62 protein-coding genes and 1 riboswitch (2 of these 63 only partly in view) are annotated in these 54922 nt (G+C 58.6%); of the genes, 38 read left to right on the top strand and 24 right to left on the bottom strand.

Annotated features, from left to right (window positions below; all coding sequences use genetic code 11):
* A protein-coding gene (locus tag K6T64_RS01750) for a UbiD family decarboxylase (RefSeq protein WP_288008317.1) crosses the window boundary here: on the top strand, positions 1-401 show its 3' portion. 1360 nt of this gene lie to the left of the window's left edge; the window shows 401 of its 1761 coding nt (coding positions 1361-1761); its start codon lies beyond the left edge, outside the window; its stop codon occupies positions 399-401.
* A gap of 59 nt (positions 402-460) precedes the next feature.
* The gene (locus tag K6T64_RS01755) at positions 461-1411 is read left to right on the top strand and encodes an ROK family protein (RefSeq protein WP_288008318.1); all 951 of its coding nucleotides are present in this window, start codon (positions 461-463) and stop codon (positions 1409-1411) included.
* Between the two features lie 4 nt (positions 1412-1415).
* On the opposite strand, the gene K6T64_RS01760 is transcribed toward K6T64_RS01755, so the two are convergent.
* From K6T64_RS01760 to K6T64_RS01780, 5 genes are all read right to left on the bottom strand, one after another.
* Positions 1416-2822 (bottom strand): methyl-accepting chemotaxis protein, encoded by a 1407-nt coding sequence (locus K6T64_RS01760; RefSeq protein ID WP_288008319.1) that lies wholly within the window; start codon positions 2820-2822, stop codon positions 1416-1418.
* A gap of 260 nt (positions 2823-3082) precedes the next feature.
* Entirely contained in the window at positions 3083-4075 is a 993-nt protein-coding gene (locus tag K6T64_RS01765; RefSeq protein ID WP_288008320.1) for a hypothetical protein, read from the bottom strand.
* On the bottom strand, positions 4062-4646 hold the full coding sequence (locus K6T64_RS01770) for an RNA polymerase sigma factor (protein ID WP_100668335.1): 585 nt from the start codon (positions 4644-4646) through the stop codon (positions 4062-4064). Before K6T64_RS01770 ends, K6T64_RS01765 begins: the two co-directional genes overlap by 14 nt.
* A 139-nt stretch (positions 4647-4785) precedes the next feature.
* Complete coding sequence (locus K6T64_RS01775; protein WP_288008321.1) at positions 4786-6303, bottom strand: MDR family MFS transporter; 1518 nt, start codon at positions 6301-6303, stop codon at positions 4786-4788.
* Positions 6304-6370: 67 nt separating this feature from the next.
* Positions 6371-7921 carry a spermidine synthase gene (locus K6T64_RS01780; RefSeq protein WP_288008322.1) on the bottom strand — a complete coding sequence of 517 codons (1551 nt, stop codon included), beginning with the start codon at positions 7919-7921 and terminating at the stop codon, positions 6371-6373.
* Positions 7922-8129: 208 nt separating this feature from the next.
* On the opposite strand from K6T64_RS01780, the gene K6T64_RS01785 reads away from it, so the two are divergent.
* On the top strand, positions 8130-8744 hold the full coding sequence (locus K6T64_RS01785) for a superoxide dismutase (RefSeq protein WP_100668332.1): 615 nt from the start codon (positions 8130-8132) through the stop codon (positions 8742-8744).
* Positions 8745-9100: 356 nt separating this feature from the next.
* On the opposite strand, the gene K6T64_RS01790 is transcribed toward K6T64_RS01785, so the two are convergent.
* Together K6T64_RS01790 and K6T64_RS01795 are read right to left on the bottom strand one after the other, a co-directional pair.
* The gene (locus K6T64_RS01790; RefSeq protein WP_288008323.1) at positions 9101-9919 is read right to left on the bottom strand and encodes a hypothetical protein; all 819 of its coding nucleotides are present in this window, start codon (positions 9917-9919) and stop codon (positions 9101-9103) included.
* A 54-nt stretch (positions 9920-9973) separates the two neighbouring features.
* Positions 9974-10396 (bottom strand): Fur family transcriptional regulator, encoded by a 423-nt coding sequence (locus K6T64_RS01795; protein WP_100668330.1) that lies wholly within the window; start codon positions 10394-10396, stop codon positions 9974-9976.
* 210 nt (positions 10397-10606) lie between these two features.
* Here K6T64_RS01795 and K6T64_RS01800 point away from each other — a divergent pair, with 210 nt between their 5' ends.
* The 6 genes from K6T64_RS01800 (at position 10607) to K6T64_RS01825 (ending at position 16136) form a co-directional block, all read left to right on the top strand.
* Positions 10607-11548 (top strand): metal ABC transporter substrate-binding protein, encoded by a 942-nt coding sequence (locus tag K6T64_RS01800; RefSeq protein WP_288008324.1) that lies wholly within the window; start codon positions 10607-10609, stop codon positions 11546-11548.
* 14 nt (positions 11549-11562) lie between these two features.
* Positions 11563-12348 carry a metal ABC transporter ATP-binding protein gene (locus K6T64_RS01805; protein WP_288008325.1) on the top strand — a complete coding sequence of 262 codons (786 nt, stop codon included), beginning with the start codon at positions 11563-11565 and terminating at the stop codon, positions 12346-12348.
* On the top strand, positions 12320-13165 hold the full coding sequence (locus K6T64_RS01810; RefSeq protein ID WP_288008326.1) for a metal ABC transporter permease: 846 nt from the start codon (positions 12320-12322) through the stop codon (positions 13163-13165). Before K6T64_RS01805 ends, K6T64_RS01810 begins: the two co-directional genes overlap by 29 nt.
* A gap of 112 nt (positions 13166-13277) precedes the next feature.
* Complete coding sequence (locus tag K6T64_RS01815; RefSeq protein WP_288008327.1) at positions 13278-14003, top strand: (Fe-S)-binding protein; 726 nt, start codon at positions 13278-13280, stop codon at positions 14001-14003.
* The gene (locus K6T64_RS01820; RefSeq protein WP_288008328.1) at positions 14000-15442 is read left to right on the top strand and encodes a LutB/LldF family L-lactate oxidation iron-sulfur protein; all 1443 of its coding nucleotides are present in this window, start codon (positions 14000-14002) and stop codon (positions 15440-15442) included. Before K6T64_RS01815 ends, K6T64_RS01820 begins: the two co-directional genes overlap by 4 nt.
* The gene (locus tag K6T64_RS01825; protein WP_288008329.1) at positions 15435-16136 is read left to right on the top strand and encodes a LutC/YkgG family protein; all 702 of its coding nucleotides are present in this window, start codon (positions 15435-15437) and stop codon (positions 16134-16136) included. The genes K6T64_RS01820 and K6T64_RS01825 overlap by 8 nt, the downstream gene beginning before the upstream one ends.
* A gap of 58 nt (positions 16137-16194) precedes the next feature.
* Here K6T64_RS01825 and K6T64_RS01830 read toward each other — a convergent pair whose 3' ends face one another.
* From K6T64_RS01830 to K6T64_RS01845, 4 genes are all read right to left on the bottom strand, one after another.
* Positions 16195-16956, bottom strand: a complete 762-nt coding sequence (locus K6T64_RS01830) for a DUF4247 domain-containing protein (protein WP_170086104.1) — start codon at positions 16954-16956, stop codon at positions 16195-16197.
* On the bottom strand, positions 16953-17465 hold the full coding sequence (locus K6T64_RS01835) for a DUF4178 domain-containing protein (protein ID WP_288008330.1): 513 nt from the start codon (positions 17463-17465) through the stop codon (positions 16953-16955). The genes K6T64_RS01830 and K6T64_RS01835 overlap by 4 nt, the downstream gene beginning before the upstream one ends.
* Before the next feature lie 13 nt (positions 17466-17478).
* Positions 17479-17889 (bottom strand): DUF350 domain-containing protein, encoded by a 411-nt coding sequence (locus tag K6T64_RS01840; protein ID WP_288008331.1) that lies wholly within the window; start codon positions 17887-17889, stop codon positions 17479-17481.
* A 90-nt stretch (positions 17890-17979) separates the two neighbouring features.
* Complete coding sequence (locus K6T64_RS01845; protein WP_288008332.1) at positions 17980-18651, bottom strand: PspA/IM30 family protein; 672 nt, start codon at positions 18649-18651, stop codon at positions 17980-17982.
* 281 nt (positions 18652-18932) lie between these two features.
* Here K6T64_RS01845 and K6T64_RS01850 point away from each other — a divergent pair, with 281 nt between their 5' ends.
* Complete coding sequence (locus K6T64_RS01850) at positions 18933-20036, top strand: citrate synthase/methylcitrate synthase (protein WP_100668319.1); 1104 nt, start codon at positions 18933-18935, stop codon at positions 20034-20036.
* 78 nt (positions 20037-20114) lie between these two features.
* On the opposite strand, the gene K6T64_RS01855 is transcribed toward K6T64_RS01850, so the two are convergent.
* The gene (locus tag K6T64_RS01855) at positions 20115-20867 is read right to left on the bottom strand and encodes a pseudouridine synthase (protein ID WP_288008333.1); all 753 of its coding nucleotides are present in this window, start codon (positions 20865-20867) and stop codon (positions 20115-20117) included.
* A gap of 142 nt (positions 20868-21009) precedes the next feature.
* On the opposite strand from K6T64_RS01855, the gene K6T64_RS01860 reads away from it, so the two are divergent.
* The 3 genes from K6T64_RS01860 to K6T64_RS01870 all read left to right on the top strand — a co-directional run bounded on the left by K6T64_RS01860 (position 21010) and on the right by K6T64_RS01870 (position 23528).
* Complete coding sequence (locus K6T64_RS01860) at positions 21010-21438, top strand: hypothetical protein (protein ID WP_170086099.1); 429 nt, start codon at positions 21010-21012, stop codon at positions 21436-21438.
* Between the two features lie 104 nt (positions 21439-21542).
* Positions 21543-23108 (top strand): long-chain-fatty-acid--CoA ligase, encoded by a 1566-nt coding sequence (locus K6T64_RS01865; protein ID WP_170086098.1) that lies wholly within the window; start codon positions 21543-21545, stop codon positions 23106-23108.
* A 141-nt stretch (positions 23109-23249) separates the two neighbouring features.
* Positions 23250-23528 (top strand): HU family DNA-binding protein, encoded by a 279-nt coding sequence (locus tag K6T64_RS01870; RefSeq protein WP_013076343.1) that lies wholly within the window; start codon positions 23250-23252, stop codon positions 23526-23528.
* Between the two features lie 102 nt (positions 23529-23630).
* Here the strand turns inward: K6T64_RS01870 and K6T64_RS01875 are convergent, their stop codons facing one another.
* Positions 23631-24953 (bottom strand): ATP-binding protein, encoded by a 1323-nt coding sequence (locus tag K6T64_RS01875; protein WP_170086097.1) that lies wholly within the window; start codon positions 24951-24953, stop codon positions 23631-23633.
* Between the two features lie 223 nt (positions 24954-25176).
* On the opposite strand from K6T64_RS01875, the gene bcp reads away from it, so the two are divergent.
* On the top strand, positions 25177-25647 hold the full coding sequence (gene bcp, locus K6T64_RS01880; protein WP_288008334.1) for a thioredoxin-dependent thiol peroxidase: 471 nt from the start codon (positions 25177-25179) through the stop codon (positions 25645-25647).
* A 33-nt stretch (positions 25648-25680) separates the two neighbouring features.
* On the opposite strand, the gene K6T64_RS01885 is transcribed toward bcp, so the two are convergent.
* Positions 25681-25860: a hypothetical protein gene (locus K6T64_RS01885; protein ID WP_013076340.1), complete on the bottom strand. Its 180-nt coding sequence runs from the start codon at positions 25858-25860 to the stop codon at positions 25681-25683.
* A 76-nt stretch (positions 25861-25936) separates the two neighbouring features.
* A riboswitch (cyclic di-AMP (ydaO/yuaA leader) is annotated at positions 25937-26103 on the top strand.
* Positions 26104-26306: 203 nt separating this feature from the next.
* On the opposite strand from K6T64_RS01885, the gene K6T64_RS01890 reads away from it, so the two are divergent.
* The 10 genes from K6T64_RS01890 (at position 26307) to K6T64_RS01935 (ending at position 36317) form a co-directional block, all read left to right on the top strand.
* Positions 26307-26600, top strand: coding sequence for a DUF3055 domain-containing protein (locus tag K6T64_RS01890; RefSeq protein ID WP_013076338.1), 294 nt, complete (start codon positions 26307-26309; stop codon positions 26598-26600).
* A gap of 262 nt (positions 26601-26862) precedes the next feature.
* Positions 26863-28476 carry a sigma-54-dependent Fis family transcriptional regulator gene (locus K6T64_RS01895; RefSeq protein WP_288008370.1) on the top strand — a complete coding sequence of 538 codons (1614 nt, stop codon included), beginning with the start codon at positions 26863-26865 and terminating at the stop codon, positions 28474-28476.
* Between the two features lie 166 nt (positions 28477-28642).
* Positions 28643-29644 (top strand): thiamine pyrophosphate-dependent dehydrogenase E1 component subunit alpha, encoded by a 1002-nt coding sequence (locus tag K6T64_RS01900; protein WP_288008335.1) that lies wholly within the window; start codon positions 28643-28645, stop codon positions 29642-29644.
* An 83-nt stretch (positions 29645-29727) separates the two neighbouring features.
* On the top strand, positions 29728-30750 hold the full coding sequence (locus K6T64_RS01905; RefSeq protein ID WP_100668313.1) for an alpha-ketoacid dehydrogenase subunit beta: 1023 nt from the start codon (positions 29728-29730) through the stop codon (positions 30748-30750).
* A 31-nt stretch (positions 30751-30781) separates the two neighbouring features.
* Entirely contained in the window at positions 30782-32020 is a 1239-nt protein-coding gene (locus K6T64_RS01910) for a dihydrolipoamide acetyltransferase family protein (protein ID WP_288008336.1), read from the top strand.
* 241 nt (positions 32021-32261) lie between these two features.
* Positions 32262-32855, top strand: a complete 594-nt coding sequence (locus tag K6T64_RS01915) for a flagellar brake protein (protein ID WP_288008337.1) — start codon at positions 32262-32264, stop codon at positions 32853-32855.
* Between the two features lie 65 nt (positions 32856-32920).
* Complete coding sequence (locus tag K6T64_RS01920) at positions 32921-33670, top strand: site-2 protease family protein (protein ID WP_100668310.1); 750 nt, start codon at positions 32921-32923, stop codon at positions 33668-33670.
* Positions 33671-33694: 24 nt separating this feature from the next.
* Entirely contained in the window at positions 33695-34441 is a 747-nt protein-coding gene (locus K6T64_RS01925; RefSeq protein WP_288008338.1) for a PucR family transcriptional regulator, read from the top strand.
* A 99-nt stretch (positions 34442-34540) separates the two neighbouring features.
* Positions 34541-35632: an ABC transporter ATP-binding protein gene (locus K6T64_RS01930; RefSeq protein WP_288008371.1), complete on the top strand. Its 1092-nt coding sequence runs from the start codon at positions 34541-34543 to the stop codon at positions 35630-35632.
* A gap of 109 nt (positions 35633-35741) precedes the next feature.
* Complete coding sequence (locus tag K6T64_RS01935) at positions 35742-36317, top strand: spore coat protein (protein ID WP_100668308.1); 576 nt, start codon at positions 35742-35744, stop codon at positions 36315-36317.
* 74 nt (positions 36318-36391) lie between these two features.
* Here K6T64_RS01935 and leuD read toward each other — a convergent pair whose 3' ends face one another.
* Positions 36392-37006, bottom strand: coding sequence for a 3-isopropylmalate dehydratase small subunit (gene leuD, locus K6T64_RS01940; RefSeq protein ID WP_288008339.1), 615 nt, complete (start codon positions 37004-37006; stop codon positions 36392-36394).
* 35 nt (positions 37007-37041) lie between these two features.
* Positions 37042-38442, bottom strand: a complete 1401-nt coding sequence (leuC, locus tag K6T64_RS01945; protein ID WP_170086088.1) for a 3-isopropylmalate dehydratase large subunit — start codon at positions 38440-38442, stop codon at positions 37042-37044.
* A gap of 182 nt (positions 38443-38624) precedes the next feature.
* Between leuC and K6T64_RS01950 the strand changes: the two genes are divergently transcribed.
* Positions 38625-40232: a PASTA domain-containing protein gene (locus K6T64_RS01950; protein WP_288008340.1), complete on the top strand. Its 1608-nt coding sequence runs from the start codon at positions 38625-38627 to the stop codon at positions 40230-40232.
* Between the two features lie 154 nt (positions 40233-40386).
* Here the strand turns inward: K6T64_RS01950 and codY are convergent, their stop codons facing one another.
* On the bottom strand, positions 40387-41160 hold the full coding sequence (gene codY, locus K6T64_RS01955) for a GTP-sensing pleiotropic transcriptional regulator CodY (protein WP_041305860.1): 774 nt from the start codon (positions 41158-41160) through the stop codon (positions 40387-40389).
* A 540-nt stretch (positions 41161-41700) separates the two neighbouring features.
* On the opposite strand from codY, the gene K6T64_RS01960 reads away from it, so the two are divergent.
* From K6T64_RS01960 to queF, 4 genes are all read left to right on the top strand, one after another.
* Complete coding sequence (locus tag K6T64_RS01960; RefSeq protein ID WP_170086086.1) at positions 41701-41907, top strand: AbrB/MazE/SpoVT family DNA-binding domain-containing protein; 207 nt, start codon at positions 41701-41703, stop codon at positions 41905-41907.
* A gap of 145 nt (positions 41908-42052) precedes the next feature.
* Complete coding sequence (locus K6T64_RS01965; protein ID WP_100669466.1) at positions 42053-43303, top strand: Glu/Leu/Phe/Val family dehydrogenase; 1251 nt, start codon at positions 42053-42055, stop codon at positions 43301-43303.
* A 2-nt stretch (positions 43304-43305) separates the two neighbouring features.
* Positions 43306-43965 carry an orotate phosphoribosyltransferase gene (gene pyrE, locus K6T64_RS01970; protein WP_170086085.1) on the top strand — a complete coding sequence of 220 codons (660 nt, stop codon included), beginning with the start codon at positions 43306-43308 and terminating at the stop codon, positions 43963-43965.
* Positions 43966-43989: 24 nt separating this feature from the next.
* A complete protein-coding gene (gene queF / locus K6T64_RS01975) occupies positions 43990-44415 on the top strand; it encodes a preQ(1) synthase (protein ID WP_100668301.1) in 426 nt (141 codons plus the stop codon).
* Positions 44416-44455: 40 nt separating this feature from the next.
* Here the strand turns inward: queF and K6T64_RS01980 are convergent, their stop codons facing one another.
* The gene (locus tag K6T64_RS01980; RefSeq protein ID WP_100669464.1) at positions 44456-44668 is read right to left on the bottom strand and encodes a twin-arginine translocase TatA/TatE family subunit; all 213 of its coding nucleotides are present in this window, start codon (positions 44666-44668) and stop codon (positions 44456-44458) included.
* Between the two features lie 148 nt (positions 44669-44816).
* Between K6T64_RS01980 and moaD the strand changes: the two genes are divergently transcribed.
* The 3 genes from moaD to K6T64_RS01995 all read left to right on the top strand — a co-directional run bounded on the left by moaD (position 44817) and on the right by K6T64_RS01995 (position 46744).
* Entirely contained in the window at positions 44817-45095 is a 279-nt protein-coding gene (gene moaD / locus K6T64_RS01985) for a molybdopterin converting factor subunit 1 (protein WP_170086084.1), read from the top strand.
* Positions 45096-45100: 5 nt separating this feature from the next.
* Positions 45101-45547, top strand: a complete 447-nt coding sequence (locus K6T64_RS01990) for a molybdenum cofactor biosynthesis protein MoaE (protein WP_288008341.1) — start codon at positions 45101-45103, stop codon at positions 45545-45547.
* 69 nt (positions 45548-45616) lie between these two features.
* The gene (locus K6T64_RS01995) at positions 45617-46744 is read left to right on the top strand and encodes a citrate synthase (RefSeq protein ID WP_288008342.1); all 1128 of its coding nucleotides are present in this window, start codon (positions 45617-45619) and stop codon (positions 46742-46744) included.
* A 90-nt stretch (positions 46745-46834) separates the two neighbouring features.
* Here the strand turns inward: K6T64_RS01995 and K6T64_RS02000 are convergent, their stop codons facing one another.
* Positions 46835-47050, bottom strand: a complete 216-nt coding sequence (locus K6T64_RS02000; protein WP_100668298.1) for an alpha/beta-type small acid-soluble spore protein — start codon at positions 47048-47050, stop codon at positions 46835-46837.
* 204 nt (positions 47051-47254) lie between these two features.
* On the opposite strand from K6T64_RS02000, the gene K6T64_RS02005 reads away from it, so the two are divergent.
* A complete protein-coding gene (locus K6T64_RS02005) occupies positions 47255-47812 on the top strand; it encodes a phage holin, LLH family (protein WP_288008343.1) in 558 nt (185 codons plus the stop codon).
* A gap of 32 nt (positions 47813-47844) precedes the next feature.
* On the opposite strand, the gene K6T64_RS02010 is transcribed toward K6T64_RS02005, so the two are convergent.
* Positions 47845-48264 carry a CBS domain-containing protein gene (locus K6T64_RS02010; protein WP_100668296.1) on the bottom strand — a complete coding sequence of 140 codons (420 nt, stop codon included), beginning with the start codon at positions 48262-48264 and terminating at the stop codon, positions 47845-47847.
* Positions 48265-48268: 4 nt separating this feature from the next.
* Positions 48269-48595 carry a hypothetical protein gene (locus tag K6T64_RS02015; protein ID WP_100668295.1) on the bottom strand — a complete coding sequence of 109 codons (327 nt, stop codon included), beginning with the start codon at positions 48593-48595 and terminating at the stop codon, positions 48269-48271.
* 182 nt (positions 48596-48777) lie between these two features.
* On the opposite strand from K6T64_RS02015, the gene K6T64_RS02020 reads away from it, so the two are divergent.
* Together K6T64_RS02020 and K6T64_RS02025 are read left to right on the top strand one after the other, a co-directional pair.
* Positions 48778-50433 carry a putative polysaccharide biosynthesis protein gene (locus K6T64_RS02020; protein WP_288008344.1) on the top strand — a complete coding sequence of 552 codons (1656 nt, stop codon included), beginning with the start codon at positions 48778-48780 and terminating at the stop codon, positions 50431-50433.
* A gap of 45 nt (positions 50434-50478) precedes the next feature.
* Positions 50479-50727 (top strand): DUF3905 domain-containing protein, encoded by a 249-nt coding sequence (locus K6T64_RS02025; RefSeq protein WP_100668293.1) that lies wholly within the window; start codon positions 50479-50481, stop codon positions 50725-50727.
* 53 nt (positions 50728-50780) lie between these two features.
* Here K6T64_RS02025 and K6T64_RS02030 read toward each other — a convergent pair whose 3' ends face one another.
* Together K6T64_RS02030 and K6T64_RS02035 are read right to left on the bottom strand one after the other, a co-directional pair.
* Complete coding sequence (locus K6T64_RS02030) at positions 50781-51761, bottom strand: M23 family metallopeptidase (protein WP_415270909.1); 981 nt, start codon at positions 51759-51761, stop codon at positions 50781-50783.
* 42 nt (positions 51762-51803) lie between these two features.
* Positions 51804-51956: a hypothetical protein gene (locus K6T64_RS02035; RefSeq protein WP_157935502.1), complete on the bottom strand. Its 153-nt coding sequence runs from the start codon at positions 51954-51956 to the stop codon at positions 51804-51806.
* Positions 51957-52154: 198 nt separating this feature from the next.
* Between K6T64_RS02035 and K6T64_RS02040 the strand changes: the two genes are divergently transcribed.
* The 3 genes from K6T64_RS02040 to K6T64_RS02050 all read left to right on the top strand — a co-directional run bounded on the left by K6T64_RS02040 (position 52155) and on the right by K6T64_RS02050 (position 54166).
* Complete coding sequence (locus tag K6T64_RS02040; protein ID WP_288008345.1) at positions 52155-52778, top strand: DUF47 domain-containing protein; 624 nt, start codon at positions 52155-52157, stop codon at positions 52776-52778.
* On the top strand, positions 52771-53784 hold the full coding sequence (locus K6T64_RS02045) for an inorganic phosphate transporter (protein WP_288008346.1): 1014 nt from the start codon (positions 52771-52773) through the stop codon (positions 53782-53784). The genes K6T64_RS02040 and K6T64_RS02045 overlap by 8 nt, the downstream gene beginning before the upstream one ends.
* Before the next feature lie 61 nt (positions 53785-53845).
* Positions 53846-54166: a hypothetical protein gene (locus tag K6T64_RS02050; protein ID WP_170086077.1), complete on the top strand. Its 321-nt coding sequence runs from the start codon at positions 53846-53848 to the stop codon at positions 54164-54166.
* A gap of 33 nt (positions 54167-54199) precedes the next feature.
* Here K6T64_RS02050 and K6T64_RS02055 read toward each other — a convergent pair whose 3' ends face one another.
* Positions 54200-54922: the 3' portion of a zinc metalloprotease HtpX gene (locus K6T64_RS02055; RefSeq protein ID WP_100668288.1), read on the bottom strand. 123 nt of this gene lie beyond the right edge of the window; the window shows 723 of its 846 coding nt (coding positions 124-846); its start codon lies beyond the right edge, outside the window — the gene reads right to left on this strand; it ends in the stop codon at positions 54200-54202.

Consider the following 54922-nt stretch of genomic DNA (forward strand, 5'->3'; position numbering starts at 1 on the left):
TCCGTGGTACTCTGCCTTCATATCTCGGAGATGTAAAGGTCTTTCTTCCTGGTGTAATATTCATTGAAGTGGAATCCTTCGAACAAAATCCGACTCTCGGGAGCAAGGTGGCACTGGAGAAAGAGCTGGCCGATTGGCCGGTGGTGGTTCTGGTGGACGACGTCAAAGAAATACGGGATGGGACGACGGGGTTATGGACGTGGTTCACCCGGTTTGACCCGGCCCGGGACTTGTATGCCCGAACGCGACCGGGAAGACACCGGCCGGCGTACCAGTTTCCCCTGGTCATCGATGCCCGAATGAAGCCGGGTTACCCGGGCCAGGTGGAACCGGATCCCGGGGTGGCCCAAAAGGTCGACCGAGAATGGGGACGGGTAGTGGCGGCGGCGGTTCGGCGGTAGGGCAGTCAGTTGAGATCAAGCCGGGGGCATTGTGAACGAAAGAGGGGAGGGAGCCGGCGGTGGAAGGGCTCGTTGCGGGGATCGATGTGGGCGGGACCCGAGTCAAGGCGGGGCTCGTGTTCTGGGATGGGACGGTTGTGGCTCGTGGGCAGTGGCCAACGGAGGCCAGGCGGGGGCCTGAGTGGGTGATGCGGAGGTTGGGAAGAGAAGTGAGGGCCCTGGCGGTGCAGGCGGGGGTGGAATGGAGGGATGTGGTCGGCGTTGGCGCAGCTTGGCCGGCTTTTCTCGATTTAGAGAGCGGATGGATGGAAGAAGCGGTGAATTTGCACTGGAAGAACGTTCCGATTCGGGATTTGATGGAACGGGAACTGGGCAAACCGGTCGTCCTGGACAATGATGGCAACGCCGCGGCCTTGGGAGAGACGTGGATCGGGGCTGGGAAAGGGGCTGCCTCGGTCCTGTGCGTGACGGTTGGCACAGGGATCGGGGGCGGTATCGTGTGGGAGGGGAGGGTTTACCGAGGGGCCCTGGCCATGGCCGGTGAAATTGGCCATCTGCCTATGAAACCGGACGGCGAGTCGTGTACCTGTGGAAGTCGCGGATGTTTGGAGACCCTGTCTTCGGCTACGGCACTGGTTCGCGAAAGCCGGCGTCGGGGTTTGATCGGCCCGTCGGGCTCCCTGACGGTGGAGGATATCTTCGCCCTGGTTCGACAAGGGGATGAGCGGGCCTCGGAGGTGGTTCGAGAAGCCACCTTCTGGTTGGGGAGAGGGCTGGCTGCTGCCGCCGATTTGTTGAGTCCCGATGTGATTGTGGTGGGGGGAGGGGTGGCCAAGGCTGGAGATCTGTGGTTTGTACCTCTTGATGAAGCCTTTCGGAGTTGGGTGCTGCCTCGGGTGGCGAGACATTGCCGATTATCTCCAGCTTTTTTGGGGGAGGATGCCGGCATCCTGGGAGCGGCGAAGCTCGCTTGGCAATCTTTCACAGAGGCCCGAGAGGCGACGAGCTGAAGGGTTATTGTCGAGTGGCCGGTTTTTCCTTCAGATCCAGGTCGGCCCCCAAGCATCCGACGATGTTCCCCAATTCCCCGTAGATGGGGACGGCGATGGTAATGGTAGGCCGATGGCTAATGGCGGATACATATGGTTCTGATATATAGACGTTGCCGCCCATGGCCTGGATCCACCACTGCCTCTCCTTGGCGTTGACGAGGCCGGCCGGAGGTTCGGAGAACACAAACGATCCATCCGGGCTGTTCGACCAAATCGCCTCAAAATCAGGTTGTTGCCGGAGAAAGGTTTGTAAGCGGCGCCGGTGAGACTCCGGTCTCATTCCTTTGATTTCCGGTTCCTGGCTCAGGTTGATCAACAATTCTCGGCAGGCATTGAGCCGGTGCGTATCAATGGTTAAGGGATCGTTTTGCATCCACCCGGCAATGGCGTCAAAAGCCCGGATCAAGTTTTCAGAGGTCTCCTGCAGGTGATTGCCCAGGGTGCGCAGTGCCTCAATGTGTCGCCCCTGTTGGTTCATATCCTTAAGAACGGAGCCCACGTCTGCAATGACCGCTTCGATGGCCGAGGCCGCCTGGGCGGTTTTATGGTCAGTTTGGGTTGTTAATGCGGACTGGCGGCGGCTCGCTTCGGAGGTGGCGACGGCCCAGTGGTTCACCTGGGAGAAAGGATCCGCCAGGGCGCCGATGCGTTTGATGACTGCGGTGACTTGATCGACCCCGTTGTTGACCGCGGTTTCCCCGGAGTTCGCAGCCTGGAGCATGGCCTGCATGTCCTTTCTCAATTGATCGAGAATGTCTGACGAGCGGGCGACGGCTGTCCGGCCTTGCTCAGCGAGTTTCCTGATTTCAGCGGCCACCACAGCAAATCCTTTTCCCTGGTCAGCCGCCCGGGCAGCCTCGATGCCGGCGTTCAATGCCAAAAGCGTCGTTTGGGAGACAGTTTTCTGAATGATATGGTGGATTTCTTGTATCTGTTCGGACTGGCGGACAAAATCTTGGACATGGGCGCGAATCTCTCGCACTTTTGCTTTGACATCTTCCATCGCTCGTTCGGTCAGGGACAAAGAAGAGACCACTTCCTGTAGGAGCTGGTGGGCGGTGTCACTCTGCTGGCGAATATGGTCGACAGAGGTGGTGATGGAATCTGCAGCTGCGGATACCTCCCGGGTCGATGCCGCCGTTTCCTGAAGTTCCGCCAACGCGTGTTGGCCTTGAGAATACATAGCAGCCTGTAGGCGCAAAGTGTTTTCGGCGATTCGATGCAAATCGTCCGTGCAGGCGTCTACTTGTCTAACTACGGCGGCCAGGCGGTCAGCTGCCACCCGGGACGCGTACACGAAGCTCTGAAGCTTCTCCGAACGGTCCGGGTCGAGGTTTTCTTTTTGTGCCCGACGGCTTTTTTTCCACATAGTCACTCCCCCTCACCCTGCGTCTACGCTGTATCATATTTCACATTCTATGCGGGACAGCCATCTGGGACAAGGGGTTATGTTATAGAAACTAACACAAAAAAGTAAAAAACCGCACGTTATTCCGCACGGTTCTTGATCGTCACATTCGTCATGGCTTTCTGTGGTGCGTTTATTGGCGCCAATCCTGTTGTCACTTGAAGCAAGTCCAGTGTCAAATGGGGTCCCGTTTTGCACCTAGTTGAGATGCGGTGGAGCGTCTATGGCGCTAATCCTGTCGCAACTTGAAGCAATGTTTGCTTGTCGGTGTTGGTCGCAATGTCAAACCGGATCCCGTTCTCCACCCAGATGAGATGTAGCAGGTTATCGCTCCCCCGCTGGAAGACCGCTGCTTGTCCATGTACCGTCGTCTGCTCCTGGGGATACGGCGAGACCGGCAACGGCGAAGCGGCGTTCGGCTCTAGAGGCTGTTGCGCGATGATTAGAATGGCATCGTCCGGCCCCTGATAAGTCCACCGCACGCCCACCGGAGGTTTCCCTCCATTCGGAGCGGCCGTAGCTGATGCGAATTCCACGACCGGTACATACCCCGCCGGGATGAACGACGGTTGATAGGGCGTCCATCGGATGGCCCGGGCGCTCGGAAGCACAATCTGGCTTTTGTCTTGCTGATTGAGTCCGACCACCGAACCCGAACTAGGCTCTGAGGGCTTTCCTTGTGTAGAAGGGGCCGGTGCCTCATTCGTGGCAGATGGCTGGCCTTCCTTTGACGGAGACCCCGAAGCGCCTGGATTGTCAGTTGATAAAGTCCCCCGGGCACCTCCCATGGCTAAAGCTCCCTTGCTAACCGAACCACTGTCCCCCACACGGTGTCCCGGGGACCCGCCGGGGGCATCTCCCGCTCCTTGTTGAGAAACCCCAGCCTTTTCCGGGGATTGCGTTCCAAGACCCGGAGTTGCCTGTGTACTCCCCGGTTTTGTTGGGTTCGGTGTGACCGGCGCGCGTGTAGTCCCCGGAGGTGCATTGTAGGCCACCGAAGGGTTCCGAAACGTCCCGTCCAAGTGGGGTACTGACACCATCGCGATGAGGCCGGCCGCCGCGGCAGCGGAGATGCCGGTGACGATGTACCGTTTTGTCCTTCGTTGTTGTTGCTTGCGCTCGATTCGCCCAACGATGGATTCGGCGGGGGGAACCTCAATCTCGTTGAACATGCGATCGAAGGCGCGGCGGATCTCCTTTTCAAAGTCGTTCATCAGTCACACTCACCTCCCGCACCGACAACGACGACCGGTCATGTTCCAAAATCTGCTTTAAGGCGTTCTTGGCCCGATGCAACCGGGATTTCACAACGCCGACGGGAACTTGGAGCATATCCGCCATTTCATCGTACTTGTAATCGTAATAAAAGCGCAGCACCAGTACGACGCGATGATCGTCCGAGAGCTGGTTCAGCGCCCGAATTAACTCATCAGCGTCCGCTCTCTGGAAGAAAACTTCCTCAGGTCCATCTGTTCTCGTACTCTCTTCCGTTCCCTCTACTTCATAGACGTTTTCCGATGAGATTTCGTTCCATCGTTGTCGGCGGCGCACCAGGTCGATTGCCGTGTGATGAACAATTTTTGTGGCCCACGCGCCTAAACGGTCCGGTTCCCGAAGGGTTTTGATCTGACGCCAGATCTTAATCCACGCTTCTTGAACCACGTCTTGGGCGAGATGAGTGTCCCGAACGACCATGTATGCGTGGCGGTACATCTTGTCCCACAGTTCCTCGAAAACTTGCCGCTCGTCATCGTGGGATCCAAACAACCGGTTCCATACGTGCACGGGCCATCGACCCCACTTTACCGCAACGAATGTCCTGCGAGTCTCAATACCTTCCTCATGATAGCATAATAAATTGCGTTTCGCACGTAGAGAATGGGAATGTTAGGAAACGGGCCTGATGGCCGCCGCTTCATCCTGATTATCGGCCGGTCTCCGGCTGTTCCCTGGATTTCTCGGACTGAGGCACCCCGCCCGGCATGCCGAAGGCGACGAGAGTCCCCAGAATCCCCGCGACGAGGAGCACCCAAAAGGTCGAGTGGATGCTGTGGGCCAGGGCGTCGCTCAGAACCCGCAAATCACCGGGGGGTAACCCTGCCCGGCGCACGGGGTCGAGCAAAAGATTGGTTACCGAAATCGGGTCCGCCGTTTCGTATTTCCGGGCGATGGGCGTGGCCGACAACGCTCGGCTCAGACCGGCGTTCACCACGGTTCCCATCACCGCGACCCCCAAGGTGCTGCCGAGAATTCGCGCGAACATGTTGGCCCCCGTGGCAATCCCCCGTTGCTGCCAGGGCACACTGGTCTGAATGGCCACAATTTGGGTCGTGGAAGCGAGGCCTAACCCGACCCCGAGAACGAGGCTAAAGGCGGCCATGTGCCACGGGGGAGTCGATGGCGAGATGGTCAGATACAAAATTGCCCCTAAGGTGCAGAACAACAGGCCCGCCACTTCCAAGGCCCGGTATCCCCAGCGCCAGATCAGTTTTCCGGACAGCGTCGAGGCCACCGGCCAGCCAATGGACACTGTCACGATTGTTCCCCCGGCGACGATGGCCGAGGTGCCAAGTACCCCTTGGGCGAAGGTCGGCAAAAAAGACGAAGCGCCCAGGGTGATGCCGCCGGTGATCACCGCGGCGATGTTGCCTGCGGCGATGACCGGGCGGCGCAACAAAGACAGCGGCAGCATCGGTTCTTGGGCCTCGGTCTCAATCCATATGAACAAAGCCATACACAGGGCGGAGACGGCGAACAATCCCAGGACCTTGCCAGAAGTCCAAGGCCAGGCTACACCCCCTTGGAGCAGCGCCGTCAGCAGGGCGCTGATGCCGATCAGCAGGGTCATTGCCCCAAGATAATCGATCTGATGGCCCCGGCGCTCGACCTTCTCGTGCAGAAACAGAGCGATCCCGATGATCGTCAGAATCCCGAGGGGGACGTTGAGTTCAAAAATCCACGGCCATCCGATAGTCTGGACCAACAGACCTCCCAGCGCCGGGCCCACAATAGCTGCGATGGCCCACATGCTGCTCAAAAGCCCCTGAACCTTCGCCCGTTCCGGCCCAGGGTACAGATCTCCGATAATCGTCGTGGCTATGGGCTGTACGGCACCTGCCCCCAATCCCTGCAGAGCTCGAAAGGCGATAAGTGTCGGCATGGAGTCCGCCAAACCGCACAGCGCCGAGCCAATGACGAATAACCCCGTCCCGACGGCAAATACCGGTTTTCTCCCGTAAAGGTCGGCGAGCTTTCCGTAAATCGGAATCGATGCGGCCTGGGTGAGTAAGAAAATCGAGAAAACCCAAGTGAATTGAGAAAACCCGCCCAGCTTTCCAACGATGGTGGGCATAGCCGTGGCCACGATGGTGGCCTCCATCGCGGACAGAAACATCGCGGCCATCAGGCATACGGTGACCCATTTCCGATTGGTCTGCTTCATTTCCGATCATCTCCCCGAACAAGCTGCTTTCCACCTATCGATCCACCATTACATCATCAAGGGTTTATTACGGACTGATCCCCCGGCCAGCCACATCCCAAATCATCGAGTCGGTCAAATATTCCACTGGTGCCCGGTCGTCTGTCAGTACCACTGCCCGCTTCAGTTGTTCCGGGGTGGGTCTCCACAGGTGCGCCAAGGCTTCCCGGGCGATGGACGACACCGGAGACCGCCCCATCCCGAGGGCCCGAAGGGCTTCGGTGGGGAGGGGGCTGCGCCCCGCTATCACAAGGTAATTGTAACTATCCGGCACCCGAATCACCACAAAATGGGGAAAGACCTCTTGAACGGTCTTCAGCAGGGACAGAAGAAGGGGAGAATCTGGGCTGACTGCGTTTACATTAAAGGCCATCACGCCCCGGGTGGTTAGGTGATCGGCCAGGATGGAAAAAAACTCCTTGGTCGCCAGATGAAACGGAATGTAGATCTGCTGGCTGTATGCGTCCACCACGGCAAAATCCCAAGTGTGCTGAGAAGCCGTGACAAAAGCCCGGCCATCCGCCACCCGGATGGGCGTTCGCGCGGGGTTCAGGCCAAAATACCGCGGCCCGAGCTTCGCCACCACCGGGTCGATCTCCACCCCTTCCAGACGGAGCCCTGGGAACGACCCCTGGTCGTAGTGGTCGATGAGATGCAGAATGGTCCCGCCCGCTGCACCGATGACCACCCCCTCCATGCGGTCGGAAGAAGGATTTCCGGACAAGTACGGAAGGAGGGTCATATAACTGTAGTAATCCCGGGGCACAAGGGCATCTCCCGGACGCCGCAAGGACTGGACCCCTCCGCCCTCGTTATAAATGAGCGCCGTCGATCCGTCTGGGAGAGCCGCTACTTGGACGTACTGATACTCCGTCTCTGTTTCGAATAAAAGTCCCTGAACCGGTTTGACCGCCCGGGGACCTCCCAAAGCGGTCACCAAGGGAACGAGTAACAATAACCACGACCACCACCAGCGGCGGGGGGACACGGCGGTGAGCCCCATCGCGGCGGAGACGATCAGGGCGCCAGAGGTGAGCACAATGGTCATGTGAGTACCGAGGCGGGGGATCAACACGAAAGCGGTGACAAAAGTTCCGGCGATACTCCCCACCGTGGACCATGCGTAAAGAGCCCCGGCCACCTTGCCCAGGTCGCTCACATCTCTGCCCGAAAGTCGCAGCACAAAGGGACTGACCGTAGCCAGGAGAAACACCGGGGGTGCAAACATGATCAAGATGCCGAAAAACGAAAAAACAATAATGTGAATGGGCGTTCCTGTAATTCCAGCCTGGAGTTGATGGAATACCCACGGGCCCGTCCAAGGGATGGCACAGGCCAGGAGTCCCGCCATTCCTACGGCGGCAAATAACAAGGACCACCGAGGATAGCGGTCTGCCAGTCGGCCACCCAACCAATACCCCAGGGACAGTGCGATCATAATCAAACCGATAATGTTCGCCCATACAATTTGGGATGTGCCAAAAAATGGCGCGGCAAAACGGGAAGCGGCCATCTCCAAAGTCATGACCGCGGCTCCGGTGACGAACACGAAGGCATACAACCAGGGATGTGGCTTCATCGATTTTCGTGGATCCTCCACTTCGAATATGTCTTATTTAATATCGATTGTATCATTGAACAGGGCGTCCGGGAATCGGACCGGGCGCTGTGGGGAGCCGATCGGCTCTCTGGGCTTTTTGTCGGCAGCAGAGAGGTTTGGCATTGTTTCGGCAAATCGTGTAGGATAAAGATGTACCACTCATTCTGCTTACATAGGAGGGATTCCAATGGCACATCAATTACCGCCTCTGCCATATGCTTTCAACGCCTTGGAGCCGTACATCGATGCCCTCACCATGGAGATTCACCACGATCGCCACCATGGTACCTACGTGAATAACCTCAACGCAGCGCTGGAAGGTCACGCAGACCTGGAAGCCAAGAGCATCGAGGACCTGCTTCGCGGGATCAACAGTGTTCCCGAAAACATTCGTACCGCTGTCCGGAACAACGGAGGCGGACATGCGAATCATAGCATGTTTTGGGAGATCATGAAACCAGGCGGTGGCGGCCAGCCGACCGGAGCCCTGGCGGACGCGATCAACAGCACCTTTGGAAGTTTCGATTCCTTCAAGGATCAGTTTTCTAAAGCGGCGGCAGGCCGTTTTGGCAGCGGTTGGGCTTGGCTCGTCATGAAACCGGGCGGGAAGCTGGAGATCACCAGCACCCCGAACCAGGACAGCCCGTACATGGACGGAGATTATCCGATCTTGGGACTGGACGTATGGGAGCACGCCTACTATCTCAAGTATCAGAACAAACGGCCCGAATACATCGCCGCTTGGTGGAATGTGGTGAATTGGGACGCTGTGGCAAAGCGGTTCGCGGAGGCCAAAGCCTGACCCCGATCACCGGATCTCATTGCCGGGCAACGGTTCTGCAAGGGGCCGAGCCCGGCTTTTTCTTGCCAGTCAAGCACAACCACGGTATAATACGCATAAGAATAATTCAAGCTCGTTCGTTTCGTAGGCCACACGAACGAACAGAGCAGGAGGTGATCCCGTGCAGTACATTTGCTTGGAATGCGGCCAATTTTATGAAGGAGACGAAGTAGAAAGGGAGTTTAACATCTGCCCTGACTGTCATCGCCGATTGGATGACGATGAGGGGCGCAGTCAGGATCGAAGTTAACCTCCTCGCCGGGCCGGGCGGGGAGGTTGTTTATTGGACGGAGCGTTCATGGGCAAACCCGTTTTTCTCACCCTTTCCTTAACCCCGTCAAGTCCGCCGTATAGGCATCTAAAGGATCGCCTTCCGGCGTCACGAACTCGAACAACACGGTCGATGTTCCCGAGTCCCCCCCTGAAGTTCCCGTCTTTCCCAGGACGTCCACGGTATTCAGCCGCACTTCCTGAAAGCCTGCCTCGGTGGGTTTTACCTTGACCACCACCTGCTTGTCCAACCGCGTCACGCTTTGAACCTGTCCGTAGAGAATCAGAAGGCTGATGTGGTCTCCCCGGGTATCTTGAAGGGGAAGGTTTTTCCCCCGGGTTGCGTCGCTTTCAGGAGTCGTGACGATTCCCAGCCCGTAGAGCAACTGTTGGGAGGCCGCCAACCCACCGGTGTACACAAAAGCGCGATGGGCCGCCAGTTCCACCAGCTTCTCCACTCCGCTGTATTTTCCACCGAAATAGGTGCTGTGCCAAACTCCGGAATACCCCGGTCGCCGCCACTGAGTGTTTGTCACCACCGCGTCAAAAGGCAACCGTGCTCCTCGGCGCATGACTTGATCGACGGGGGTGATGGGGTGGGTGGCGGTGAAAATCTCGACTTCACGATCGATGTCTGAAAGAGGCCGTGTAACGGGCGTATCGGGTTCAAGGGCCGAAAGCCTTTTTTGCAGTTCGGCCACTTGTTGTTTCAGGCGGGCGTTTTCCGCCTGGATGGGATCGGCGGCCGGTACGGGGGGATCGACCGTCGACGATGTGGGGCCGCATCCCGCTAGTCCTGCCATAAAAGCTACGGCCATCGCAACCAGGATGCCTCGTTGCCGTTGGCTGCGCCACAATAGCCGCATGCGCTTCCCGCCTCTTCACAGAAGATTTTTCTAAACAATAGACGGAGCAACCCTTTATTTCGTTACATCTCGGCATTGGCCACACACACCAAAAACTTCGAATCGGTGACTTTGCACGAGAAAGCCTTCCGGAGCGGGCACAGTCAACTCCATGGGACAGGCTTCGATGGGAATCGTGGCTCCGCATCGAGTGCAGATAAAATGGTGATGATGGGGATCGGCGCACCGGATTCGAAACCTGGCACTTCCGTCTTCAAACATCGATTCTTCAATAATGTGCTCGTCCCGGAGCATTCTCAGGTTGCGATAAATGGTGTCGTAGCTGATATGGGGATACTGTTCCTGCACTTGGTCGATCAGTTCTTTCGCTGACATGTACCGGTTTTCGGTCAAAAGGATGTGCAGGATCATCTTGCGTTGACCGGTCAACTTCAATCCCTGTTTTCGCAGTTGGTCCAAATAACTTTGGCTTTGCACGGCCGATCCCGTCCTTTCCCTCTGTTGTCCACGCTGCCGGCCGTTGAGAAACGTCCGATGCCGTAAGCGGTCAAAAAATGATTGTATGCAGCCTCAAGATCGGAATGATTACGAAAAACGGCTCTCCGGGTTTTTGACCGTCTTTCCCCACCCATATTATACTCGGTGTACGGCAATAATCGAAATGATTACGGAATAGGAGGGCGCGTTATGGGCGGACGCATTCACCGAATTTCGGTTTTCGCTATCGTTCTTTTGTCTCTTTTCCTCGCGGCATGCGGACAAGGGCCATCCCCATCCGGACAGACCGGGGGTGCGGGCGAGCCTGCTTCGTCTGGGGCGTTGGGGGTGGTCACGAGCATTACGCCCATCGCGGACATGATCCGGCAGGTAGGCGGCGACCGGGTTCACGCGACGGCATTGGTGCCGCCGGGAGCCGATCCCCACGATTACTCCCCGACCCCTGCTGACGTGCGGACGGTATCCCAGGCGAAGTTGTTTGTGGCAAACGGCCTTGGAGAGGAGACTTACATTCAGAAGCTGATTCAAAGCAGTGGGCGGTCGGATTTGAAAATCATCACATTGTCCGACGGATTGCCGGTTTTGGGCCAGGGAGAAGGAGGGACCGGGAATCCGCATATGTGGCTCGATCCGAACTATGCCGTCAAATATACCGAGAAGATCCGGGACGCGCTGATCGAGGTGGATCCGGCGGGGGCTGCGGAATACCGGAGCCGGGCCCAAACTTACATCGGTCAACTTCAGGATCTCGACAAGTGGATCCGCTCCGAGATCGCGCAGATCCCGGCAGACAGGCGAACGATGGTCGTGTTCCACGATGCGTGGCCGTATTTCTGTAAAGAATACGGGTTGGAACAGGTGTACCTGGCTGGTTCATCCGGGGCGGAACCTTCTCCACGGGATTATGCGAAGATTGTTCAAACGGTCAGGGACCGCCACGTGCCGGCGGTGTTCGGGGAAGCTGGCTTTAATCCCAAGCTGATCTCCCGGCTTGCGGAGGATACGGGCGTACGGTTTGTGGATAATTTGTTGGATGATACGGTGGGCGGCCCGGGATCGGCCACGTATATCGATATGATGAAATTTGATGTCCAGACGATCGTCAGCGCTTTGAAAGGGTCTTCGTCGTGAAAGGGGGCGGCGGGATGAGTGCCATCGTCCGGCTGGAGAATGTACATGCCGCGTACGGCCAGGAACCCATCTTGACGGACGTTGCGGCGGAGGCGGCGGCCGGGGAACGCGTTGCTGTAGTGGGGCCGAATGGCGCCGGAAAGAGTACGCTGTTGAAGGTTTTGTTGGGCTTAGTTCCTCATGTGATCGGCCATGTGGAAGTCGCCGGCCAGTCGGTGACACCCGGACATCCACCCAGCGGTGCCGCCTATGTCCCGCAGTCCCAGGTCATGGGGTTGGATATGCCCGTCACCGTCTGGGATGTGGCGGCAATGGGGCTCCTGCGCCGGGGATTTTGGCCCAAAAAACCGGGCCCGAAAGAGAGAGCGGAGGTGGAACGGGCCCTTGTGGCTGTAGACATGCTGGAATGGCGAGAAGAGTTGTTCGGGAATCTGTCCGGTGGGCAACGCCAGAGGGTGCTCATCGCCCGGGCCCTCATTCGGAATGCGCCGGTGTGGCTGCTGGATGAGCCCGTGACCGGTTTGGATGCTCCGACCCAAGAGGTCATCGAGCACCTGATCGACGGCCTTCGCACGGACGGGGTTGCCATCATTCAAGTGACTCATGATCTGGAACCCGCCCGACTCAGGCAGTTTGACCAGGTGTGGTGCATCAACCGGCGGTTGGTCGGCAGAGGCAGTTTTGATGAGGTGCAAAAGCGGGGGATCTTGGCGGATACCTTCGGCGTTCCCGTCGGGAAACGGCCCGAGGGCAAGGAAGGGGGCGGCGCCGATGTTCCTTCTGGCGCCCTTTCAGTTTGATTTTATGTGGCGCGCCTTAATCGGGTCTGTGGCCGTGGGTGTGTTGGCCGCCTTGCTCGGGGTGTTCGTGGTGCTCCGGGGAATGTCCTTTATCGGGGAAGGTCTTGCTCATGGATCCCTGGGCGGCCTCGCCCTGGCCTACGCCTTGGGGTGGAATCTGTATGCGTTTGGCAGTGTGTACACCGTTGGCTTGGCCTTGTTGATCGCTTGGATCGGCCGGCGTCGGCGCACGCGGATGGATACGGCGGTAGGCATCGTTTTTTCCGGGTCGCTCGCCTTGGGGGTACTGTTGATCAGCACGATCAAATGGTATACGACAGATCTTTCCGCCTATCTGTTCGGCGATGTCCTCGCCCTCCGCACCCAAGATTTAGTGGCCGTCGTGGTGGTTTTGTTCCTGGTGACGGGGTTTATGTTGCTGTTTTACCGGCGGATGGTGTTTTTATCCTTCGACCCCGAGGGGGCCCAGGCGACAGGACTGCCGACCACCTGGCTGAACAACGCATTCTTAGCTCTGATCGGCATTGGAGTGGTGGCTGCCATGCAGACGGTGGGGGTGATCCTAGTCACGGCCCTTCTGGTCATCCCGGCGGCCACGGCTTGGCAGGTGGCCCGCAGTATGGTGCAGATGACCGCCATTGCCGTGGCGGTGGCGTTGGTCAGCGCCCTGGTCGGGCTCTATGCCTCCTACTATCTGAATGTCGCTTCCGGGGCGTCCATCGTTCTCGCGGCGGCTTTCATCTACGGTCTGGTGTCTCTGGTGTCCGGACGAAGGGTGGGGTGGCGGCGGTCTCTGGGGATGGGGGCCCGGGGATAGGAAATCCTTCTTATGGCTGCGGTGATGGAGGGTTTCCCGGGTTGGCCGACTCCCACCGTCTGACTGGGCCACTGTGGTACAATACCCTTGTCAATGACAGGGGGTGGGGGATGTGCGGGTGTCATTATTTGTCACCTGCTTAGTAGACAGTTTGTTTCCGGAGGTCGGTGTGAGCACCGTCCGGCTGTTGCGCCGGCTCGGGGCGGAGGTGGATTTTCCGGAGAATCAAATCTGTTGCGGGCAGCCCGCTTTTAACGCCGGTTACCATCCCGAGGCCCGGGCCGTGGCCGAAGGCTGGTTAGACGCGTTTTCATCCAGCGATTATATTGTGAGTCCCTCCGGCTCCTGCGGGGGCATGGTGGTTCACGGATACGAAGAGTTATTTGCCGATGATCCAACCCGGCTCGCCCAGGCCCGGGAGGTCCGCGGAAAAGTCTATGAACTGAGCCAGTTCATCGTCGAGGTCCTGGGGCTGGAGGATGTGGGTGCCCGGTATCCGGCCAGGGTCACGTACCATCCCTCTTGTCACGCCACCCGACTCATGGGGGTTGGCGACGCCCCGGTGCGCCTGTTGCGCCGCGTTAAAGACCTCGAATTTGTGGAGCTCCCTTTTGCCGAAGAGTGCTGCGGCTTTGGGGGGACTTTTTCGGTCAAGATGGGGGATGTTTCCACGGCCATCGTTTCGGACAAGATCCGGCATATTCAAGAAACCGGAGCTGATCTCGTAGTGGGTACAGATATGGGCTGTCTCATGAACATCGAGGGCCGCCTCCGCCGAATCGGGTCCCCGGTGCGGGTCATGCATTTGGCACAACTGTTAGAGGAGGGAGTGCGATGACGGTGCATCCGGCGACCATGAAGGAGCGGGCGGCGGAAGCTCTGCATAATGATTTTCTCCGTGAAGCGGTCAAAATCACCACGGATAAGTTTTTTGCCGGGAAAGCTTTGGCTCAGCGATCACTCGGAGATTGGGAGGCCTGGAGGGAGCGGGGCCGGGCCATCCGCGCTCATGCGCTGGCTCATCTCGACTATTATCTCGGCCAATTGATCGACCAGGTGAAAAGCCGGGGAGGCAAAGTTCACCTGTGCGAAACGGCCGAGGATGCGGTTCAGGTCATTGTCGATATCGCCCGGGCCCGGAATGCCCGGTCGGTGATTAAGTCGAAGTCGATGGTGACCGAAGAAATCCAGCTCAACAAGGCTTTGGAAGCGATCGGGGTACGGGCGGTGGAGACAGATCTGGGGGAGTACATCATTCAACTGGCCCACGAAACGCCATCTCACATTATTGCACCGGCCATACATAAGACCAGGAAGGATGTCGCGGAACTGTTCAGCCAGGTGGCCGGGAAGCCGATCAAGGATGATACCGATACGCTGACCAATTTTGCCCGTCAAAAGTTGCGGGAGGAGTTTTTGACCGGGGATATCGGCATAACGGGATGTAATTTTGCCGTGGCGGAGACCGGCTCTGTCGCCTTGTTTACGAACGAGGGCAACGGACGGATGGTGACCACCCTGCCGCCGGTTCACGTGGTGGTGATGGGGATGGAACGGGTGGTGCCGACTTTTGAAGACCTCGAAGTGATGATGAATTTGCTGCCTCGCAGCGGCACCGGGCAAAAGTTGACCAGTTACGTGACGGTGATCACTGGTCCCCGGCGGGAGGGGGAGGTGGACGGCCCAGAGGAGTTCCACCTGGTCATCGTCGACAACGGGCGCAGCCGCATCCTCCGGGATCCGGAGTTTCGCGAAGCACTTCAATGTATTCGATGCGGCGCCTGTTTGAACGTCTGCCCGGTGTACCGGCAAATCGGCGGGCACGCCTACGGGTGGGTGTATCCGGGGCCCATCGGGGCCGTGATCACGCCGCTTTTGACCGATGATCTGGATCGGTGGGGGGACTTGCCTTATGCATCCTCTCTGTGTGCAGCCTGTGCCGAGGCTTGTCCGGTCAAGATTCCGCTTCACGATATGTTGGTGCGCCACCGGGTTCGTTATGTGGCCGCTGGGAAGACCCCGCCGGCGGAACGAATGGCCTTCCGCCTGTATAAACGGGCCTTCACAAGTCCCCGGCGCTATCGTCTGGCATTAAAAATGGCGGTTACTTTCCAGCGGCCACTTGTGAAAGACCGGCATCTTTCCGCCCGGCTTCCGGGGCTGGCGGGATGGACGGCGGGTCGGGATTTTCCCGCCGCGGCCCCGAAGCGGTTTCGGGATCTGTGGCCGGGACTGGCGGCTGAGGCCCGGCAGATGGGAGGGGCCGACCATGAGTGAGGAGAGATCCTTCGGCCGGACCGAAGAAGAACTGCGGTTTTTAGCCCGGGTTGCGAATGCCCTGGGGCGGGAGGTGGAGACCTCTCCGCCGGAACAACCTGTGCGAGGGGTGAGGGGGCTTCCCACACCCGAGGCAGCCGGGAATTCTCTGGAGCAGTTTCTCGCCAATTGGCGGGCCGTCGGTGGCGAGGCCGATGTGGTGAGGGCCCGGGAGGCGGCGGGACGGGTGGCGGAGATCGCACGGGAGTGGGGGGTGGGCCGGGTTGTGCGGTGGAACGACCCCCTGATTGATGAATTGGGACTGGATCCCGCGTTGCAGGCGGCGGGAATTTCCGTTTATGTGTGGAGGGCGGGGGCGAACCGGGATGAAGCGATCCGGGAGGTGGACCGGGCGGATCTCGGAGTGACCACGGTTCATTGGGTGGCGGCGGAACCGGGGAGCTTGGCGCTGCTCTCAGGTGGGGATACGCCCAGGGCCGTGAGCCTTCTGCCCCCCGCCCATCTCGCCGTGGTCCCGGCATCCCGAGTGGTTCCGGGTTTGACAGCCATTATGCGGGAGGCGGCTTTGCGCGGATTGTCGGCGTCTTTGAATTTTATCACGGGTCCCAGTCGAACGGCGGACATCGAGATGGAGTTGACCGTGGGTGTTCATGGCCCGGGCCGGGTTTACGCTTTACTAGTCGAGGACCGCTGATCTCGGCCCATGAACAAAGGGCCGGCGCCAAAAGGATTCACCCCGGCGCCGGCCAAATCTATCTTCTTCGTGTAAAGGATCCACCCCCCAACCGAACTTTGGGCGGAGAAGAAAACCCGTTCGATGGCTTGGATCCAGATGAGATCACGCCCGAGCCGGATCCGCTCCAAGATTTACCCGAGGATCCCGACGACGGTCGGGTCCTTGGATTGACTGAAGGACTGGGAGTCGGCGGCTGATCTGACCGCCGGGTGAATACTCCCACCCCGCCTACCGTTTTCGGAATTTCCAAAGAGGACTTTTTTGCGGCCGGGGGCCCCGTCGGCGGGTTTGGCGTATAATTCGGGGTGCGCTGATACCCCCGGTAATGGCCGAAATGCCCGCCTCCGAACTGCCAGCCGCCGCCGAAAATCCGATCCAAGGTCGACGCAAGCAAAAATCCTTGTAAAAACGAGGGATCATAGTTGTCTTTGACAAATTGCTTGTCATCGATTTCGATGATCGTGTCTTGAGGCTTGGCCGGGTCCTGCTGGAGATGAACCAGGTGATCCGGATAGACCAAAAACATCTCTTTCGTGGATTCCGGGGAGACGTCCTGGGGCTTTTCTTGTGCCTCCAGTTCTTTGGCTACCTCGGGAACCGATTTGTTCGCTGCGCGATAGACTTTTTGTAATGCCTGTCCTTGGTCCGCCGCCGACTGAAACTGATAGTTTTTCGAAACGTACGAGTCGAGGCCGCAACCGGCCAGAAGAACGGAAAAAGCCAGGGCCAAAAGGGCGAGCAGACGAAAAGATCGACGCTTTACCGTTCGTCCGTTCATGTGCCGGCAATGATCCTGGCGTCAAATTCTTCGGTAAACCGCCCCAGCCCAAACCAATATTTTCCGTTCTGCCATTCCACCCGGAACAGGCCACGATCGTCGCTTTGATGATTCCAAATATATACGGTGTCCCCGTGCACCAGATGCATGGGGCCATCCACCCAGGCCGGGGATTCCTGCTGGGATTCGAGATGGTAATCCACTCCGTCCAAATGTACCGTCTCGGGGATCTCTCCGATGTCGTCCAGCCTGCCATCCAAGGTTTCATACAGGCGGAAAACCAGTCCTTCCCCGCGGTCGATCACCAAATGGCGGTACGTGCGCCCGTCCCGGAGTACATAATGCATACTCTGGATGGCGTTGAAGGCGGCGGCGGCTTCGACGATGTACTCGGTCAGTTCCACCTGAACAACGTCCCCGGGCCTTAAAGTGAACCACGTTTTTTGCACCACCGGAGGATGAGGGTCCCGGGCGCGAATCAGATCGGTCACCCTTTTCCACAAGGACATAGGCGTTCCTCCTTTACATGGATCCCATCAGGATCACGGCGCCAACGACGTGCAGGGATCCGGACAGTAAGGCGCTGGGCATGTGGTTCTCCGCAATGTTTTTGCTCATGTCGATCCCGGCGGCCCGTTTCATCACCAGATCAAATAGCCACTGGACGATCAAGAGCAGCACGAAAGCGTACGCGGAGATCACCACCGCATCCCATACGACCTGGCTGATCATCATGGACCGGGAAATGATCAGCGCATGGGCGAGAAGTTTTAACACGAAGCGCAAAGCGACGGCGGTATGCCCCCGCCGGATCAATTCAAAATCGTTGTATTGCGTCAGGGCCACATCGACCGCCATGAGGATAACGAGGAGAAGAATGAAAAGCACAAACCAGAATCCCACCGTCAACAACTGGTGGATAGTCAGCGTCAACGGGACAATTCCCTCCTTAAGAAAACGGGGAGATGACCATCTCCCCGTTTTTCTGACACTGGTCCGGGTAGCCTTACGCCCCGCGGACGGTCACTCCGCTTTGTTTAACTTCGCTTTCAGAGCTGCCAACTCGTCCTCGACATCGGCATTACGGCGCAACTCATTGAACTCATCATCCAGGGAGCGCTCTTTTTTATACACTTCCCCGGAGGCTTCCGCCTCGGCCTCCAGTTGCAGAACCTTGTCCTCCATCCTCTGGAAACCGCGCATCGCATTATCACTGCCGATGCCGGACATCGCCTGGCTGATCTCTTTCTGAGCTTTTGCGGCTTGGGCCCGGGCCACCAGGGTGTCCCGTTTGTTCCGCATCTTGCCAATCTCTTCTTTCATCTCGGCGAGTTTTTCCCTGAGGGCGTCTGCGTTTGCTTTCGCCGTCTGATATTGGTTCTGAAAGTCCCTTGCCTTTGCTTCTTGTTCCCGTTTATCCGCCAGGGCCCGCCGGGCCAAATCGTCGTTTCCAGCCAGTACCGCCTCTTCCGCCTGTTTTGCCCGCTTTTCTGCGAGGCTCTGGGCTTCTTCGAATTGGGCCTTCAGTTTCTTTTCCACCGCGATGGCCTTGGCCACCGCTTCTTCAGCATCCTGCAGATCTTCTTCCATATCCCGCAGGTACTGATCCAGCAATTTCACCGGGTCTTCCACTCGATCGAGCATCGCGTTAATGTTGGCGAGACTGATATCCCGCAATCGTTTGAACAGGCCCATAAACGGCTGTTCTCCTCCTCTGTGGAGATTGTCGGAAACTGGCGAAAACCGCCGCCCCGTACTTCTATTATTATACCTGGCAATGCTGACACGAGACAAGGACATCTCCCCTGGTAGAAACTTTTCTTGTCGCACCAAGTGTCTTATATCTTCTGCCCGAGCTGTAACATGAGGTCAGCGCGCTTGTCCTTACTGTATTGGAGCCAGACGTAAAACCTGTTATACTTGTGTTATACATCAATGAACATCTTGTGTTTTTTTGAAAAAGGAGAGTGATCATCATGACCCAGGGGTTGACGATCCACAAAGGGCTTGAGGGAGTGACGGTGACCGACACCGAACTGGCCCTGGTCGACGGAGAACGGGGGCATCTGGTGTACCGGGGCTATTGGGCCAAGGATCTGGCTCTTCAATACACCTATGAACATGTCGCGTATTTGCTTTGGTTTGGAAAATTACCGACGGAAGCGGAGCTGGCGGATTTTCACGCGAAAATGGCGCAATATCGGATTTTGCCCGATTATCTGAAAACGATCATCGACGCCATCCCCGCCGGAGTGGACATGATGAGCGTGCTTCGCACGGCCGTTTCCGCGGTGGGAAATGAGTCCTACGGATGGCCGCCGACAGTCGAGCAGGCGATGGAATTGACAGCCAAAGTCCCCACGATCATCACCTACCGCTATAGTCGTCTAAACGGTCGGCAGCCTGCAGAGCCCCGGAAGGATCTCAGCCACACGGCCAATTACCTGTATATGCTCTTCGGTAAGGAGCCCCACCCGGCACACGTTGCGGCCCTCGACGCCTACCTTGTGCTGACGGCGGAGCACGGCATGAATGCCTCGACCTTTTCGGCCCGGGTGACCACTTCAACCCGTTCGGACATGGCTTCAGCCGTGACCACGGCCATCGGGACCATGAAGGGTCCACTTCACGGAGGTGCGCCATCGGAAGTGGACGAGACATTGGCGGCCATCGGCACCAAGGAAAACGCTGAGCCGTACTTGCGCAGCCTGTTGGAGCGCGGGGAGCGTTTGATGGGATTCGGACATCGGGTGTATAAAACCCGGGATCCCCGGGCCGAGGCTCTCTCCATCGTCGCTAAACGGGTGGCCGGGGATGACCCGTGGTTGGATCTGGCCGTTCACGTGGAAAATGTGGCCATTCGGCTGTTGGAAGAGTACAAACCCGGCCGCCGGCTGTACACGAACGTGGAATTCTACGCGGCCGCCGTGCTCCGGGCGGTGGGGCTCCCCAAGGAACTCTACACTCCGACCTTTACTCTCTCCCGGATGGCGGGCTGGACGGCCCACGTTCTGGAGCAGGCGGCAGACAATCGGTTGATCCGTCCCCAGTCGGTTTATACCGGTCCCATGCCGCGCTGAACTCGGAGGTTGGGGTCCGCCGGGATGAGCTCCCGGGAGCCTCAGAGCTTCGGTGAAAGATGGGCGCAGGGCCAGGGTCTATGATTCGGCGGGGCGCGGGGGAAGTCGCGGATCCGTCTCCCGGAGACGGGCGACTTCGTCATCGGCGAGGGCGCGGTAGCCTCCCGGAGGTAAAGAGGGGTCCAACTGCACGCCTCCGATGGCGACGCGTTTGAGATACAGAACGGGCTTCCCGAGGGCGGCGAACATGCGCTTGATCTGATGGAATTTGCCTTCTCGAAGGACGATCTCGACCTCGGATCGCTCTCCCGCGTTGAGGATTTGCAGATGGGCGGGAAGGGCGCGGTAGCCGTCGCGGAGGATCAGGCCCTGGGCGAAAGCGGCGATGTCTGCGTCGCTGACCCGGCCTTGCACTGTAGCGCGGTACGTTTTTGAAACATGGCGTTTGGGCGAGAGGATGGCGTGGGCCAGCTGCCCGTCATCGGTGATCAGCACAAACCCCTCGGTGTCGATGTCCAGACGGCCGGCGGGAAAAAGATGCGGAGTGCGGTCTGATTCATCGAGCAGGTCGATTACGGTGCGGTGCTTGGGGTCTATGACCGCGGAGACGACCCCGGGGGGCTTGTTCATCATCCAATAGTGAAGGCGCTGATAGTGAACGGGCTGCCCCGCGACACAGAGTACCTGTTGTCCGGGGTCAATGTGCAAGGAAGGATCCCGGACGACTCGCCCGTCCACCTCGATCAACCCAGACCTTGCCATTTTTTTGATGTCCCGGCGGGATCCCACGCCCATTTCCGCCAGAATGCGGTCTAATCGTTGTTTAGCCACCTTGATCTCCTTTCGGACATCTCTCTTTCAGATTGATTCGGCAGGTTCAGATTGATATGTAGTATACTGAAAAGGGATCTTACGGCGCAACGGGGTCCGGCAGAATGTTCAGCAGGAAAGTGAAGGTCAGACGGCGAATGAGATGATCAGGATCAAAGCGGCGGGGAGGATGAAAAGCGTGCCCGTACGCCACGCATTGGTGGAGATGAAAAAGGAAGATGTTCAGCAGGTCCGCGAATTGTTGGAAGGCGGTCGGATTCCCGAGGCGGTCAATGCCTTCATCCAGGCATTTCAGGCCGCCGAGGTGGGTTTCTCCATTCCCTGCGGACCCGGTTCGGTACGGGGGATCCTTCCGGTGCACCGGGGGACCGGTGCGGAAGATCTGTGCGGGACGGAGTACTTGGTGGTCGACCCGGGAGTCCCCGGGAACCAAGTGGAAGGGCGGCTGGAGTTTCACCCCGGGCTCGTGGTGGGTACCGAGTTTCGCCCGGAATTTCGCCTTTTGATTCTCACCTTGCAAGGGGGCGGAGAGTTGCGGTTCCGGGGAAGGGAATTGGTGCGGGTGTCGTGACGGAACTCCCCGGCCCGGCGCGCCGAGGTCCGAATGACCGGTTGGTAGGGATCCCCAAGGGGATGTGCCGACTGGATTCCTGATCAAGGGATTGAGGTGACACAATGGGCGGAACGTTTTCATTTCCTCAGATCTCGTTACCGGAAATGCTCCGCGATAGTGCGGAGCGTTTCTCCGGGCGGCCGGCGATTTCTTTTTACCATGTCACCCTGACCTATGAGCAAGTGTGGTGGATGGTCCAGCGGGCCGCGGTGGGTCTCGCTGCGGCTGGGGTTCGTAAAGGGGATCGCGTGGCGATCATGTTGCCCAACTGCCCTCATTATGTGATTGCGTACTACGCCGTTTTAGCTGTCGGAGGTGTTGTGGTCCAGGTCAACCCGATGTACACCGGGGCTGAGTTGGAACACCTGCTGGTGGACGCCGACCCAAAGGTGATCGTGGCTTATGAACCGCTGTGGGGGAAGGTCGAAGCGGTTTGGGAGAAAACCCACCTCGAGCGGGCGTATCTCGTTCAGTTTCCCGGCCCGGTGCAAACCCCGGCGACCGAACGGGTTCAACCCGTGGAGGCCCTTCTCGGGGCACAAGGCGACCCGCCGTCGGTGGCCATTTCTCCCGAGGACACGGCCGTTTTGCAGTACACCGGGGGAACAACAGGCTATTCCAAGGGGGCGATGTTGACCCATCGCAACCTGGTTGCTAACGTTCACCAATCATTGGCGGATTTTCGTGACGGTTTGCGGGACGGGGAAGAAGTGATTCTGCTCGTTCTGCCTCTGTTTCACGTGTACGGCATGACCGTGGGGATGAATTTGGGCATCGCTGTGGGGGCGAATCTGGTGATGTTGCCCCGTTTTCAGCTCGACGAGGTCCTGGACGCGATCAAGACGGCAAAGCCCACAATGTTTCCCGGTGTTCCCACGATGTATGTGGCGGTCAACAGCCATCCCAAGGCCCGGGAATACGGAATCGACTCGATTCGCATCTGCAACAGCGGGTCCGCACCGCTGCCGGTGGAGGTCCTTCGGGCTTTTGAAGAGAAAACCGGGGGGAAGATTCTCGAGGGTTACGGCTTGACTGAGGCGAGTCCGGTGACGCACACCAATCCGTATCATGGCGTGCGGAAAATTGGGAGTATCGGCCTGCCGGTAGCGGGAACCGAGGCGCGGATAGTGGATGTAGCCACCGGTCTACAGGAACTTCCGCCCGGGGAGCCCGGCGAATTGGTGGTGCGCGGTCCCCAGGTCATGAAAGGATATTGGAACCGGCCGGAGGAAACGGCCCAGGTCCTTCGGGACGGCTGGCTCCACACCGGGGATATCGCCACCCGAGATGACGACGGGTACTATTACATTGTCGATCGGAAGAAAGACATGATCATCGCCAGCGGCTTCAACGTCTATCCCCGGGAGGTGGAAGAGGTCCTCTACACCCACCCGGGCATCCAGGAGGCGGCTGTGGTGGGGGTGCCGGATCCGTACCGCGGGGAGACAGTCAAAGCCTACGTCGTGTGCAAGCCCGGGGTGACGTTGACCCGCGATGAGGTCATCGCGTTTTGCCGGGAGCGTATGGCTCACTATAAGGCTCCGACGGAAGTAGAATTTCGGGAAGAGCTACCGAAAAGTTCAGTGGGCAAGATCTTGCGGCGGGCCCTTCGGGACAGCCAACAATGATGGGTCATGGGTCGAATCTTTCCGAAATCCATCCCCCGGGGCCATTCGCGCAGGTTTGACCGGTGAGAAATCCGGCGAAACTAGGGACGAATCGGCCGGAAAAGTCGGTCCCGGCCGGGTTTTCGGGAAGGAGGTGGGCCAGTGACCAAGCAGGATTTGATCGCCAAGGTGGCGGAAAAATCGGGGTTGACCAAAAAAGCGGCGTCGGCGGCGGTGGATGCCGTCTTGGATACGATTCAGGAAGCGCTGCAGGCGGGGGAGAGTGTGGGGCTGACCGGATTTGGCAGTTTCGAGGTTCGGGAGCGTTCAGCCCGCACCGGCCGTAATCCGCAAACCGGGGAGACGATCGAGATCGCCGGTGGCAAGACGCCGGTGTTCCGGCCGGGCAAAACCCTGAAAGAGGCCGTCAAGAGTGCCTGAGTCCCAAACGGGCTTGGGTGAAGCGGGAAACCCCGCCAAGCCATAGTGTGTAGAAACTGCTGTGGTCTCCGGAGAGGGCGCGGTGTAACGCCGCGCCCCTCGTCACCTCAGGTCCACCTTTTTCTTTTCCAAGGCCAGTTCACCGGCCAGATGGTCCACGAACTGTCGGGCGCTGCGCCCGGAACGGCCGTTGTGCCGACGTTCCCACTGGAGGGCCAAACGTCGGAGGGAATCTTCTTCGATTTCGAGACCTGCCCGTTTGGCCATGTGGCCCACCATCTCCAAGAACAGTTCCTGGTCCGGGGACAGGAAGGACACCGTCAACCCGAAGCGGTCGGCCAAGGATAATTTTTCCTGGACCGTGTCCTCCAGATGCAGATCGTCCTCTTCGTCCCCCCGGGTTGGCCATCCCCGGTCGCTGAACCGTTCATTCACCAAGTGTCGTCGATTGGACGTGGCGTAGAGCAGTACATTGTTCGGACGCCGTTCCACACCTCCCTCCAGGAGCGTCTTGAGGTCTTTGTAAAAGGTCTCTCCTTCGCCGAAGGATAAGTCGTCAAAAAATAGGATAAATTTTTGTGGCCGGCGGCGCAACAGGCGGATGATGAGCGGGAAATCTCCCAGATCCCGCCGGGCCACTTCCACGAGCCGCAATCCCCGAGCGCCAAATTCATGAACCAGCGCTTTGACCAGGGAAGATTTTCCCGTTCCCCGGTCTCCGTAAAGAAGCACATTGTTCGCCGGAAGTCCCAGGACGAATTGTTCGGTGTTCTGCAGCACCTGTTTGCGTTGCCGCTCATATCCGACCAGATCTGCCAAGGTGATGGGATCGGGCTCGATGACGGGGACCAGCCTCCGGCTCGGCCCTTCCCATTTAAATACCCAGTGCCGAGCGGCCGGGCCGCTGCCCATGCTTCGGAATGCCCGGGTGAACAGATCGGCGAGGTCCGCCCAGTCTTCCGTCGTCTCCAGAGACCGGGCCACCTCGGTCAACCGGTCGCTGAGCCACTGATTTAACAGGGTGTCCCCCCGGGCGGTCGAGGCAGCCGAAGTAAAGTCCGGAGACAAGACCTCTGGCCTAAGGCCTAAAGATTCGAGGAGCGGAGCGGGATCCAAATGGTACAAAGGGCGCAGTCGCCTCAGATCTGCCGCGAGGCCACCTTGAAGCGCCCGACGCCATTCTTTCCCCTCATCCGGAGACGGGAAGGTCGAAAAGAACAGCCGGTGAAGGAGGTACGATTGCCATAGGGAGACGGTGGCGGGGAGGGGGATAGGATCTTCTTCCGCGGCAAAGTGGAGGAGAGCGCGGAACCAGGGCGCTGCAACCTCGGGGTTTTTGGTTTCTATCCAGTCTTCGGCTGCCGCGACGGCTGGGTCGTCGGACAACCCCTGGAAAAACATCCATGGGACAAGAATTGAAGGCATGATGCACTCTCCTTAATCAATCAGCATCATTGGGTTCGTCCCCATTGTAGGAGACTCGGGGCCGGGGGGCAAGGGAGCGGCGTGTATCTGAATGGGAATTATGGTATTCTGGCAGTGAAAAAGCCTGGACACCGAGTTGCGGGTGCGAGTGAGATGTCATCCCCGCCCGGGCTCAGAACGGATGGGCTCAGGAGTGCGGGGAGGGGAGATGGAGGGGATCCAGATGGTGGAGGAAGGTCAGAAGGCACCGGATTTTACACTTCCCACCGGGACGGGCGAGACGATGAGCCTGGCGGATTTTCGCGGAAAACCGGTGGTACTGTACTTTTATCCCCGGGACAATACGCCGGGGTGTACGAAAGAGGCCTGTGGATTTCGCGATCTTCATGAGGTTTTTTCCGAAGTTGGCGCCGTCATCCTCGGGGTGAGCACCGATTCCCCGAGTTCTCACAAAAAGTTTGCGGAGAAATATCAGCTTCCCTTCCCGCTGTTGTCCGACGAGGACGCAGCAGTTTCTACGGCTTACGGTGTGTACAAGGAGAAAACCCGCTACGGGAAGAAATCCATGGGGATCGAACGAACCACCTTCCTCATCGACGGCGATGGGGTGATCCGCAAGATCTATCCTCGGGTGAAGGTGGAGGGACACATGGAGCAGGTATTGGAGGATGTCCGCCATTTGAGCAACGGCTGAGGGCGGGGAGCCGGCTTGGCCGGCTCCTGGCAATCACCGCCGGTTGAGGCTCCGGAAGCGGCGTTCGACTCCGTGGTAGACGGAGCGAAGGACGGCGGCCCCGGCAATGGAACCTGCGCCGATCATGAGGGCAATCCATAAGGGCACTCCGAGGAACCAGCCTGCCCCGAGGGCGACGGCCAGGGAGAGAAGGACTGCGGGTATCGGATGCATGACGATTCCTCCTTGTGTGAACGTATTGTGAACGAATCGCTCATTGCCAAAATTCCCTTTTTCATGTATGATGGTTAAAACGGAGACGCTGAGTTCCATGTCCAGTGGAAGCGGAGGACCCATGTGTGGGGTGAATCCGGGCGAGCTGTTCTCAGAAGATTTGAGAATGTTTCATCCGCTCGGTAGGGTGAGCTCTCCACCCGAACCCGTCAGCTAACTTCGCAAGCGTTGGAGGGAGCGGTGGCGAAAGCCCCGCCTGGCCAAGGACTTCTCATAGGCGGGGTTTTTGTGTCCCTGCGGCTCCCCACCACCCCGTGGCGTCTCCGTTCGCGAAGCAGTACCGTGTATGAGGCGCGCCGGATTGCCACACGCTATGGCAAAGTCAAAGGCGTGCAAAACGTCGGGTACCTTCCGCGCATCAGACATTGACAAGGGGGGATCGAGGAATGGGTGAGCACGTTTTGTTTTCAGAAACGGAAGATACCCGAACTCATTTTGCCACGTTGGATGTGGCCGGCACGCGATTCGATCTGGCAGTGACGTATTCCCAACATTTTATGGGCAAGAGCATTGTGATGTGCCTACAAACCGGGCGGGCGAGCATCATGGATGCCCACGACGCCGAAGATCCGCAGCGGGTGGCCCAGCATTTTGGAATTGACGACGGCGAAACGGCCACCGAATTGGGCCATTACCTCACGAGCGTTTTGTCCTATCCGCCACGAGGCGAGCAATTCTGATGCAGGCTTGTGCGTGCCCTTTTCTACGGGCGCGATTTCTCTCCTTATGCTTATCCTGTGTGTTGACCACCATTTGCCCACGATGTCAACTTCCGATGGCTCAACGTCGATCTCGTTGGTTCGGTTTCAGTATCGCCTCATCAATGGCCTCCGGGATGCCGGGTTGGCCCGTCGGACGGCGGACGTGGTCGTCCGGTGCCGGGGCCGCCAAAAAGCATCCGGAGGATTTTTTGTTCTTGGAGGCCGAGCAATTGTGCCGGGGATGAGTCCGGTGGAACGGAACGGGGGGACGGGGAGGATGGAGATGCCCTTTTTGTATCGGACCTGGAAAAGGTTTGTGCGGGAGGGGACGCTGGATGCCCACCGCATATCCAGGGACGTGTCCGAATCGTGGGTGCGGAGTCGGCGCTACGGGGTGGATCCATACCGGGACCGCGGAGACATTGTGCTGGAGCCAGAGGATTTAGAGTTGCAGCGTCACAAATATGCTGACGTGATTCGAGAAGTTGAATCCTTGGTACATAAAATTCATGGTTTATTGATGGAGCAGCGGATGGTCGCTTTATTCTGTGATGCGGATGGACGAATCCTGAGCGAGATCGGGCATCCGGACACCCTTCGAAGGGCACGGGAGATCCAGTTTGTTCCGGGGGCTGACTGGTCGGAGGCGGCGGTGGGCACCAATGCGATCGGAACGGCGCTGGAGGTCGGAAACGCTGTCTACGTGGCGGGGTACGAGCATTACGTGGTGGCGACACACCCCTGGTGTTGCGCCGCCGTGCCTCTCCGCGACCCGAAGGGGAACGTTTTTGGTGTGTTGAATTTATCTGGCCCGCTGGAATCGGCCCACCCCTATCTCCTCGGCGTCGTGGCGACCATGGGAGCCCACGTGGAGGACGTCATTGCTCGGATGCCCCAACAGGGGGACGAAGCGGTGGAGACCCAGGAAGGAGGAGTTGATTTTGAGGGGATGATCGGCAAAAGCGCATCCTTCCGTAGGTGTATCGACTTGGCGGAACGGGCGGCCCGGGTGGATTATCCGGTGTGCCTCTTGGGAGAGACGGGGACGGGAAAAGAACTTCTTGCGCGGTGGATCCACCGGAGAAGCGGCCGAAGAGGTGGCCCTTTTGTGGCCCTCAACTGCGGGGCGATGCCTGAACATCTCCTGGAAAGTGAATTGTTTGGCCACGAGGAGGGGGCTTTCACCGGTGCCAAAAAAGGGGGATATCCCGGGGCTTTTCGGCTTGCTGAAGGAGGAACTTTGTTCCTAGACGAGGTTGGGGAGATGCCTCCACAAATGCAGCTCGCCCTGCTTCGAGTCCTTGAAGAAAAGGCGGTTCGACCGATTGGCGGCCGGGAGGAGATCCGGGTGGATGTCCGGCTGGTTTCTGCTACACACCGGGATCTTGGGTTACTCGTTCGCCAGGGGGCGTTTCGGGAAGATTTGTTTCACCGCCTTCATGTCCTTCCGATTCACGTTCCGCCGCTGCGGGAGCGGAAGGAGGACATCCCTGATTTAGCGCAATATTTGCTGGATACGACCGGTACGGGCAAAAAATTGAATCCCGCAGCATTGCGCCTGCTCCAGGACTACCCGTGGCGAGGGAATATACGTGAACTACGAAATGTTATGGTTTGTGCATCAGTTTTTGATGATTCGCGGATCATCGGCCCCGAGGGGTTGACTTCATTTTTGGACGCTGAAAATAAAACCGGGGCCATGCCCGGAAGGAATATCCCCAGTCGCAAAGAGGCAGTGGCAGATGCCCTTCAGAACACCCGCGGCAATGTGTCCGCCGCCGCCCGGCGGCTGGGGGTTTCCCGAAGCACCCTGTACCGGTGGTTGAAACAAGGCGGAACAGGATGGGACAGGTGAGACGTTGCATGGGCCATTCCCGGAAGCGGTCAGACAGAAGGTTTTACGGGCAAAATTCCGGGGGATCTCAGGCGAATTTTGACGATTGGTCAGCCGGCGCATAGGCCGGCATGTTTTTTGCATATGTTGAGGAAGGTGTTGATTTTTCCACAAGGGGGGAGCCCGGGTGGCCATTCCTGCGGACAAGCTGACGTGGATGTACGAGACGATGGTCAAAATCCGGTATTTTGAGGAAACGATGGTGAAGGTGTACACCGAAGGTAAGATGCCCGTGTTTAACATCGGAGCCGGGACGGTGCCCGGAGAAATGCATCTGGCGGCGGGTCAAGAACCGGCAGCCGTGGGGATTTGTGCGCACCTGCGTAAGGACGACACGGTGACCGCCCCGCATCGGCCTCATCACCACGCCATTGCCAAAGGGGTCGATCTGAAGCGCATGACCGCGGAGATGTTCGGGCGGGAGACCGGGCTTGGAAAAGGAAAGGGCGGGCACATGCATCTGTTCGATCCCACGGTGAAATTTTCCTGCAGCGGGATCGTGGGGGCGGGGATGCCCCAGGCGGTGGGGGCGGCCCTCAGCAACAAAATGAACAACACTGACTGGGTGGCGGTGGCTTTTGCCGGGGAGGGAGCGGCGAATTCTGGGGCTTTTCATGAGTCGTTAAATCTCGCGGCTCTTTGGAAGTTGCCGGTGATTGTGGTGATCGAAGACAATGCCTACGGCATTTCAGTGCCAAAATCGAAATCGACGGCTGTGGCCAATAATGCCGTTCGTGCCGCCGCCTATGGGATACCCGGGGCCCTGGTCAAAGACAATGATCCCTTAGAAATGTACCGGGTCTCTGAAGAAGCGGTGGCCCGGGCGCGGCGCGGGGAGGGCCCTACCCTCATCGAGATCGAAACGTATCGGTATCTCGGTCATTTTCAGGGCGATCCGGAAGTGTACCGGGAAAAGGACGAAGTGAGTCATTTGAGGCAAAAAGACCCCATCGAGCGGTTAAGACGGTACATGGTCGAGCAGGGGATCGCCGGGGAAGAAGAGTTGGCCGGGTGGGAGGCCCAGGCGAAGCGGGAAGTGGATGAGGCCTACACTTTTGCCCGGGACAGCGCCTGGCCCCGGGGGGAAGAGGCTCTCGAAGACGTATTCGCGAAGACCTCGGAAGGCTAAAAGGTCGAGGATCGGCCCGCCCCCGGAGAAGGGTATTTGTTGTTTGGCGCGACGGGTTGAGAAAGAATGAGGAGGGATCGAAGTTGACGGCCACGACTGGCAGAAGGTTGACGGGGTCAAAGGCGTTGGCGGAGGCCATCGCTCAGGAAATGGAGCGGGATTCCCGGGTGTTCGTCATGGGGGAAGATGTTGGGAAATACGGGGGGATCTTCGGGTCCACCGAAGGGCTGTTCACCCGCTTTGGCCCGGATCGAGTGAGGGACACGCCCATTTCTGAGACTGGCTTCATCGGGGCGGCTATCGGTGCCGCGGTAGAGGGGATGCGGCCCATCGCCGAGCTGATGTTCGTGGACTTTTTCGGGGTGTGCATGGACCAGATCTATAACCATATGGCCAAGATCCATTACATGTCAGGCGGGAATGTTAAAGTTCCGATGGTGTTGATGACGGCGGTGGGGGGCGGTTATAACGACGCTGCCCAACATTCCCAAACGTTATACGCGACTTTTGCGCACCTTCCGGGCTTGAAAGTAGTGGCCCCGTCAACGCCCTATGATATCAAAGGAATGATGATCTCGGCCATCCGGGACGACAATCCGGTGCTGTTCATGTTTCACAAATCTTTGCAAGGGCTGGGGTGGATGGACCCCATTCCAGAATCGGAAGGCGAAGTGCCCGCCGAACCCTACACGGTGCCTTTGGGGAAGGCGAAGGTGGTGCGGGAGGGCCGAGATCTGACCATCGTGGGTGTTCAAATGATGACCCATTACGCCGTTCGGGCGGCCGGGCGGCTGGCGGCCGACGGAATCGAGGCGGAGGTCGTGGATCTGCGTTCTCTTGCCCCCTTGGACCGGGACACCTTGGTGCAGTCGGTCAAGAAAACCCACCGCCTGCTCGTCGTGGACGAAGACTACCTGTCGTATGGGATGACGGCAGAAGTGGCGGCGACGGTGGCTGAGCGGGCATTGTACGAACTGGAGGCCCCCGTTCGGCGATTGGCGATCCCGGATGTCCCCATTCCTTACAGTGACCCCTTAGAGGATTTCGTGCTCCCCGGGGTTGACGCCATTGAGCGGGCGGCCCGGGAATTGATTCGGGAGGCGTAGCCGATTCATCACCTCATTGGGAGGACTAGACATGGAAGTACGAATGCCGAAAACCAGCGAGGAAGGATACGACAGTGTGGTGGTGTTTTGGCACGTTCAAGAAGGAGCCTCTGTCAAAGCCGGGGATGTCCTGGTGGAAGTCCAGACCGAGAAAGCCGTGAGTGAAGTAACCGCCCCGGTGGACGGGGTGGTGACCAAGATTCTTAAACGGCGGGGCGAGACGGTGGCCGTGGGGGAAGTGCTGGCAGTGGTTGACGAGGCGGCATCGGCGGGCGAGACCGGTATGGCCCCTTCGTTTTCGGGGACGGCCGAAGCGCCGGTGCCCCCGGAGAAGGTGCAGGAAAAGCCGGAGCCGAGCTTCGTGCCCGCTTCGCCCCGTGTTCGTCGATTGGCCCGGGAACTGGGGGTGGATTTGGCTGCCATTGCAGGGACTGGGCCCGGCGGCCGCCCCACGGAAGACGATGTCCGCCGGGCCGCTGCGGTGGGGCGTGAAGAGGGGCCGGACGGGGCCCCGGATACCGGCCATCGGGCGCCGACGGTGGCCGATGCCGAAAGGGTGCAGGTGCGTCAGGTTGCAATTGGGGAGGCGGTCTCATCTTCGTCCCGGCTGGCTCAGGGCCCGGGGTGGGGGGTGAGGCGGACCATCGCCCGAAGGATGATGGAAAGTCTCCAGGGTTCCGCCCAATTGACGGAGATGGCCTGGGCGGACATCACCCGGCTCATGGAGTGGCGAAAGCGGTGGGCGCCGGAGGCGTCGCTAAACGATTGGGTGCTAAGAGCGGTGGTACTGGCGCTGAGGGATCACCCGGATATCAACGCGCACTGGACAGACGACGGCCCGGCGCGCCAGTCCCGGGTCAATCTCGGGGTTGCTGTGGACACTGACCAGGGACTGCTGGTGCCGGTGATCGTCGACGCCGATCGGCTCACTTTAGAGGAGCTTCACCGGGAAGCCGCCTGTCTGGCAGAAAAGGCCCGGGCCGGGAGATTAACGCACCAAGAGATGACCGGGGGAACCTTTACGGTGTCCAATCTGGGGACTTACGGGGTACAGTTCTTCACACCAATTCTCAACCCGCCAGAGGTGGGTCTGCTGGGTGTGGGCCGGGCGGAGCCGTATCTTGTTTTGAGCGATCAGGGGATTGTACAAAGGCAAAGACTGCCCCTTAGCCTGACCTTCGACCATCGGGCGGTGGATGGCGGTCCAGCGGCACAATTTCTGAGCGCCGTATGTGAGGCTCTCGGGCAACCGGAACGGCTAGTGGCTTGAATTCGCCCACCGGGCCAGAGGAGGTTTAACTTTGTCGAGTGCCTGTTCGGCCCCGTTCTGGGGGCCGGCAGTGCGAAATCAGATCGAATGGTTGGCAGAAGCCGGGCGAGGCGCTCGGCTTTTTGCTTTGATGGGGGAATTTTTGGCGAAGCCCGAGAGGAATTCCCGGCTTCGTTGATGAATAGTTCAATCAAAGAATATGGATCAACGAGCCAGGGGGGCACTGCGGGAGGAATTTTTCTTGATCAAACCAGGGTTTAAAGTTCACGGGGAATATCAGGCAGGCGAAGAGACGGTGCAGTTCGAATCGGTGGTGTACGATATCCAGGACAATAAATTTTGGGTCCTGTGGCCCAATGTGGCTGGATTGAAAAACCAGACGGAGATCCGGGTGCGAATTTTTCCCCGGAAGGGGGACTGTTATGTGGCCACGACCCGGGTCACCGGCCGGGTTCACGGGAAAGCCGAGCTATTGGAGTTGGAGATGCCCCAGCGCTGGGAGCGAGAGCGGCGTCGGCAGTATTTTCGGGTCCCGGTGGATGTGCCCGTAACATGGGACGATCACAAGGGGCGATGTGTGAATCTCAGTGGCAACGGCTGCTTGTTCATTGCCCAGGCGAACCTCAAGCCAGGAGATGAGTTGGAACTGACTCTGGAGTTGCCCGCTTTGCAGCTGCCGGTTCGGGCGAGGGTGGTGCGGGTGGAGCCGCTGCTGGCTTCTAGAAGCCGGATTGCCTGCACGTTTTTGCATGTGGACGAGCGGCATCTTGACACTCTCCTCCGCTTCTTACTCGACCGCCAGCGAAAGTTGATTCAAGAGGGCAGACTGCCGTGACAAGAAAGGGGATGGTATACTGGTAGCGTGGGTGGTTCGCGCCCGCGGAAAGGATGAGTCTGTTCATGAAACGGCGAACGGCCGGCATATTTGCGGCCATCGCTCTGATTCTTGGGAAATTCGGGGCGAAATTGTGGGCGCTCGTTAAACTGTTGGCTCTGGCCAAGGGGCCGGTTTTAACGATGCTCCTGACCATCGTGGCCTACGCTGTATTTCTGGGGTGGCCTTTTGCCATCGGATTCGTGTTGTTACTGTTTGTGCACGAGATGGGTCACGTGGTGGCGATCCGCATAAAGGGAGGCGAGGCGTCCCTCCCTTATTTCATTCCGTTTTTGGGGGCATTTATCCGCCTGCGTACGCAATTCGCCGATCCCCGGGAGGACGCTTTTGTCGGGATCGCTGGGCCGATCGCGGGCACCGTGGGGGCGGCGATCTGCTGGTTATGGTATGGGTGGACGGGTTCAATCTTGATGCTGTTTTTGTCCTACGTGGGATTCTTCGTCAACCTGTTCAACCTTTTACCTGTCTATCCCCTGGACGGCGGGAGGGTGGTCCGGGCGGTTCATCGCAAGTTGTGGGGCGCAGGACTGGCGGTGGCGGCGGCGATCGCAGTGACGAGGCCGAATCTGATCTTGTTTCTCATCCTGATCTTTGGCTTTTTGGAGTTTTGGCGCATGCGCAATCAGCCCGACATCTGGATCCCGGTCTCCTCGCGGATCGGTTATGGCGTTCTTTATTTTGGACTCGCGGCGTTTCTGGCCGTGGCCTCCTGGGGGACTCACAGCCTCCTGTTGCAGATGGGGCCTCCGGCATGACATTCCACAAGGGGGGCGCGAGGGTTGCCGATTCGGGGAGCCGGCGATTGGGTGAGAACGCTGCTTCAAGGCGGGGATGATCCCGAAGGCCGGGGTTGGGAAATCGGGCTCATCGAATGCCATGGCGTTCCACCGGAAGGTTGGTCCCAGGTGGTCCTGGCCATGGCGGATGGCCGGCGGGGCGCCTTGGCGGCGGTGGAGGGAGCGAGGGTCTGGGCGGCCCGAAAAACGGAAATCGGCAGCCGCGGGAACGAAGATAAAAACCAGCGCGGGCGGGCCATTCAGCCGTGGTTGGAGTGGGTGGATAACTTAGAAGCCGAACTTTTGGTCCCGTTCTCGGTGGGGGTGGGACGGCTCACCGAGGGATGGCTCGATTGGCCGCTCCGGCGCCGGGAGGCCGAAGAAGCTCTGGTGCTGGGCCGGGTCCTGCGCCCGGGTCGGCGCGTCTACCGGTATGAGGACCTGGCCTGGGAGCGGTTTCTGGCTGCTTTTCCCAGGACCGAAGCCTTGCGCTATAGCCGGGGCGTATTGAAGGACGCGTTGCAGCAATACGCCTTTATAGAAGAAACGGTACGGGCCATGGTCGAACACCACTTAAACATCAGTGAGGCTGCCAGGGCCCTGTTCGTCCATCGCAACACCTTGATGTATCGACTGGACCGCATTCAAGAGTGCACGGGACTGGATCCCCGGCGTTTCGACGGGGCTCTGCAATTGTACACGGCGCTGGTTCTCCATCGATTCGGGCAGGTTGCCCAATCGCCTTGTTGATCATGCCGAAGAATTTCGTGAAAGATGGACGATGACGTCTCGCCGGTCGCCCGGTATGCTCATCCTGATGCGAAAATCGATGGGAAGGGGCGAGAAGGCGTGGCGGGTGTGACGTTTAAAAATGTTATCAAATCTTTCGGTCAGCATGTGGTGGTGCATGAGCTGAATTTAGAGATTCCCGATGGGGAGTTCATGGTGCTGGTGGGGCCGTCTGGTTGTGGGAAATCCACTACCCTGCGCATGGTCGCGGGGTTGGAGGAGGTCAGCTCCGGCGAGCTGTATATCGGGGACCGCCTGGTCAATGACGTGCCGCCGAAAGATCGGGATATTGCCATGGTGTTTCAGAATTATGCCCTGTACCCGCACATGACGGTTTTTGACAACATGGCCTTCGGATTGAAATTGAGAAAGGTTCCGAAAGCCGAGATCGATCAACGGGTTCGGGAAGCGGCGAAAACCTTGGGTATCGACCACCTCCTGGACCGGAAACCCAAGGCCCTGTCCGGGGGGCAACGGCAGCGGGTTGCACTGGGAAGAGCCATTGTCCGCGATCCCCAGGTCTTTTTGATGGACGAGCCGCTTTCCAATCTCGACGCTAAGCTGCGGGTTCAAATGCGGGCGGAGATCAGCCGTCTGCACCGCCGTCTCGAGACCACGACGATTTACGTGACCCACGACCAAACGGAAGCGATGACCATGGGGGACCGGATCGCCGTGATGAAAGATGGCGTGATCCAGCAGGTGGACTCGCCGGAGAAGATTTATCACTCCCCAGCGAATTTGTTTGTGGCCGGCTTTATCGGTTCACCCGCGATGAATATGGTATCCGGTCGATGGGGCGAAGAGGACGGCCAGGTTGTTTTTACGGCCGGAGACATCCGGATTGCCCTGCCCGGCCCCTTGGCGGATGCGGTGAAACGGAAGGGGGTTGGCCCCCGGGTGGTTCTGGGGGTTCGGCCGGAACATTTGCATCCCGCCACTTCAGAAAACGATGCGGGATTTGAGGTCAACGTGGAAGTGGTGGAGCCCACCGGTGCGGAAACCTATCTTTACGTGAGCCACGGGGATCAGGCTTTGACGGTGCGGGTGGATCCGTCCTTGAAAGCGGAGCCGGGGCAGCGGCTGAAGGTGGCACCGGACCTGTCAAAAATTCACTTGTTTGACGAAGAGACCGAGGAAGCGGTGCGGTGAGGCAGGCGGTTTCGGGCACCGGGGGGCGAGTCCGACATGGCGTGCATAAAGGCTTCCTTTCCATGCCATGCTACGGGAGGAACAAGATCTCAGCCAAGGAGGAATCCACATGCCCTACGGTGCCCACGAAGCTATGGAGACCCATGAAATCCTCAATGAAACCCGGTCGCAGATTGAACATTTTTCTTTTTATGCCCGTCAGTGCCAGGATCAGAGTCTGAGGCAAATGATCGAGCGCCACATCCAATCAGCGGTGGCGGCCTACAATGAAATGGTCAACTATACGCATACCTATAAAGCGGCAACACCCCATCAGCCGGATATGCGCTTGGCGCAGCCCCAGCAAATCGCCTACGGGCTTCGTCAGCCCTCTCCGGTATCTCCCCAGACCGGGGTGACGTCTTTCAATGATCAGCAGATTGCCGGTGCGGTGCTGTCCGCCCACAAAAACTCCGCCCGCAATCATATGCAGGCCGCCCTGGAGTGCGCCGACCCCAACTTGCGCCAGATGATGGTGAACGGAGCGGTCACCTGTGCCCAACAAGCGTACGAAACCTTCTTGTTCATGAATCAAAAAGGGTGGTACCAAGTGCCCACCCTGCTGGACAAGACCGCCCAAACTTTGCTGCACACCTACCAGCCGATCGGCCAGCAGGCGGGCCCGGTACAACCCGCCTACCAATAAGCTGGGGCACAGACGAGGTGCCGGGGCGCCGAAGCCCGCGAGCAATGGCTCCCCGGGCCTTTTTGTGCCGCCAGTCAGGCTTCCCGCGGAATCAAATACCCGGGCATCCCTCGCTCATACCGGGCGATTCGATCCTCTTTCTCCAAAGTCATACCGATGTCGTCCAACCCCTTGAGCAGCGATTCCCGCCGGAAGGGATCGATTTCGAACCTCATCCGCCACCCCCGGTTGTCCCGCACCTCCTGGGATTCCAGATCCACCGTCAACCGATAGCCGCCCGGCATCCGCCCCGCCTCGTCAAACAGGTGGTTCACGGCCTCACCGGGAAGAACCAGCGGCAACAGACCGTTTTTGAAGCAATTATTATAAAAAATATCAGCGAAGGAAGGGGCGATAATCACCCGAAACCCGTAATCCTTCAGCGCCCAAGGGGCGTGCTCCCGGGAAGACCCGCAGCCAAAATTGTCCCGGGCCAAAAGGATCGACGCCTCCCGATACTCCGGCTGATTGAGGATGAACTCCGGGTCCGGGGATCCATCCTCCCGGAACCGCCAGTCGTAAAACAGGAATTGACCGAATCCCGTCCTCTGGATGCGTTTCAGAAACTGTTTGGGAATGATCTGGTCGGTGTCCACGTTCACCCGGTCCAAGGGCAGGACCAGGCCCTCATGGCGAACAAACGGCTCCATATTCTCCCGCCTTCCCTTTTGGTTTCAGATTGGAATTATGACCAATTCCGCACATCGACAAAATGGCCGGCCACAGCCGCGGCCGCTGCCATCTCCGGACCGACCAGGTGAGTTCGGCCGCCTCGGCCTTGGCGTCCTTCAAAATTCCGGTTGGACGTGGACGCGCACCGTTCTCCGGGCTGTAGAATATCCGGATTCATGCCGAGGCACATGCTGCAACCCGCCTCTCGCCATTCAAAGCCCGCTTCTTTGAAAATGACGTCCAAACCTTCCTTTTCCGCTTGCTGTTTGACGAGTCCTGAGCCCGGGACCACCATGGCTTTCACATGGGGGGCCACTTTGTGCCCTTTCACGATCCGGGCGGCCGCCCGCAAATCCTCAATCCGGCTGTTCGTGCACGAGCCGATAAACACCCGGTCGATTTGGATGGATGTGATGGGGGTTCCCGGTTTCAAATCCATGTACTCCAGGGCCCGCTCCACCGCCCGGCGGCGGCTTTCATCTTCAAAGTCTTCCGGGCTCGGAACGACCCCGGTCACGTCCGTTCCCATTCCGGGATTCGTACCCCACGTGACTTGGGGGGCTAAGGACGAGACATCCAGCTCCACCGATTGATCAAAGGACGCTCCGGGGTCCGTGTACAATTCCCTCCAATCCCGCAGGGCGGCGTCCCACGCCTCACCCCGGGGAGCGAATCGGCGGCCACGGATATAATTGAACGTGGTTTCATCCGGGGCGATCAGTCCTGCCCGGGCGCCGGCTTCGATCGACATGTTGCATATCGTCATTCGCTCTTCCATAGACATGTCTCGAATCGCCTCGCCCCGATACTCAATCACGGTACCGGTGGCAAAATCGGTGCCGTACTTGGCGATGAGGGCGAGGATAACGTCTTTGGCGGATACCCCTCGCTGACGATGGCCCACCAACCGCACCTCGGTGGTGCGGGGTTTGTTTTGGGGCAGACACCCTGTGGCCAGGACGTGCTCCACTTCGCTGGTCCCGATTCCGAAGGCCAGGGCTCCGAAAGCCCCGTGAGTGGAAGTGTGGCTGTCTCCACAAACGATCGTCTTCCCGGGCAGCGTCAAGCCGAGTTCAGGTCCGATTACATGGACGATGCCTTGCTCGGCATCGTGCAGATTCCACAGGCGAATGCCAAATTCCTGGCAATTCTTTTCGAGGGTTCGGATCTGCTCGGCGGCGATGGGGTCGGCGATGGGCAGGCTTCGATCGGTGGTCGGCACGTTGTGATCCACCACAGCGAAAGTCAAATCCGGCCGTCGAACCCGCCGCCCGGCGAGACGGAGTCCTTCAAAAGCCTGCGGGGATGTCACCTCGTGGACGAGGTGCAGGTCAATGTACAAGAGAGCCGGTTTCCCCGGTTCCGCGTCCACCACGTGGCGTTCCCAAATTTTGTCGAACAGCGTTTTTGGCAATGGTCGCACCCTCCTTGAGCCCGGTTGGGACTATACTATTATGTGTATCACGATTTTCACCGTTTGTCGAAGAAAAGGAATAGGTGGGTGGGTGACCGGCGGCTGGACGGCCCGAAAATAACCTCGACCTTCGAATACCAGTAAGATAGGGATGGATGATCAGTGGGAGGGGGAACCCCATGGTGAATCTTGTCTGGGGCGAGCGATACGAATCTCAGGAGATGGTCGGATCGACGCAAAAAGGGCAATTGCACCTGGGGTGGGATCGTTCGCTTCACCGCCCGGTGGCTCTGGCGGTGTTTCCCGGAATGCCCGACGAAGACCGGGAGAATCTGCTGCGGGATATTCGCGCGGCCGCAGGCGGGAGTTGGCCTTCCCGGCCGGATATCTATGATGTGGGTCTAGACGCCGGGACGGTGTACGTGGTGTACGGGCGCGTGGCGGGACAACCCTTTTGGCGGGCGTGGAAGTCTGCGTCGGGGAGTACCGAAACGTGGTTGTCGAGATTGGCGCAACTCGGAGAGGCGGCTGTAGAGTGGAATCGGGCCGGCCTTCGGGGCGTGTCCCTGGACCCCCGCTGGATTTGGCTTCGGCCGGAAGGAGGGGTTGTGTTTTACGGACTGGGGGCGGGGAACAACTCTCTCCCCCGGGAGCTGGCCCATACGGCTGTGCGGCTGGCGACCGGAAACCCGGATGCCCCTTTGCAGTGGGAAGTGCTTGAGGAAAGCTTAAATGGCCAAATCCCGCCACTTTGGATTCAGGCCTTTGGCCATTGGTGGTTGCGGGCAGTCTCCCAGGACCCGGCCTTGCAGTTTTCCGACCTCGAAACCTGCGTGCGCGGGCTTAAAGATGTCTTTCGCGAAGCACCTTCGGAGCTTCTCGACGGCTCGTCGTCCGCGATGGTTTCGGCCCCTACGTTTTCCCCGAAAAAAGCCGGTGTCGGGGAAGCTTCAAACCGCCCGGCCGGGAAGGGAATTCGCCCTAGCGGCGGCACTCCCAACCCCTGGGCTCAAGTGCGGGCGATGGCGTTTGGGCGGGGCAGACCGTTCTCGACAAAAAGAGGTACAGGCCGGGGCGAAACTCGTATTGCCGGCGCTGCCCGGGCGGTTCCCCGTCCGGGAGTGGCCGGGTGGATGCACCGGTTTCACTGGTCCCGGGCAGCCATGGTGCTGATGGTCGTCATCCTGGCCGTTGTGGGCGGAGCGAGTCTGGCCTACTCGGTGTTTATGCGGGGGCCGGGGGATGCGACGATGCCTTTTGTCGTGGGGAAGTCCTACGATGACGCCTTGGGGGCCCTGGTCCAAGCCGGGCTTGATCCTTCGAAGGTGGTGAAAGAGCCCCAGGCCAGCACCCAGCCTCCCGGGACGGTGATCGGTCAAGACCCGTATGCCGGAAAAGCTGTCAAACCCGACCGGGTGGTTCATCTTCAGGTGGCGGTCCCCCCGAACTCTCCCGGCTCAGCGGCGGCAGGACCGGCCTCCAGTCCGGAGTCTGGCAATTCAACACAAGGGTCGGGCGCGTCCACCTCCGGTTCGACTGGGACGACAACGCCAGGTGGATCGGCGTCTCCCGGGGCCACACCCGGTCCGGGTGCCAAAACGGTGCCGGATCTTACCGGTCTCACGTTGGATCAGGCGCAATCTCAATTGCTTAGCCTCGGTATCCACTATCAGTACGAAATCGTATCCTCGGATCGGCCAAAGGGCACGGTCATCGACCAAACGCCTTCTCCAGGAACCCAGGTGGGGGATGGGGACTACGTGGTTTTCCGGGTGAGTCGAGGTTCTTGATCTCCCCGCGGGCAGGATCGGCGGGCTGTCCCTGCGCATGTCAAGCCTCGGCGCACCGGTCTGCTGCGGGGTTTCCGGCTTTAAATAAGCGGGACGCTGGGATGATCCCGGCGCCCCGCTCATAGGATAGAGATGGAGTTTTTTGCGGGTCGGTTCAGACCACAGCTTTTCTCAGCACGTCCCGCAAAAAGGGATTGAGGATGCGCAGATAGGTCCCCTTCATCCCGAGGGACCGACTGTCCACCAAACCGGCGCTTTGAAGTTTGCGCACGGCGTTGACCACTACGGAGCGGGTGATCCCGCCTTCGTCGGCCACTCGGCTGGCTACGATCACGCCGTCGTCGCCCTTGAGCGCGTTCATGATCGACATGACCGCCTGCACTTCGGAATACGACAGGTTATCGAAAGCGAGTTGCGCCATCATGCGCTTGCGGGCTTCCTCCTGCCGCTGAATCTGTTTCGCGCGAAGAATCTCCATGGCCACGATGGTTGCGGCGTATTCCGCCAAGATAATGTCTTCGTCGGTAAACTTTCGATCCAGTCGGGCAAGCAACATCGTTCCCAGGCGTTCTCCCCCGCCGACCACCGGAACGATCATGATGTTCTTCTGACGGAACGTCTCGTTTTCCTCTTCGGAAAACACATATAGCTTCTCTTTGTTCTGAAGGTTGACCGCCGTTTCGCTGAAGCTGAGCAATGTGTCGTTGAATGCGCCGGGGAACCGCCCGTCGACATTCATGATGCGTTCCCATTCCGCAGTTAGGGCGTACTCGGCCATGCCGTAACCCAGAATCTTGCCGCTCTTGCTGACCACGTAGACGTTGGCCCGCAAGGTTTCACTCAGGAGTTCCGACATCTCTTTAAAATCGATGGACTCGGCTGCCGATTTCTGCAACAGCACGTTCATTCGATGAACCTTTTCCAACATGCTACCCACTGTGATCCACTCCTTTATAAAATCTCATTTTCTTTTCGGCGAAGTGTCGGGGGAGATACAAGCCCGATCTATCGAAAGTCTTGAAGACTTCGCGCCAACGATTTCATACAGTATTATAACACAAATCGACAAAATGAATTTGAATATATTGTGTACAATTTTCTGCGCCGCTATACGATGACATCAAATTGTCGTAAGGATCTCATGACGAGGAACCTGCGAGGAGGTTGAGGCCGATGTCTTGTATTGACCGCTACGACTGTCCCATTCATTGGTTCACGCATCCCGACTGTCCGGTTCGCCCGTTTCGTTGGCAAAGGGATTGGAAACAAGAGGGTCTTCTTTGCCCCCGCCCGGAGTTGCGACAAAATGCGAAGGCGAATCCCGATTCCCCCTTCTCCGACGACTCGCCCCGCTCGGGCAGGCCGTAGTGGGGTCGCGTATCTATATCATGCCACCTGGGCGGGTTTCCAACCCGCGCGGCTCAGACCAAACTTGTATGAGGAACAAACCCCGAGGATATAAATGACGATGGACGACCATTTGAACGCGCGGGCGGTGAGAACGATGAAAAACGAACCTTGTGAAGAGCTGGAAGGGTGGATTCTGGGCGTGGACGAAGAGGGGGCGGTGCATCTGCCTGAGCCGGTGATGAAGGCCCTCGGAATTGAACCCGGCGATCCGGTAGAATGGTCCATTACAGGGGATGGGTTGGAGCTGCGGAGGGGGCGCTTTTGACCCCCGCCCCCGGCGCTCTCTCGCGTCCTTTCGCTTTTTTCGATTATAATGGGAAACGAGAGGGGCGGCCTCTCGCATCAAGAGGAGAGCGGCGTGGGGAGGGGACATCGTGAAGGCCCAAAAACGACTGATTCAAGGCGCCAGCATGCCCTCTGTGTCGCGCAGTTTGTTTGAGGCGACTCAGGAGGTCATTCAACAAGCGTTAAAGAAACTCGGATATTCAGATGCCACATACGAGCTGCTTCGGGAACCCCTGCGGGTTTTAACCGTCCGCATCCCGGTTCGCATGGATGACGGTTCAGTGAAAGTGTTCACCGGTTACCGCGTTCAACATAATGATGCGGTTGGCCCGACCAAGGGGGGAATTCGTTTTCACCCCGATGTGACCGAGGAGGAAGTGAAGGCTCTGGCATTATGGATGTCCCTGAAAGCAGGCATTTTTGAACTGCCTTTCGGCGGGGGAAAAGGTGGCATCGTGTGTGATCCACGGACCATGTCCTTGGGAGAACTGGAACGTTTGTCCCGGGGATATGTCCGGGCGGTGAGCCAGATCGTCGGGCCCGCGAAGGACATCCCGGCGCCGGATGTGTACACCAATGCCCAAGTGATGGCTTGGATGTACGACGAATACAGCCGGATCCGGGAATATGATTCTCCATCCTTTATCAGCGGTAAACCGATCGTACTCGGGGGTTCGAGGGGGCGGGAGAAAGCCACGGCTCTCGGTGTGGTCATCGCAACCCGGGAAGCGGCGAAGACTCTCGGGATGGAACTTGCTGGATCCCGGGTGATCGTCCAAGGATTCGGGAATGTGGGTAGCCATGTCGCAGAGATCTTGCACGCAGAAGGGGCAAAGGTGGTGGGGATCAGTGACGCCGGGGGCGCGCTGTATAAGCCCGACGGCCTCGATATTCCCCATTTGCTCGATCGACGGGATTCTTTCGGCATGGTGACGAACTTATTCAAGAATGAACGCATCCCGAACGAGGAATTGCTAACAAAGGAATGCGATATCTTGATTCCTGCGGCGATTGAAAATCAGATCCGGGAAGACAATGCCGACCAGATTCGGGCCCGGATCGTGGTGGAAGCGGCGAACGGCCCGACGACTCTGGAAGCGACCCGCATTCTCGACCGGCGGGGGATTCTCGTGATTCCTGATATCCTGGCCAATGCCGGGGGGGTAACTGTATCGTATTTTGAATGGGTGCAGAACAACCAGGGGTTTTATTGGACCGAGGAGGAAGTGAACCGGCGGTTGGCCCAGATGATGGTGGCAGCCGTACATAAAGTGTTGGGCATGGCGAAAAGTCATCAGGTTGATACCCGGTTGGCGGCTTACATGGTCGGGATTCGGCGGTTGGCGGAAGCGGTACAACTGCGCGGGTGGGTTTGACGATGGGCGTGGAATCGGTGGCTCGGTTGATCGCCGGGCATCTGTTGGATATCGGTGCTGTATTCTTGCGCCCGGAGGAGCCTTTTGTCTGGACATCGGGGATCCGCTCGCCGATTTATTGCGATAACCGTCTGATCATCTCGTATCCCCGGGTGCGGGAGGCTGTTGCCGACGCCATGGTGGAAGAAATTCGCCGGCGCTGGCCGGAGGCGCAGGGAGTGGCCGGCACGGCCACGGCGGGGATCCCCCATGCAGCCTGGGTGGCCGATCGCCTTCGTCTCCCCATGGTATACGTCCGGGATAAAGCGAAGGGACACGGTACCGTCAACCGGGTTGAAGGACGCCTTGCTGCGGGGTCCAAAACGGTGGTGGTGGAAGATTTGATTTCCACTGGAGGCAGCGCACTCAGTACCGTGTCTGCCCTTCGGGAGGTCGGTTATGTTCCCATGGGGGTGGCGGCGGTGGTTACCTATGAGTTTCGTGAAGCCAAGGAAGCCTTTTCCCGGGCCGGGGTGCCGTGGTTTGCGTTGACCGATTACTCCACGTTGATTGAGCTGGCCACGGAGCGTGGATTGGTCACCGAGGATCAGCGAAGGATTTTGGAGGAATTTAGGTCAGACCCACACCATTGGCCTCCCTCTCGCCCTCCACAGTTTTCCTGAGACCAAACGGGAAGGGGAAGAACATTGTCGACAACACCGTCGAAAGAACTGGAAGTCGTACCGAACCCTCACCCGGATCGGGACTATGAAGTCCGGATCGAGTGTCCGGAGTTTACAGCCCTGTGTCCGAAAACCGGACAACCGGATTTTGCCGTGATCTATTTTCGCTATATTCCTGGGCCGTCGATCGTCGAGCTGAAATCTTTAAAACTGTACCTCTGGAGTTTTCGCGATGAAGGGCATTTTCACGAAGACGTGACCAACCGGATTCTGAAGGATTTTGTCGCGGCGGCCCAGCCGCGTTGGTTGGAGGTTATCGGTGAGTTCAATGTCCGGGGGGGAATCTACACCACCGTGAGGGCAGTTTACCAAGATCCAGGGTGGACGCCGGATCCATCTGTCGCCCAGAGCTTGGCTGCCCCTGCTTGGCCCCGGCGGCGCAGTGGTTGATGCAACAAGGCGGAGTTGAACAAAAAAAGACCGCGAAGGATTAAACCTCGCGGTCTTTTGATGTCTGTGCTTGCTGTACCGTAGGTGTCTCCTGTTTGTCGTCAGTACTAGTCACATCCCGCACCGAATCTTTGAATTCCCGCAGCCCTCGTCCTACGGCCCTGCCGATCTCCGGGAGTTTGCTCGGACCGAAAACCACCAAGGCAATGATGAGTATCAGAATCAAACCGGGAAAACCGATGTTTGACAGCATGGCGTTCACCTCCCGGGCCATCGCCACTCATAAGCTTATGTTTAGGATATACCCAAAAATCCCGGCTGACAACCGTTCCGGAGGATGGAAACTGTCGATTTTACGACACATCCCGTTGGTCTTTGCGTCGCGGGGGAGTACAATGACAATGAGCGAACCGGTGGGAAGGAGCGTGAGCATCGTGCGGGTGAACGTGTTATGGTTTGCGGAGCTGGCAGATCGGATGAACGAGCGGGAGACCGTGATCGAACTCCCCGAAGGAGTCGCAGTCCGGGATCTCCGGGATCGGGTCGGGGATCAATTCGGTCATATCGCCGATCTCTTGGACCGCTGTATGGTGGCGATCAATGGGGAGTACGCCGGGCCGGAACGCGTCCTGAAATCGGGGGATCAGGTGGCGTTTATTCCGCCGGTCAGTGGAGGCTGAGGTTGATGTCGGAAAGGATGCTGCGGGAGGAACGGTTTCGGGTCGTGACGGAACCCATCGACGTTTCTGAGGTCATCTCCTGGGTGACCGGCCCGGAGATGGGGGCAATCGTTCCGTTTCTCGGGACGGTTCGGGAATGGACGGAGGGGAAACGGACTTTGTATTTGGAATACGACGCCTATGTGGGGATGGCCAGGCGGACGCTTTTTCAGATCGGTGACGAGATCGAAAGCCGTTGGCCCGGAGCGAGGGCGGCCATTGTTCATCGGATCGGCCGTCTAGAGGTCGGGGATATCGCCGTGGTGGTGGCGGTGGCGTCCCCGCACCGGGAGGACGCTTTTGAGGCCAGCCGATACGGCATCGAGCGCATTAAACAGGTTGTGCCGATATGGAAAAAAGAACATTGGGAGGATGGTACGGCCTGGATCGGGCACCAATCCGGACCGAGGTGATACGGGGAATCCCCACCCGGGGTTGGGGCATCCTAACACGGGAAATTTCATTCGTTGGAGGAAGACGGCATGGGAGAACAAACGTTTCGCGAAGGTCTCGAAGACGTGGTTGTGGCCGAATCGCAGATCTGCTTTATTGATGGGAAAAAAGGTCGGTTGATCTATCGCGGATACGATATTCACGATTTGGCGACTCATTCCACCTTTGAGGAAGTCGTGTTTCTGTTGTGGCATGGTCGATTGCCGAAAAAGAGTGAGCTGGATGATCTCAAGGCCCAGTTGCACCGACATCAATCATTGCCTGAGCCAGTGGCTAAGGCCATGAGCAGCTTTCCGCAGTCGGCGTCCCCTATGGAGGTGTTGCGGACCACCGTCTCCTTGTTATCGACGTATGACGCCGAGGCGGGAGAAACTTCCCGGGACGCGAATCTGCGAAAAGCGGCCCGGCTGGTGGCACAGTTGCCGACCATTGTCGCGGCCTGGGAGCAGCTCCGTCATGGCCGGGATCCCATCGCCCCCCGGGATGACCTATCGATCGCGGGGAATTTTTTGTATATGCTGTTTGGTGAAGAACCGAGTCCCGCACATCAGCGGGTGTTTGATACGGCCCTGATCCTTCACGCAGACCACGAACTGAATGCCTCCACCTTCTCTGCCCGGGTGACCGCCGCAACCCTCTCCGACCTGTATTCGGCCATCACCTCGGCCATCGGCACGCTTAAGGGCCCCCTTCATGGAGGGGCCAATGAACAGGTGATGAAGATGCTTCTGGACATCGGGGAGGTCGACCGGGCGGAATCTTGGGTGAAACAGGCTCTGGCTGAGAAAAAAAAGATCATGGGTTTCGGTCACCGCGTCTACCGAACGGAGGATCCCCGGGCGACCCATTTGCGCAAAATGTCCGAGCAAATGGGGAAAGAGGCCGGGGATCTAAAATGGTACGAGATTTCTCAAGCGGTGGAACGGGTGGTGCGGGAAGAGAAGGGTTTGTACCCAAATGTCGATTTTTACTCTGCTTCTACGTATTATTCCATGGGGATCCCCGTGGATTTATTCACGCCGATCTTTGCAGTGAGCCGAATTGCCGGGTGGACGGCCCACGTGCTGGAGCAGTACGAACACAACCGGCTCATTCGTCCCCGGGCGGAATATGTCGGGCCTCAGGACCTGACTTACCTGCCCTTGGATCAGCGTTAAAACTCAAGGCCTCGATGCACCTGGAGCCCCAGATGAAAACCCCCCACAGCGCCAAGTGGGGGGTTTTTGTGACCGATAGAATACCGTTCGTTATTGCCGGCCGGCGAGTTGCTGCTCAGCCAAGGCAACGAGTTTTCGCGTGATGTTTCCTCCGATGGCACCGGTATCCCGGGTCGTCATCGTTCCCCAATACCCGTCTTGGGGGGTTGCGATCCCCAACTCGGAAGCCACTTCATACTTCAGCTGGTCCAGGGCTCGGGTCGCCGCCTGCACGACCAGGGCATTTCGTTTCTGTCCTTGAGCCATCTCGTTCACCTCCTTTGGTGGTGTGATCTTATTGTTCCCGGGGTCTACGGGCCTAGCCTAACACTTTCTTCCTCTTCTACAAAAGTTGTTTGCGCCATGGCGTGCAAGATGCACATCAAAAGTGGAGATCTCTTCTCACCATCGCACCCCGGGGAGGTGTTATCGCATAGGGTGGGAAAAAGGAACAGGAAGGAGGGACCGCCGATGGACCCCTGGTGGGTACCTCTCGCCAATCAGCTGGTGTTGTTCGTGTTGCAGTTTTTGGCGGCCCTGGGTTTGGCCTTGCTTCACCTGGCCGGGCGGAAGGTGGCCGATTATCTTCGGTTGCACGCGACGAAGGCACAGAGGGATTTGCTGGCTTGTCTGGCCGCCGAGGCCTTTTCCTTTGCTGAAACCGTGTATAGGGACTCCGATGGTCCGGCTAAACTGGAACAAGCTATGGGATATCTCAGCCAGCGTCTGCGCCAGCACGGGGTGACGGTTACCCCCGATGAAATGCGGGCTGCCGTGGAACAAGCCTGGCTTCAGGACCGCCGCAATCACGGGCCCGGGACCCTGAAACAACAGCGTCCCGAGACGGTACCGGCGGGGGACTTGCCGGGAGGAAGCGGGAATGGCTCTCCGCTCCCTCCGGGAAACGGCGGGTCGGTGAATCCCGTACCGGGGTGGGCCATTGCTTATGATCCCCCCGGTGGACAGGCCGGACCGCCCGGACTTAAGCTAACAAACTCTGTCAACAAAGGAGGACAGGGGCTCGCGTGAGTCCCTGTCCTCGGGGTTGGGCCATGAACGTGTTAATGCACGCCCTGGGAAATGCCGCTCAGCGCTTCGCCGGCCTCGTCCTGGTGAATCGCCGTGACCGCCAAGTCTCCGATGGCCACCATGCCCACCAGTTTGCCCTGGTCCACCACGGGCAGCCGGCGGATTTGATGCTGAGACATCAGGTCGGAGGCTTGATGCACATCCATATCCGGGGTTCCGGTGATGGGGTTGGTGGTCATGCAGTCTTTAACCGCCGTGGTGGCGGGATCTTTCCCCGCGGCGATACATTTTAAGACGATGTCCCGGTCTGTGCAGATACCCACCAGTTTATCTTTGTCCACCACTGGCACCGACCCTACGTTGATATCGTTCATCACCCGGGCGGCGTCCTTACAGGTGGAAGCCGGGGATACGTAGGACACTTGGGTGGTCATCAGGTCTTTTAGCTTCATGGATTCATCCCCTCCCGCTTTTAATATGTCCTCCCCACCCGGCAAAATTACATGCCGCTAAGCCCGCGAGGGCGGTGGCTGCTTCCCAGGGAAGGGTGCGGCCCGCAGGGTCGAACCATGTGGCGGTTCCGGGCCACCAAAGGGCGATCACCGGATGCACCAGGAAGAAAATGCTCATGATCAATACGTACCATACCGCTGCGGCATCCCCGAAACGACAGGCGACCATTCCCCCGATGCCCATGACGATCAGGGGGACGTTCCGCAGGCAGAGGCCTGCGCCAAAGCACAACCAGGCGAGCAGTCTCCCGCCGAAAACCGGACCTGGCAATCGCCGCCCCTCCTTTCGATCGGCTGTCGTCCTATTTCTATACGGACGAACGCGAGACTAGACGCGGGACCGGGGAGCAGAGCTGGCGGGTCGCCCATCGGGTCTCCTCCTTGTCTGGATCGACAAAACAGGTTAGAGTAGGGGCAGCGACGTGATGCGGGTGAAGCTCGAGGGAAAGGGCGATGGAGGGTTTGAAGGAAAAACGCACGGCGGCTCAGCATTTTGTCCACGGCACCTTGTTCCTGAGTGCGGCCGTATTCTTTTGTAAATTGCTCGGGCTCATTTATATCGTACCCTTGCAGCATCTGATTGCCGATCGGGGTGTCGGGATCCATAACGCCGCTTACCCGATTTATAATATTTTTCTTCAGATCTCCACCGCCGGTTTGCCCTTGGCCATTTCGAAATTCGTTTCCGAGTACAATGCGAAAGGCGATTACCGCACGAGCGAGCGCCTATACCGGGCACTGTTGGTTATGATGTGGTTCAGCGGCCTGCTGTTTGCCGCGATCCAATATTTTGGTGCCCCGGCCTATGTACGATATTTTGCCGGGGACAACAAAGACGTGATCCCAGCCGTTCAGGCCATGGCCCCGGCTCTGCTCGTATTCCCGGTAATCGCCATTATGAGGGGATATTTTCAAGGATGGCAAATGGTAGAACCAACCGGCTACTCCCAGGTGGTGGAGCAGGTCGTGCGGGTGGTGACGGTTCTTGGCATCGCTTATGCGATGAGCAAGTGGGGGGCCCCGGTGGAACAGATTGCCGCCATCAGCACCCTGGGGGCTTTCACCGGCGGGTTGGCGGCCTTGTGGTGGTTGGTGGGGACCTCTCGTAAGCATCGGCCCGGCGTGCGGGCATTGCTCCGGAAAAGCATGGTGTCCACCGCCGTGCCCATTGGACGGCTTCTCGCCCGGGTGGTGGTTTACGCCATACCGATCAGCTTGGGAGCGCTGGTGGTTCCGCTGTTTAATCAAGCGGATGTCTCCACCGTCACGATGTCTCTGGTTCACCAAGTGGGCCTTTCTCAAGATGAGGCGATGGCCCAATTCGGCATTTTGAGCGGGCGGGCGCAGAAAATCATCGCCATTCCCGCCACGTTTGCCACGACGGTGGCGCTGACAATCATCCCGCTTGTATCCGAGGCGTATGCAGTAAGAAATTATGCGGGGGTTCAGAGGTTCGCCGCTTTATCTTTGCGCGCCTCTATTCTCATCGCTTTGCCCGCCGGGGTGGGACTTGCCCTTTTAGCGGGTCCGACCAACATCTTGTTGTTTGGGAACGATGCCGGCACTGTCGCCATTGCCATCCTGGCCCTTTCCACCGTTTTCAGCACTCTCGAATCGGTTTCCTCAAGCGTCTTACAAGGGATGGGGATGACCGTCCGCCCGGTGGTGAATCTTTTTATCGGCTTGATTCTTAAAGTGGTACTAAACCTGTGGTGGGTCCCTTTGTGGGGCATCGGAGGTGCCGCGGCGGCGTCGGTGGTCTCGTATTGGGTCGCTGCCGAATTGAATCTTTATCAGATGAAACGGTTGACTTCCCTGCGCCTATCTCCCATTGCCCTCTGGGGAAAGCCGATGTTGGCAACGGCAGGCATGGTGGCTGCCGTCCAATTGTGGCAGTGGGTTTTAGGGGGATGGATGGGGGATCATCACTCTCGATGGGTGTTGGCTTTGGAACTAGGCAGCGCAGTGATGATCGGCGCCGGGGTGTTTGCGGTGTTGGCCGTTCTTCTCGGGGCGGTGGCGCCAAAGGAAGTCGAGTCCTTGCCCCGGGTCGGGCCTGCGGTGGCGCGGCTGCTCCGTACGGTGGGACCGCGGGGGGTTCAGCGTTAAGGAGCCGAGGAATCGGGCACAGTAATACCGGGAGGTGGCGTCAAAATGAATGAACGCGTACCCGCCGGGCAAAAGGCCGAACAGGATGCCAGGTGGCGGGAGACTCCCTTGGATTACTGGAGTATCTACGTCGACCCCGCAGCCTTGTCGGGGCAGCAGTGGGTCGACAATCCACGAGACCCTGGGTCGCAAAGAGAAGAGAACGAGGAGACCCGGGAGGATATAGAGCGGAGGCTTCAGAGAGGGGAATTGTTCATGCATCCAGTCCGGGACGTCACCCACCGAAACGAGTAAAAACCACAAAACGGGGGTCATCCCCCCGTTTTTTTTTTTTCGCCCAGGGTCCCTTATTTTTTTGTCTGTTTCCGTTCCTCCCGCTCCCACTGAACCAAGTTGGGGTAGGGATTAACCGGCCATTCTTCGCTGCCTGCGTCGATGTACATGCCGTAATGAAGATGGGGAGGGAATTTTCCCGATGTGCCTTTTCGACCGTATCCAGAGCTTCCCACATACCCGATGACCTGTCCGGGTTTGACGATTTGACCGATGGACAGTCCTTTTGCGTATCCCGAGAGATGGGCGAAATAATGGTAAGTGTTGTCGACATCCCGAATGCCGATTCTCCATCCCCCGTAGGGATTCCATCCTTTTGTTTCCACATATCCCCAGACGGTGCTGCGGACCGGGGTGCCGTAGGGTGCAAAAAGGTCGGTCCCCACGTGGATCCGGCGTCCCCCCCATCCCCGGGCCTGACCCCAAGTATTGCGATAAGTATATGAGCTTCGCAACGGGAGGGGAAAGGCGTGCCGGGACATTTCCGCAGGGGTGTGGGTGGCGAATAAGGATGAAAACAGCGTGATCCGTTCGACGATGACACTGTCCTCGTACCATTGCCAGAGGCTGCGTCGAATTTCCGGGGTGGTGGTCCCTCCGTTTCGGGACAGCCAGTCCAGCACCGAGCAGGTGCGGTCCCGGGCACTCCGGATATCGCATCGCCCGTCCCCATCCCCATCTCGTCCCACGCCATCAAACACGAAAATGGAAGGTGCGTCCTCAAGACCCGGGTTACCGAGACCGAGCCACAGCGGCCGATCCGGGCCGTTGAGTTGGGTAAATTTACCGATATGAATATGGCTTTCATAGGCCCACACCGCCTGCACCCAGGCTTTCGGCACCCGGTAGGCCCTGGACCACTGTTCGACAGGCGCTTCCCGGACGACGGCCGGGCTTTGTCGGGTGGCCACCGGACCTCCCACCTCCGCCTCAGCCGTGGCGACTCCAGCGGCAGGGCGAACACTTGATAGAGATATCAGCAGGGTGCAGACCATGAGGAGTCGGCGCCCGGTCATCAGGACATCCCGCCCTTCGCATCAGTACTCGTCATTCCGCGTCAACTCCCCGATGAGCTGTTCAGGCGTCTCCCGGTGAAGGTACTTCGTAATGCGGGCATGTGAGGGGTCGGCGATATCAAAATAAAAATATTTCACTCCCCGATAGTGCCGGCGTACCGGTTTTTTTCGCACGAAAAACGTCCTCCTCTCCGGTTTGGTTGCCCGGGGCAGTGCTGGTCTTTTGTAGTATGGTTCACAACGGTAAAGAATGTGTTAGGGAACTTTTGTCTTTCCCTTGCCTGGCAAAAGGTGTCCTCGGTACAATGAAAGAGGAATCGATCAACCGTTCGGTTAGCGAAGGGTGGACGTTGACAGGGGGACTCTGCGATCATGTTACATCTCGGGCCGCGGAACGATGTTTTTTTTGACCTTCTCGAAAAAGAAGTGGCGAATCTGTACGAAGGGGCGCGGCAGTTACTCAGTTTAGTGAACGATTACACCGATCCCCAAACACAGGTGGATCGCCTGCTAGAAATTGAACATCGAGGAGATGACATAACCCGGGAGATCATCGAACGACTCAATAAGACCTTCATCACGCCCATCGAACGAGAGGACATTTCGGGCCTTGCTTTTACCATTGATGACGTTCTGGACATGGTTGCCGGGGTGGGAGACCGCATGCTTTTGTATGAAGTAGGCCACCCGACCCCTGAGGTGGTGGAGATGTGCAAAGATATGGAGCGGGCGACGGGGGCCCTGGTCAAACTGATACACGAGATGCGAAGGCTGTCTTTTGATTCGGTTCGTTCTTTATGCGAGGAAGTGAAACGCTGGGAGATGGACGCGGACCAGCTGTATCGGCGATCGGTGGCCAAGCTGTTAAACGAACCGGGATATGATCCAATCTATGTAATTAAATGGAAAGAGATTTATGAGAAACTTGAAGATGGTATGGATTTTTGCGAAGATGTCTCGAATTTGGTCGAAGGAGTCATTTTAAAGAATGCCTAGTGCCGACATCGCTCTGGTCGCTGTGGTTGTCAGCCTCGCTCTTATTTTCGACTTCATCAATGGGTTTCACGACACGGCGAACGCTGTGGCGGCGTCGATTTCGACCCGGGCCCTAAGGCCCCGGACCGCGGTGGTTCTGGCGGGGCTGATGAACCTGCTAGGGGCGCTCGTCTTCACGGGAGTGGCTCAGACCGTCGGCAAAGAAATCGCCAATCCCTTTGTTCTGAAAGACGGCCTTTGGATCATCGCGTCTGCGATGATTGCCGGCATTGGCTGGAATCTCGCCACGTGGTATTATGGCCTCCCCAGCAGTTCTTCCCACGCCCTCATCGGTTCTGTCGCAGGGGCGGTGCTTTCTTCTCACGGCCTGGATGCTCTACACTGGTCCGGTTTTCTGCGGATTATCCAATGGCTGATCCTCTCGCCCGTCCTGGCCTTGGTTTTCGGTTTCGCCTGGATGACCAGTCTCTTGTGGTTGGTGCGAAACGTGGCACCGTCCCGGGTGACCCGGGGTTTCCGTCGAGTTCAGGTCATTGCCGCAGCGTTTCAGGCGTTCATGCACGGGACCAACGATGCTCAAAAAACCATGGGTGTCATCACCTTCGCCTTAATCTCCGCCGGTCACCTCCAAACGGCGGAGATTCCCTTGTGGGTGAAGATGGCTGCAGCCACATCCATGGCGCTGGGCACGTCGGTAGGAGGGTGGCGCATCATTCGGACGGTGGGGCGTGGTATTATGAAGATGCAGCCGATTAATGGTTTTGCCTCCGATTTAACCTCATCTCTGGTCTTGTTGTGGGCGACGATTGCGAAACAGCCGGTCAGCACCACCCATGTCATCGCTTCGGCCGTGATGGGCGTGGGAGCGGCCAAGGGGGTTGCCAAGGTGAAATGGGGTGTCGCCGGGAAGATCGTGTCCGCCTGGGTGGTCACTTTGCCGGTCAGTGCCCTTCTGGCCGCATTGGTGTATCAAATCCTGGCATTGCTCATCTACATTCCCCGTTAGTCGGGCCGGGTGTTCGTGAACCGGTGGACCAGAGCGGGATTGAAATGGAGAGGGGATGGTCATGATCGTCACGGTGGTCGGGCGCGCCAAGGAGAATGCTTTCGTGTATACCGACGCCGAGAATGATGCACAGTTGACGGTGGCCCGATTGTCGGTGGAGCCCTTCCTGTTAGAGGGGTACCGGGTGGAGGAGGTATTGTTGCTCCTTTCTGAAGGCGATTCGGTGCAAAAGGACAGATGGTATCAAGTATCCGGCCGAATCGCCCGGCGGCGGCTCGTCACTCGATCGGGGAAAACGCCCCGACTGCCCATCTGGGAGGTCCGGGTTTCGAGTCTCCAGCCTTTGAACGAAACAGAGAAACGCCCCCAATCCGACGGCTGACCGGATGGGGGCGTCTTGTATTCAGGAAACGCCTCAGATGTGCAACGCTCGCAGGCGTCGCACCCTCTCCTCGATGGGGGGATGGGTGCTGAACAGGCCGGCGATGGTCGAGCCCTTCAAGGGGTTGACGATGTACATGTGAGCGGTGGATGGGTTGACGAAAGACGGAATCTGTTGAGCGGCGGCCTCTAATTTCAAAAGGGCCGAAGCCAAGCCGTCAGGTGTTCCGGCGATCCTCGCCCCGGTGGCATCTGCCTTGAACTCCCGGGCCCTCGAGATCGCCAGTTGAATCAACGTGGCCGCGATGGGAGCCAGGATCGCCATAAACAGCCCGCCGAGGAGCCCTGGTCCCTCCTCGTCGTCCTGCCGGCCAAAACCGCCAAACATCGCCCCCCACTGAATGGCGTTGGCGATCCAGGTGATGGCACCAGCCAACATGGCCGCCATACTGCTGATGAGAATGTCGCGGTTGCGCACATGGGCCAGTTCGTGAGCCAGGACGCCCTCCAGTTCGTGGGGTGTCAGGAGTCTCAGGATCCCTTCGGTGACAGCCACAGCGGCGTGTTGCGGGTTGCGGCCGGTGGCAAAGGCGTTGGGCTGGGGCGACGGGGTGATGTACACCCGAGGCATCGGCAACCCGGCCCGATCCGCCAGCCGTCGAATCATGGCGTGGAGCTGGGGGGCTTCCGATTCGGGCAGCTCTCGCGCCCCGGACATGTGCAGGGCGATGGAATCACTGAAGAAGTAGCCCACAAA

This window comes from Kyrpidia sp., assembly GCF_023512215.1.
GTDB classification, from domain to species: domain Bacteria; phylum Bacillota; class Bacilli; order Kyrpidiales; family Kyrpidiaceae; genus Kyrpidia; species Kyrpidia spormannii.

Bases quoted from the DNA above. Each gene is read 5' to 3' on its own strand.
- K6T64_RS01760 (WP_288008319.1), bottom strand. From the start codon at position 2,822: ATGTGGAAAAAAAGCCGTCGGGCACAAAAAGAAAACCTCGACCCGGAC.
- K6T64_RS01765 (WP_288008320.1), bottom strand. From the start codon at position 4,075: ATGAACGACTTTGAAAAGGAGATCCGCCGCGCCTTCGATCGCATGTTC.
- K6T64_RS01775 (WP_288008321.1), bottom strand. From the start codon at position 6,303: ATGAAGCAGACCAATCGGAAATGGGTCACCGTATGCCTGATGGCCGCG.
- K6T64_RS01780 (WP_288008322.1), bottom strand. From the start codon at position 7,921: ATGAAGCCACATCCCTGGTTGTATGCCTTCGTGTTCGTCACCGGAGCC.
- K6T64_RS01785 (WP_100668332.1), top strand. From the start codon at position 8,130: ATGGCACATCAATTACCGCCTCTGCCATATGCTTTCAACGCCTTGGAG.
- K6T64_RS01790 (WP_288008323.1), bottom strand. From the start codon at position 9,919: ATGCGGCTATTGTGGCGCAGCCAACGGCAACGAGGCATCCTGGTTGCG.
- K6T64_RS01800 (WP_288008324.1), top strand. From the start codon at position 10,607: ATGGGCGGACGCATTCACCGAATTTCGGTTTTCGCTATCGTTCTTTTG.
- K6T64_RS01805 (WP_288008325.1), top strand. From the start codon at position 11,563: ATGAGTGCCATCGTCCGGCTGGAGAATGTACATGCCGCGTACGGCCAG.
- K6T64_RS01810 (WP_288008326.1), top strand. From the start codon at position 12,320: ATGTTCCTTCTGGCGCCCTTTCAGTTTGATTTTATGTGGCGCGCCTTA.
- K6T64_RS01820 (WP_288008328.1), top strand. From the start codon at position 14,000: ATGACGGTGCATCCGGCGACCATGAAGGAGCGGGCGGCGGAAGCTCTG.
- K6T64_RS01825 (WP_288008329.1), top strand. From the start codon at position 15,435: ATGAGTGAGGAGAGATCCTTCGGCCGGACCGAAGAAGAACTGCGGTTT.
- K6T64_RS01830 (WP_170086104.1), bottom strand. From the start codon at position 16,956: ATGAACGGACGAACGGTAAAGCGTCGATCTTTTCGTCTGCTCGCCCTT.
- K6T64_RS01835 (WP_288008330.1), bottom strand. From the start codon at position 17,465: ATGTCCTTGTGGAAAAGGGTGACCGATCTGATTCGCGCCCGGGACCCT.
- K6T64_RS01845 (WP_288008332.1), bottom strand. From the start codon at position 18,651: ATGGGCCTGTTCAAACGATTGCGGGATATCAGTCTCGCCAACATTAAC.
- K6T64_RS01850 (WP_100668319.1), top strand. From the start codon at position 18,933: ATGACCCAGGGGTTGACGATCCACAAAGGGCTTGAGGGAGTGACGGTG.
- K6T64_RS01860 (WP_170086099.1), top strand. From the start codon at position 21,010: ATGATCAGGATCAAAGCGGCGGGGAGGATGAAAAGCGTGCCCGTACGC.
- K6T64_RS01865 (WP_170086098.1), top strand. From the start codon at position 21,543: ATGGGCGGAACGTTTTCATTTCCTCAGATCTCGTTACCGGAAATGCTC.
- K6T64_RS01875 (WP_170086097.1), bottom strand. From the start codon at position 24,953: ATGCCTTCAATTCTTGTCCCATGGATGTTTTTCCAGGGGTTGTCCGAC.
- bcp (WP_288008334.1), top strand. From the start codon at position 25,177: ATGGTGGAGGAAGGTCAGAAGGCACCGGATTTTACACTTCCCACCGGG.
- K6T64_RS01885 (WP_013076340.1), bottom strand. From the start codon at position 25,860: ATGCATCCGATACCCGCAGTCCTTCTCTCCCTGGCCGTCGCCCTCGGG.
- K6T64_RS01890 (WP_013076338.1), top strand. From the start codon at position 26,307: ATGGGTGAGCACGTTTTGTTTTCAGAAACGGAAGATACCCGAACTCAT.
- K6T64_RS01895 (WP_288008370.1), top strand. From the start codon at position 26,863: ATGAGTCCGGTGGAACGGAACGGGGGGACGGGGAGGATGGAGATGCCC.
- K6T64_RS01910 (WP_288008336.1), top strand. From the start codon at position 30,782: ATGGAAGTACGAATGCCGAAAACCAGCGAGGAAGGATACGACAGTGTG.
- K6T64_RS01920 (WP_100668310.1), top strand. From the start codon at position 32,921: ATGAAACGGCGAACGGCCGGCATATTTGCGGCCATCGCTCTGATTCTT.
- K6T64_RS01935 (WP_100668308.1), top strand. From the start codon at position 35,742: ATGCCCTACGGTGCCCACGAAGCTATGGAGACCCATGAAATCCTCAAT.
- leuD (WP_288008339.1), bottom strand. From the start codon at position 37,006: ATGGAGCCGTTTGTTCGCCATGAGGGCCTGGTCCTGCCCTTGGACCGG.
- codY (WP_041305860.1), bottom strand. From the start codon at position 41,160: ATGTTGGAAAAGGTTCATCGAATGAACGTGCTGTTGCAGAAATCGGCA.
- K6T64_RS01960 (WP_170086086.1), top strand. From the start codon at position 41,701: ATGGACGACCATTTGAACGCGCGGGCGGTGAGAACGATGAAAAACGAA.
- K6T64_RS01965 (WP_100669466.1), top strand. From the start codon at position 42,053: ATGCCCTCTGTGTCGCGCAGTTTGTTTGAGGCGACTCAGGAGGTCATT.
- pyrE (WP_170086085.1), top strand. From the start codon at position 43,306: ATGGGCGTGGAATCGGTGGCTCGGTTGATCGCCGGGCATCTGTTGGAT.
- K6T64_RS01980 (WP_100669464.1), bottom strand. From the start codon at position 44,668: ATGCTGTCAAACATCGGTTTTCCCGGTTTGATTCTGATACTCATCATT.
- moaD (WP_170086084.1), top strand. From the start codon at position 44,817: ATGAGCGAACCGGTGGGAAGGAGCGTGAGCATCGTGCGGGTGAACGTG.
- K6T64_RS01990 (WP_288008341.1), top strand. From the start codon at position 45,101: ATGTCGGAAAGGATGCTGCGGGAGGAACGGTTTCGGGTCGTGACGGAA.
- K6T64_RS01995 (WP_288008342.1), top strand. From the start codon at position 45,617: ATGGGAGAACAAACGTTTCGCGAAGGTCTCGAAGACGTGGTTGTGGCC.
- K6T64_RS02000 (WP_100668298.1), bottom strand. From the start codon at position 47,050: ATGGCTCAAGGACAGAAACGAAATGCCCTGGTCGTGCAGGCGGCGACC.
- K6T64_RS02005 (WP_288008343.1), top strand. From the start codon at position 47,255: ATGGACCCCTGGTGGGTACCTCTCGCCAATCAGCTGGTGTTGTTCGTG.
- K6T64_RS02010 (WP_100668296.1), bottom strand. From the start codon at position 48,264: ATGAAGCTAAAAGACCTGATGACCACCCAAGTGTCCTACGTATCCCCG.
- K6T64_RS02020 (WP_288008344.1), top strand. From the start codon at position 48,778: ATGGAGGGTTTGAAGGAAAAACGCACGGCGGCTCAGCATTTTGTCCAC.
- K6T64_RS02025 (WP_100668293.1), top strand. From the start codon at position 50,479: ATGAATGAACGCGTACCCGCCGGGCAAAAGGCCGAACAGGATGCCAGG.
- K6T64_RS02030 (WP_415270909.1), bottom strand. From the start codon at position 51,761: ATGGTCTGCACCCTGCTGATATCTCTATCAAGTGTTCGCCCTGCCGCT.
- K6T64_RS02040 (WP_288008345.1), top strand. From the start codon at position 52,155: ATGTTACATCTCGGGCCGCGGAACGATGTTTTTTTTGACCTTCTCGAA.
- K6T64_RS02045 (WP_288008346.1), top strand. From the start codon at position 52,771: ATGCCTAGTGCCGACATCGCTCTGGTCGCTGTGGTTGTCAGCCTCGCT.
- K6T64_RS02050 (WP_170086077.1), top strand. From the start codon at position 53,846: ATGATCGTCACGGTGGTCGGGCGCGCCAAGGAGAATGCTTTCGTGTAT.